Source organism: Actinorugispora endophytica (assembly GCF_004363075.1).
In the GTDB taxonomy this organism is placed as follows: Bacteria; Actinomycetota; Actinomycetes; order Streptosporangiales; family Streptosporangiaceae; genus Actinorugispora; species Actinorugispora endophytica.
The window spans coordinates 1-56670 of record NZ_SNYN01000002.1; the positions used below are offsets into that span (position 1 = coordinate 1).

Annotated in this window: 50 protein-coding genes and 2 pseudogenes (1 of these 52 only partly in view); 30 read left to right on the forward strand and 22 right to left on the reverse strand. The window is 73.3% G+C overall.

The window, feature by feature from the left end; genetic code table 11:
- Positions 1–267: 267 nt before the first annotated feature.
- The 3 genes from EV190_RS04535 to EV190_RS04550 form a co-directional block, all read right to left on the reverse strand.
- Positions 268–1476, reverse strand: a complete 1209-nt coding sequence (locus tag EV190_RS04535; RefSeq protein ID WP_133740192.1) for a cytochrome P450 — start codon at positions 1474–1476, stop codon at positions 268–270.
- A 587-nt stretch (positions 1477–2063) separates the two neighbouring features.
- Positions 2064–2339 carry a hypothetical protein gene (locus tag EV190_RS23650; protein ID WP_243742350.1) on the reverse strand — a complete coding sequence of 92 codons (276 nt, stop codon included), beginning with the start codon at positions 2337–2339 and terminating at the stop codon, positions 2064–2066.
- A 502-nt stretch (positions 2340–2841) separates the two neighbouring features.
- The gene (locus EV190_RS04550) at positions 2842–3672 is read right to left on the reverse strand and encodes a TetR/AcrR family transcriptional regulator (protein WP_133740193.1); all 831 of its coding nucleotides are present in this window, start codon (positions 3670–3672) and stop codon (positions 2842–2844) included.
- Between the two features lie 74 nt (positions 3673–3746).
- On the opposite strand from EV190_RS04550, the gene EV190_RS04555 reads away from it, so the two are divergent.
- From EV190_RS04555 to EV190_RS04565, 3 genes are all read left to right on the forward strand, one after another.
- Positions 3747–6044: an ATP-binding cassette domain-containing protein gene (locus EV190_RS04555; protein WP_133740194.1), complete on the forward strand. Its 2298-nt coding sequence runs from the start codon at positions 3747–3749 to the stop codon at positions 6042–6044.
- Positions 6045–6159: 115 nt separating this feature from the next.
- Positions 6160–7476 (forward strand): alpha-amylase family protein, encoded by a 1317-nt coding sequence (locus EV190_RS04560; RefSeq protein WP_133740195.1) that lies wholly within the window; start codon positions 6160–6162, stop codon positions 7474–7476.
- A 198-nt stretch (positions 7477–7674) separates the two neighbouring features.
- Entirely contained in the window at positions 7675–8166 is a 492-nt protein-coding gene (locus EV190_RS04565; RefSeq protein ID WP_133740196.1) for a DUF421 domain-containing protein, read from the forward strand.
- A gap of 104 nt (positions 8167–8270) precedes the next feature.
- Here EV190_RS04565 and EV190_RS04570 read toward each other — a convergent pair whose 3' ends face one another.
- The 3 genes from EV190_RS04570 to EV190_RS04580 form a co-directional block, all read right to left on the reverse strand.
- Entirely contained in the window at positions 8271–8867 is a 597-nt protein-coding gene (locus tag EV190_RS04570) for a DUF4291 domain-containing protein (protein ID WP_133740197.1), read from the reverse strand.
- 74 nt (positions 8868–8941) lie between these two features.
- Positions 8942–9634: a response regulator transcription factor gene (locus EV190_RS04575; protein WP_243742351.1), complete on the reverse strand. Its 693-nt coding sequence runs from the start codon at positions 9632–9634 to the stop codon at positions 8942–8944.
- The gene (locus EV190_RS04580) at positions 9631–10776 is read right to left on the reverse strand and encodes a sensor histidine kinase (RefSeq protein ID WP_133740198.1); all 1146 of its coding nucleotides are present in this window, start codon (positions 10774–10776) and stop codon (positions 9631–9633) included. Before EV190_RS04580 ends, EV190_RS04575 begins: the two co-directional genes overlap by 4 nt.
- Positions 10777–10956: 180 nt before the next feature.
- Between EV190_RS04580 and EV190_RS04585 the strand changes: the two genes are divergently transcribed.
- Together EV190_RS04585 and EV190_RS04590 are read left to right on the forward strand one after the other, a co-directional pair.
- Positions 10957–11184 carry a hypothetical protein gene (locus tag EV190_RS04585; protein ID WP_133740199.1) on the forward strand — a complete coding sequence of 76 codons (228 nt, stop codon included), beginning with the start codon at positions 10957–10959 and terminating at the stop codon, positions 11182–11184.
- On the forward strand, positions 11181–12200 hold the full coding sequence (locus tag EV190_RS04590; protein ID WP_133740200.1) for a hypothetical protein: 1020 nt from the start codon (positions 11181–11183) through the stop codon (positions 12198–12200). The genes EV190_RS04585 and EV190_RS04590 overlap by 4 nt, the downstream gene beginning before the upstream one ends.
- A 27-nt stretch (positions 12201–12227) precedes the next feature.
- Here the strand turns inward: EV190_RS04590 and EV190_RS04595 are convergent, their stop codons facing one another.
- Positions 12228–12830: a TetR/AcrR family transcriptional regulator gene (locus EV190_RS04595; protein ID WP_133740201.1), complete on the reverse strand. Its 603-nt coding sequence runs from the start codon at positions 12828–12830 to the stop codon at positions 12228–12230.
- A 224-nt stretch (positions 12831–13054) separates the two neighbouring features.
- Here EV190_RS04595 and EV190_RS04600 point away from each other — a divergent pair, with 224 nt between their 5' ends.
- Both EV190_RS04600 and EV190_RS04605 read left to right on the forward strand, forming a co-directional pair.
- Positions 13055–15355 carry a glycoside hydrolase family 3 C-terminal domain-containing protein gene (locus EV190_RS04600; RefSeq protein ID WP_133740202.1) on the forward strand — a complete coding sequence of 767 codons (2301 nt, stop codon included), beginning with the start codon at positions 13055–13057 and terminating at the stop codon, positions 15353–15355.
- Positions 15356–15546: 191 nt separating this feature from the next.
- Positions 15547–16905: a PP2C family protein-serine/threonine phosphatase gene (locus EV190_RS04605; protein WP_133740203.1), complete on the forward strand. Its 1359-nt coding sequence runs from the start codon at positions 15547–15549 to the stop codon at positions 16903–16905.
- Here the strand turns inward: EV190_RS04605 and EV190_RS04610 are convergent.
- The 5 genes from EV190_RS04610 to EV190_RS04630 all read right to left on the reverse strand — a co-directional run bounded on the left by EV190_RS04610 (position 16871) and on the right by EV190_RS04630 (position 22794).
- Entirely contained in the window at positions 16871–17569 is a 699-nt protein-coding gene (locus EV190_RS04610; RefSeq protein ID WP_208113041.1) for a GAF and ANTAR domain-containing protein, read from the reverse strand. The genes EV190_RS04605 and EV190_RS04610 overlap by 35 nt on opposite strands.
- A 104-nt stretch (positions 17570–17673) precedes the next feature.
- Complete coding sequence (gene galK / locus EV190_RS04615; RefSeq protein WP_133740204.1) at positions 17674–18828, reverse strand: galactokinase; 1155 nt, start codon at positions 18826–18828, stop codon at positions 17674–17676.
- The gene (gene galT / locus EV190_RS04620; protein ID WP_133740454.1) at positions 18825–19946 is read right to left on the reverse strand and encodes a galactose-1-phosphate uridylyltransferase; all 1122 of its coding nucleotides are present in this window, start codon (positions 19944–19946) and stop codon (positions 18825–18827) included. The genes galK and galT overlap by 4 nt, the downstream gene beginning before the upstream one ends.
- Before the next feature lie 41 nt (positions 19947–19987).
- Positions 19988–20770, reverse strand: a complete 783-nt coding sequence (locus EV190_RS04625; protein WP_133740205.1) for a DeoR/GlpR family DNA-binding transcription regulator — start codon at positions 20768–20770, stop codon at positions 19988–19990.
- Positions 20770–22794, reverse strand: coding sequence for a beta-galactosidase (locus EV190_RS04630; protein WP_133740206.1), 2025 nt, complete (start codon positions 22792–22794; stop codon positions 20770–20772). The genes EV190_RS04625 and EV190_RS04630 overlap by 1 nt, the downstream gene beginning before the upstream one ends.
- 400 nt (positions 22795–23194) lie before the next feature.
- On the opposite strand from EV190_RS04630, the gene EV190_RS04635 reads away from it, so the two are divergent.
- The 4 genes from EV190_RS04635 (at position 23195) to EV190_RS04650 (ending at position 28667) form a co-directional block, all read left to right on the forward strand.
- Entirely contained in the window at positions 23195–24511 is a 1317-nt protein-coding gene (locus EV190_RS04635; RefSeq protein ID WP_208113042.1) for an ABC transporter substrate-binding protein, read from the forward strand.
- 64 nt (positions 24512–24575) lie between these two features.
- Positions 24576–25523: a carbohydrate ABC transporter permease gene (locus tag EV190_RS04640; RefSeq protein WP_133740207.1), complete on the forward strand. Its 948-nt coding sequence runs from the start codon at positions 24576–24578 to the stop codon at positions 25521–25523.
- Between the two features lie 5 nt (positions 25524–25528).
- Entirely contained in the window at positions 25529–26458 is a 930-nt protein-coding gene (locus EV190_RS04645) for a carbohydrate ABC transporter permease (protein WP_133740456.1), read from the forward strand.
- A 37-nt stretch (positions 26459–26495) separates the two neighbouring features.
- A complete protein-coding gene (locus tag EV190_RS04650) occupies positions 26496–28667 on the forward strand; it encodes an alpha-galactosidase (RefSeq protein ID WP_133740208.1) in 2172 nt (723 codons plus the stop codon).
- Between the two features lie 458 nt (positions 28668–29125).
- Here EV190_RS04650 and EV190_RS04655 read toward each other — a convergent pair.
- From EV190_RS04655 to EV190_RS04665, 3 genes and pseudogenes are all read right to left on the reverse strand, one after another.
- A pseudogene (locus tag EV190_RS04655) lies at positions 29126–29275 on the reverse strand (DUF397 domain-containing protein); the annotation flags it as partial.
- Between the two features lie 13 nt (positions 29276–29288).
- Entirely contained in the window at positions 29289–29783 is a 495-nt protein-coding gene (locus tag EV190_RS04660) for a hypothetical protein (RefSeq protein ID WP_133740210.1), read from the reverse strand.
- Positions 29784–30311: 528 nt separating this feature from the next.
- Positions 30312–30551 (reverse strand): annotated as a pseudogene (locus EV190_RS04665) (UTRA domain-containing protein); the annotation flags it as partial.
- Positions 30552–30752: 201 nt separating this feature from the next.
- Here EV190_RS04665 and EV190_RS04670 point away from each other — a divergent pair.
- Genes EV190_RS04670 through EV190_RS23875 form a run of 3 tightly spaced genes read left to right on the forward strand, consistent with a single transcriptional unit; the run spans position 30753 to position 33719 of the window.
- Positions 30753–31667, forward strand: coding sequence for a hypothetical protein (locus EV190_RS04670; RefSeq protein WP_133740211.1), 915 nt, complete (start codon positions 30753–30755; stop codon positions 31665–31667).
- Entirely contained in the window at positions 31664–32266 is a 603-nt protein-coding gene (locus EV190_RS04675; protein ID WP_133740212.1) for an AAA family ATPase, read from the forward strand. The genes EV190_RS04670 and EV190_RS04675 overlap by 4 nt, the downstream gene beginning before the upstream one ends.
- Positions 32267–32270: 4 nt before the next feature.
- Positions 32271–33719 carry an ASCH domain-containing protein gene (locus tag EV190_RS23875; protein WP_243742352.1) on the forward strand — a complete coding sequence of 483 codons (1449 nt, stop codon included), beginning with the start codon at positions 32271–32273 and terminating at the stop codon, positions 33717–33719.
- Between the two features lie 18 nt (positions 33720–33737).
- On the opposite strand, the gene EV190_RS04685 is transcribed toward EV190_RS23875, so the two are convergent.
- The gene (locus EV190_RS04685) at positions 33738–34478 is read right to left on the reverse strand and encodes a GntR family transcriptional regulator (protein ID WP_133740213.1); all 741 of its coding nucleotides are present in this window, start codon (positions 34476–34478) and stop codon (positions 33738–33740) included.
- A 189-nt stretch (positions 34479–34667) separates the two neighbouring features.
- Between EV190_RS04685 and EV190_RS04690 the strand changes: the two genes are divergently transcribed.
- On the forward strand, positions 34668–35678 hold the full coding sequence (locus EV190_RS04690; protein ID WP_133740214.1) for a Gfo/Idh/MocA family protein: 1011 nt from the start codon (positions 34668–34670) through the stop codon (positions 35676–35678).
- Positions 35679–35739: 61 nt separating this feature from the next.
- On the opposite strand, the gene EV190_RS04695 is transcribed toward EV190_RS04690, so the two are convergent.
- Positions 35740–36804 (reverse strand): LacI family DNA-binding transcriptional regulator, encoded by a 1065-nt coding sequence (locus EV190_RS04695; RefSeq protein ID WP_243742353.1) that lies wholly within the window; start codon positions 36802–36804, stop codon positions 35740–35742.
- A gap of 191 nt (positions 36805–36995) precedes the next feature.
- On the opposite strand from EV190_RS04695, the gene iolC reads away from it, so the two are divergent.
- From iolC to EV190_RS04755, 12 genes are all read left to right on the forward strand, one after another.
- Positions 36996–37976 carry a 5-dehydro-2-deoxygluconokinase gene (gene iolC / locus EV190_RS04700; RefSeq protein WP_243742354.1) on the forward strand — a complete coding sequence of 327 codons (981 nt, stop codon included), beginning with the start codon at positions 36996–36998 and terminating at the stop codon, positions 37974–37976.
- Positions 37966–38841, forward strand: coding sequence for a Cgl0159 family (beta/alpha)8-fold protein (locus tag EV190_RS04705; protein WP_133740215.1), 876 nt, complete (start codon positions 37966–37968; stop codon positions 38839–38841). The genes iolC and EV190_RS04705 overlap by 11 nt, the downstream gene beginning before the upstream one ends.
- Positions 38838–39725 carry a 5-deoxy-glucuronate isomerase gene (iolB, locus tag EV190_RS04710; RefSeq protein WP_133740216.1) on the forward strand — a complete coding sequence of 296 codons (888 nt, stop codon included), beginning with the start codon at positions 38838–38840 and terminating at the stop codon, positions 39723–39725. Before EV190_RS04705 ends, iolB begins: the two co-directional genes overlap by 4 nt.
- Before the next feature lie 5 nt (positions 39726–39730).
- Positions 39731–41611, forward strand: coding sequence for a 3D-(3,5/4)-trihydroxycyclohexane-1,2-dione acylhydrolase (decyclizing) (gene iolD / locus EV190_RS04715; RefSeq protein WP_133740217.1), 1881 nt, complete (start codon positions 39731–39733; stop codon positions 41609–41611).
- Positions 41612–41632: 21 nt separating this feature from the next.
- On the forward strand, positions 41633–43129 hold the full coding sequence (locus tag EV190_RS04720; RefSeq protein WP_133740218.1) for a CoA-acylating methylmalonate-semialdehyde dehydrogenase: 1497 nt from the start codon (positions 41633–41635) through the stop codon (positions 43127–43129).
- Positions 43130–43158: 29 nt separating this feature from the next.
- Positions 43159–44070, forward strand: a complete 912-nt coding sequence (locus EV190_RS04725; protein ID WP_133740219.1) for a TIM barrel protein — start codon at positions 43159–43161, stop codon at positions 44068–44070.
- 121 nt (positions 44071–44191) lie between these two features.
- Positions 44192–45175, forward strand: coding sequence for a substrate-binding domain-containing protein (locus EV190_RS04730; protein WP_133740220.1), 984 nt, complete (start codon positions 44192–44194; stop codon positions 45173–45175).
- Between the two features lie 7 nt (positions 45176–45182).
- Positions 45183–46253 carry an ABC transporter permease gene (locus EV190_RS04735; RefSeq protein WP_133740221.1) on the forward strand — a complete coding sequence of 357 codons (1071 nt, stop codon included), beginning with the start codon at positions 45183–45185 and terminating at the stop codon, positions 46251–46253.
- 16 nt (positions 46254–46269) lie between these two features.
- The gene (locus EV190_RS04740; RefSeq protein WP_133740222.1) at positions 46270–47100 is read left to right on the forward strand and encodes an ATP-binding cassette domain-containing protein; all 831 of its coding nucleotides are present in this window, start codon (positions 46270–46272) and stop codon (positions 47098–47100) included.
- On the forward strand, positions 47097–48119 hold the full coding sequence (locus EV190_RS04745) for a Gfo/Idh/MocA family oxidoreductase (protein ID WP_133740223.1): 1023 nt from the start codon (positions 47097–47099) through the stop codon (positions 48117–48119). Before EV190_RS04740 ends, EV190_RS04745 begins: the two co-directional genes overlap by 4 nt.
- The gene (locus EV190_RS04750) at positions 48116–48982 is read left to right on the forward strand and encodes a sugar phosphate isomerase/epimerase family protein (protein ID WP_133740224.1); all 867 of its coding nucleotides are present in this window, start codon (positions 48116–48118) and stop codon (positions 48980–48982) included. Before EV190_RS04745 ends, EV190_RS04750 begins: the two co-directional genes overlap by 4 nt.
- 113 nt (positions 48983–49095) lie before the next feature.
- Positions 49096–50064, forward strand: coding sequence for a zinc-binding dehydrogenase (locus tag EV190_RS04755; RefSeq protein ID WP_133740225.1), 969 nt, complete (start codon positions 49096–49098; stop codon positions 50062–50064).
- A gap of 203 nt (positions 50065–50267) precedes the next feature.
- On the opposite strand, the gene EV190_RS04760 is transcribed toward EV190_RS04755, so the two are convergent.
- Together EV190_RS04760 and EV190_RS04765 are read right to left on the reverse strand one after the other, a co-directional pair.
- Entirely contained in the window at positions 50268–50678 is a 411-nt protein-coding gene (locus EV190_RS04760) for a RidA family protein (protein ID WP_133740226.1), read from the reverse strand.
- Entirely contained in the window at positions 50675–51490 is an 816-nt protein-coding gene (locus EV190_RS04765) for an NAD(P)-dependent oxidoreductase (RefSeq protein WP_133740227.1), read from the reverse strand. Before EV190_RS04765 ends, EV190_RS04760 begins: the two co-directional genes overlap by 4 nt.
- A gap of 58 nt (positions 51491–51548) precedes the next feature.
- On the opposite strand from EV190_RS04765, the gene EV190_RS04770 reads away from it, so the two are divergent.
- The 3 genes from EV190_RS04770 to EV190_RS04780 all read left to right on the forward strand — a co-directional run bounded on the left by EV190_RS04770 (position 51549) and on the right by EV190_RS04780 (position 53670).
- Positions 51549–52460, forward strand: a complete 912-nt coding sequence (locus tag EV190_RS04770) for a LysR family transcriptional regulator (protein ID WP_208113043.1) — start codon at positions 51549–51551, stop codon at positions 52458–52460.
- Positions 52461–52710: 250 nt separating this feature from the next.
- Positions 52711–53148, forward strand: a complete 438-nt coding sequence (locus EV190_RS04775; RefSeq protein ID WP_166655375.1) for an STAS domain-containing protein — start codon at positions 52711–52713, stop codon at positions 53146–53148.
- 126 nt (positions 53149–53274) lie between these two features.
- Complete coding sequence (locus EV190_RS04780; RefSeq protein ID WP_133740229.1) at positions 53275–53670, forward strand: YciI family protein; 396 nt, start codon at positions 53275–53277, stop codon at positions 53668–53670.
- Positions 53671–53730: 60 nt separating this feature from the next.
- On the opposite strand, the gene EV190_RS04785 is transcribed toward EV190_RS04780, so the two are convergent.
- From EV190_RS04785 to EV190_RS04795, 3 genes are all read right to left on the reverse strand, one after another.
- Entirely contained in the window at positions 53731–54018 is a 288-nt protein-coding gene (locus EV190_RS04785) for an Atu4866 domain-containing protein (protein ID WP_133740230.1), read from the reverse strand.
- A 123-nt stretch (positions 54019–54141) separates the two neighbouring features.
- Positions 54142–55812, reverse strand: a complete 1671-nt coding sequence (locus EV190_RS04790) for an alpha-amylase family protein (RefSeq protein ID WP_133740231.1) — start codon at positions 55810–55812, stop codon at positions 54142–54144.
- On the reverse strand, positions 55809–56670 hold the 3' portion of the coding sequence (locus tag EV190_RS04795; RefSeq protein WP_133740232.1) for a TIGR03885 family FMN-dependent LLM class oxidoreductase. It continues 119 nt past the right edge of the window; 862 of the gene's 981 nt are visible here — the last part of the coding sequence; its start codon lies beyond the right edge, outside the window; the stop codon is at positions 55809–55811. The genes EV190_RS04790 and EV190_RS04795 overlap by 4 nt, the downstream gene beginning before the upstream one ends.

Sequence of the window (56670 nt, forward strand, 5' to 3'; positions counted from 1 at the left end):
CTGTCGGCCGGGCTGCCGCTCATCGAGGACGGGTCCCGGCCCTCCTCGATGAGCGGTGGCCAGCAGATGCGCAACCGCCCCGACCGGCCGGCCGGCCGGGGCGGCCCCCGACACTCGATCCGGCCCCGACCTGCGGCTGTCCGACCTCGCCCCTCGTCGTCGAAGGCGTCGTCGGGCGCACCCGGCGACCGCAGCCCTTGTTGTCAAGTGGCTGTCGCGACGAGGGCGGCGCTGAGGGCTTCGGCGGGGGTGGACGGTCCGCGGCTCTCACCAGCGGACGGGGAGTTCGCGGGGGCCTCGGACGAAGGTCTCCTCGCGCCACCGCACCCGGTGCGGCGGTCCGGCCAGGGCGAGTCCCGGCAGGCGCCGCGCCAGGGCCTCCAGGGCGGCCCGCAGCTGCGTCCGGGCCAGCGCGGCGCCGACGCAGTGGTGGGCGCCGTGGCCGAAGCCGATGTGCGGGTTGTGCCCGCGTCCGATGTCCAGGGTGTCGGGGTCCTCGAAGACGTCCGGGTCGCGGTTGGCGGCGGACAGCTCGACGATCACGGACTCCCCGGCGCGGACCGTCACCCCGCCGACGTCGGTGTCGGCGAGAGCGAAGCGGGGGAACGAGCCGATGGACAGCAGCGGCACGTAGCGCAGGAGCTCCTCGACCGCTCCGGGGACCAGCCCCGGATCGGCGGCGAGCCGCGGGTAGTCGCCGCCGCGCAGCAGCAGGTAGGTGAAGTTGGCGATCTGGCTCGCGGTCGTGTCGTGGCCCGCGATGAGCAGGGGCCGCAGCAGCGCCCGCAGGTCGGCCACCGCGAGCCCGCCCTCCGGGCCGCGGACCCGGGCCAGCGCGCCGATCAGGTCGTCGGTGGGGTTCCCGGCGCGCTGGACGGCCAGGCCGAGCAGGTAGTCGTCTACGTCGGCCAGCGCGCGTCCGATCGCCTCGGGGGACCGGCCGGAGGTGTCGACCAGGGTGTCGGTCCAGGACCGGAACCGGGGCCGGTCCGCCGACGGCACGCCCAGCAGTTCGCAGATCACCTCGACGGGCAGCGGCAGCGCCAGGCGGTCGACCAGGTCGGCCGGGGAGCCGGCCGCGGCCATCTCCTCGACCAGCTCCTCGGCGATGCCTTGGATCCGGGGGCGCAGCGCCTCCACCCGCCTGGGGGTGAACACCCGGGCGACCAGGCCGCGCACCCGGGTGTGGTCGGGCGGGTCCAGCGCGGCGATGTTCGCGCCGACCGGGTCGACCGGTGTCATCCGGGGGACGCCGTCCGGGGCGATCCCGGCGCGTTCGGCGTCGCGGCCGAACCGCGGGCTGGACAGCACCAGCCGGGCGTCCTCGTGCCGGGTCACCAGCCAGGCGCCGCCGCCGAACGGCAGTCGGACGCGGACGGGGGACGCGGACCGGCGGAACGCGGCCAGCCGGGCGGAGGGGGTCAGCGGCTGCTCGTCGGGAAAGGGGAAGAGGGGGGCGGCGCTGTCCGAGGTCATGGGGGGTGTCCTGTTCGGTGCCGGGCGCCGGGGCGCGCTCTCCCGGTGACGGAGAGGCCCGGGGCAGGGTGGGGTGTCGCTGCCAGCCCAAGGTATCGGGAGGAGCGGCGGGGCGTCTGTCCTGGCGGGCACGGCGGCGGTCCCGTCGGGAGAGGGCCTCGGGCGGGTCAGCCGAAGGAGCTGAGAAGCAGCAGGAGAAGGGCGGTCAACGCGACCGAGACCAGGATCGACAGGAAGCAGCCGAGACGGCTGCTGAAGAAGACGAACACGATGCCTCGCCGGGCTTCTCGGAGGTCGGGTCGGGCTGGGGCGGCCGGGCGGATCCCCTGGTGTCCCGGCCGGAGACGTCCAACGATTCGGCCGGGTGGTCCTTCCCGGCCGTCGCCGGTCGGTGAGGACCAGGGAATCCCGCACGACCTCCGAAAAGGCCGGTAGCGGCCTTTTCGGAGGTCGTGCGGGCCCGCGTCGGCATGTCGCCGCGGGGCTGGGCCGTCGGGCCGGGCCGCAGCCCGGGGCGGGGGTCGTGAGCCGCCCGCCCCGGGCGCGGTCCCGGGCCGACAGCCCGGGGCGCTCGTTCCGCCGATCCCCTATGAGCAGTGCCTGAAGACGCTCACGCCGGACAGCTCGTCGTTGCCGACACCCCTGTAGGGGAAGTTGCCGGCCCTGTTCTTCGGGAAGAACGCCGAGGGCCGTGTGCCGGGGTCGTGGGCGTGGAAGAACCCGCAGAAGCCGAATGAGCCCCACGCGCTCGCCTCGTCGTTGAACCGGGCGGGAACGTAGTAGAGGCCGGGCTCGACGAAGTAGAGCTCCCAGCCGCGGCGCTGCGCCCGCGAACCCCAGGGGCCGTGCTCCGTCACCACCACGTAACGGGTTTCGTGGCCGTCCCCGTGACCGTGTCCGTGTCCGTAGCCGTCCCCGTGTCCGTGGCCGTCCCCGTGACCATGTCCGTGTCCGTGACCGTCCCCGTGGCCGTCATCGCAGCCGTGGCCGCCCCCGTGTCCGTGGCCGCCCCCGTGGCCGTAGCCATCCCCGTGGCCACCCCCGTGGCCGTAGCCGCACCCGTCCGGACCGCGCCCCTGGGAACGCTCCGAGGCGCTCTCGTCAATGCGTTGCAGGCACTCCGCCCCTTCTTGGCTGCCCGCCTTGGGCGCGAAGACCACCGCGCAGCCGGGAAGGGTCACCGGCTCGGGCTGTTCGGCCGCCGCGACGGTGCTGGTTCCGCTGACCGCGAGGGCCGTTGCGAAGACCCCGGCGAAGGCGGCTCTGGTGAGACGACACATGATTTCCCCCGATTGTCGCTCCTTACGGTAGCCATATGATTACATATAGTGGTTGGAAGTGCACCCCTCCGACCCGGGGGCGGCGTCAGGGGAGGCGGGGGAGGCGACCGGCCCCCGGCGCCGGTGCGGCGCGGTTCGCGGCGGCCTCGAGCCCGTCCAGCAGAAGGACGAGCCCGGCCTCGAAGGTCTCCCGGGCCTCCTGCTCCAGGTACGGCGTGGTCTCGTCCTCGTTTCGGAACCCTCCCCGGGCCTCGAGCCAGGCCACCGCCGGAAACCGCTCGGCGAAGTCGGGGGCGACCTCCGTCAGCAGGGCCGAGCGGGTGTACCACCACTCCTCCTCCGACACCCCGGTCGCTTTCGGGGCCTGCCACGTCTCCGCGATCGTGCTCGCGGTGCCGCGTACGAAGTGCAGCAGGGTCCCGACGGCGCGCCGCAGCATCCGGGCCTCCAGGCCGGTCGGGCGCAGGACGCGCACCGCGGTGTCGAGCATGACGTACTCGTTGGGTCCCAGCACCGACCGCGCCTGCGACACCTGGAGCAGCCACGGGTGCCGCAGGTAGAACGCCCAGAGGTCCGCGGCCCAGGACGACGCCGCGGCCCGCCAGTCCGCGTCCGGGTCGTAGTCGGCGGGCAGTTCCGCGAGGGCCTGGTCGTACATCAGGTCGACCAGCTCGCTCTTGCTCTGGACGTAGGTGTAGAGGGCCATGCCGGTGCGTCCGAGCCGCTCGCCCACCGCCCGCATGGACAGCGCGGCCATCCCCTCCTCGTCGGCGACGGCGATCGCCGCGTCCACGATCGCGTCCACGCTCAGTCCGGGTTTGGGTCCCGGGCCGGTCCGCGCCCCGCCGGCCTCCGGCGCGCGCCACAGCAGGGCCATCGAACGGCGTGCGTCGCCCTGTCCGGCGAAGACGGCCACTTGCAACTCCTTGTGACATAAAGTAACTTGTCCGAGCTATCACTTTATACCTTAAAGAAATCAGGAGAGGCGGCATGGACCCCCTGCCCCCCAGCGGCCGACGCTCCCCCGCGGACAGCCACGACGTCATCGAGGTCCGCGGCGCCAGGGAGAACAACCTGGCCGATGTCTCACTGGACATCCCCAAGCGCAGGCTCACCGTCTTCACCGGTGTCTCGGGTTCGGGGAAGTCCTCCCTCGTCTTCGGCACCATCGCGGCGGAGTCGCAGCGCCTGATCAACGAGACCTACACGGCCTTCGTCCAGTCGTTCATGCCGAGCCTGGGCCGCCCCGACGTCGACGCGCTGCGCAACCTGAGCGCGGCGATCGTCGTGGACCAGGAGCGGATGGGCGCGAACTCCCGGTCCACGGTCGGCACGGCGACCGACGCCCACACGATGCTGCGGATCATCTTCAGCAGGCTCGGCACCCCGCACGTCGGCACGTCGACCGCGTTCAGCTTCAACAGCGTCGAGGGCATGTGCCCCGCGTGCGAAGGGCTTGGCAGGGTCTCGGACATCGACGTCGGCCAGCTCGTGGACGTCGAGCGCTCCCTCAAGGAAGGGGCGATCACCGTCCCGGGCTTCGCCGTGGACTCGTGGTACTGGCAGAGCCTGGCCCTGTCCGGGCTGGTTGACCCCGACGCCAAGCTGAAGGACTACACCCCCCGGCAGTGGGAGGACTTCCTCCACAAGCCCGCCACCAAGGTCAAGATCGGCACCACCAACGTCACCTACGAAGGGCTCGTGGTGAAGGTGCGGCGGCTCTACCTCTCCAAGGACCGGGAGTCGATGCAGTCCCACGTCCGGGAGTTCGTGGACCGGGCCGTGGTGTTCACCCGCTGCGGGGCGTGCGGCGGCGGCAGGCTCAACCCCGCCGCGCTGGCCTCCAGGATCAACGGCCGCAACATCGCGGAGTGCTCGGCCATGCAGATCAGCGACCTGGCCGGGTTCGTCCGGGGCATCGAGGACGCGTCGGTGGGGCCGCTGCTGGCATCCCTGCGCAACACCCTGGACTCGCTGGTGGAGATCGGCCTGGGATACCTGAGCCTGGACCGCGAGTCCGGCACCCTGTCGGGGGGCGAGGCCCAGCGGGTGAAGATGATCCGGCACCTCGGCTCCAGCCTGACCGACATCACCTACGTCTTCGACGAGCCCACGGTCGGGCTGCACCCGCACGACATCCAGCGGATGAACGGCCTGCTGCTGCGCCTGCGCGACAAGGGGAACACGGTCCTGGTCGTCGAGCACAAGCCCGAGACGATCGAGATCGCCGACCACGTGGTCGACCTGGGGCCGGGGGCGGGCCCGGCCGGAGGACGGGTGTGCTTCACCGGCGACGTGGCCGGGCTGCGGGCCTCCGACTCGCTGACCGGGCGCCACCTGGACCACCGGGCCCGGCTGCGCGAGCGGGTGCGCGAGCCGCGCGGGCACCTGTCGATCACCGGCGCCAACCTGCACAACCTCAAGGACGTGAGCGTCGACATCCCGCTCGGCGTGCTGACCGTGGTCACCGGCGTCGCCGGGTCGGGCAAGAGCTCGCTGATCCACGGCTCGCTCCCCGGCCGGGAGGGCGTGGTCGTGGTCGACCAGTCCGCGATCCGGGGGTCCCGCCGCAGCAACCCGGCCACCTACACCGGGCTGCTGGACCCGATCCGCACCGCCTTCGCCAAGGCCAACGGGGTCAAGGCCGCCCTGTTCAGCGCGAACTCCGAAGGCGCCTGCCCGAACTGCAAGGGCATCGGCCTGGTCTACACGGACCTGGCCATGATGGCCGGGGTGGCGTCGGTCTGCGAGCAGTGCGAGGGCAGGCGGTTCACGTCCGAGGTGCTCACCCACACGCTGCGCGGCAAGGACATCAGCGAGGTCCTCGCCATGTCGGTGGCCGAGGCCCGCGACTTCTTCACCTCCGGGCAGGCCAAGGCGATCCTGGGGCGGCTCTCCGACGTGGGCCTGGGCTACCTGGGACTGGGGCAGCCCCTCACCACCCTGTCGGGGGGCGAGCGGCAGCGGCTCAAGCTGGCCATCCGCATGGCGGAGAAGGCCACGACCTACGTGCTGGACGAGCCGACCACCGGCCTGCACCTCGCCGACGTGGACCAGCTCCTGGCCCTGCTGGACAAGCTCATCGACGACGGCAACACGGTCGTCGTCATCGAGCACCACCAGGCCGTGATGGCGCACGCCGACTGGCTCATCGACCTCGGCCCGGGCGCGGGCCAGGACGGCGGCCGGGTCGTGTTCACCGGAACCCCCGCCGACCTCGTCTCCCAGGGGGGCTCGCTCACCGCCGAGCACCTGCGCGCCTACCTCAAGGAGTCCGGCCCGCGCTGACCCCGGACGGCGCCCGCTCCCCGGTCCGGAGGCCGGGGAGCGGCGGCGCCGAGGCCGCCGAGGGGCGCGCGGTTAGACTCGGCCCGACGAGACACATCGGCGAGGCGGGGGCGCGATGACGGGCTGGGTCGACCACGCGGTGTGGTGGCACGTGTACCCTCTGGGGTTCACCGGGGCGCCCGGAAGCGCCCCCGCGCCGGGGGAGCCTCCGGTCCCCCGGCTGGGGGCGCTGGAGCCGTGGCTGGACTACGCCGTGGAGCTGGGCTGCTCGGGACTGGCCCTGGGGCCGGTGTTCGCCTCCTCCACGCACGGATACGACACCGTCGACCACTACCGCGTCGATCCGCGCCTGGGCACCGGCGCGGACTTCGACCGGCTGGTCGCCGCGGCCCGGAGCCGGGGCCTGCGCGTCCTGCTGGACGGGGTGTTCAACCACGTGGGCCGCGCCTTCCCCCGGTTCGCCGAGGCCGTGGAGCGGGGTCCCGGCTCCGAGGCGGCCCGCTGGTTCCGGCACGTGCCCGGAGGCGGCCCCGCCGACTACGAGGTCTTCGAGGGCCACCACGCGCTGCCGCTGCTCGACCACGCGGAGCCCGGGGTCGGCGACCACGTCGCCGACGTCATGGGGCACTGGCTGGACCGCGGCGCCTCGGGCTGGCGGCTGGACGCCGCCTACGCGGTGCCGCCGCGCTTCTGGCGCTCGGTGCTGCCCCGGGTCCGGGCCCGCCACCCCGACGCGTGGTTCGTCGGCGAGGTCATCCACGGCGACTACGCTGGCTACGCCGCGGACAGCACCCTGGACTCGCTCACCCAGTACGAGCTGTGGAAGGCGCTGCGCGGCTCGGTCGAGGACGCCAACCTGTTCGAGCTGGCCTGGGCCCTCAAGCGGCACAACGCCTTCACCGAGGCGTTCACCCCTCTGACCTTCGCCGGGAACCACGACGTGACGCGGCTGGCCAGCGCCCTCACCGACACCCGCCACATCGGCCACGTGCTGGCCGTGCTGTTCTCCGTGGCCGGGGTCCCCGCCGTCTACTACGGCGACGAGCAGGCCTACCGGGGGGTCAAGGAGGAGCGCGAGGGCGGCGACGACGACGTGCGGCCCGCCTTCCCGGCCGGACCCGGCGAACTGGCCCCCTGGGGCGCCGAGGTGTTCCGGACGCACCGCGACCTCATCGGGATGCGCCGGCGCAACCCCTGGCTGGTGCGCGCCCGCACCGAGGTCCTCCACCTGGACAACCGCGCCATGGCGCTGCGCTGCGCCGCCGACGGCCCCGCCGGGCCGGTGATGGTGCTGCTGAACCTGGACGACGCCCCGGTCCGGTTCCCCCTGGACGGCCCGCTGCCGCCGGTCGCGGTGCGCGGCGGGGGCCCGGCCGCCGCGGACCCGCGCGAGGTCCCCGGCCACGGCTGGACCGTCCTGTCCCCGGACTGATTCCGCGGGTCCACGGCAGGAGAAACCGCGCGGCAGGCCGTCGCGGCTTCCCTCGTGTTGCTCCCGCCGATGGCGGGCCCCGGGGCGACACTGGCGGAGGAGGAACCATGGCCGCGCGAACGGCGAAGCGGGTTCTGGGCACGGCGGTAGCGTGCGGAACCCCGCGCCGGGCGCGAATCTCGCTGGTGAGGACATCCGATGGACTGGAACGCGATCCTGCTGCCAAGCGCGCCGACACTGGAACTCGTCGTGCGCGGAAGTATCACCTTCCTGTCGTTGATGCTGCTGCTCCGACTCGTCGGCCAGCGGGAGGCCGGGGGCCTCGGGATCACGGACCTGCTCGTGGTCGTGCTGGTCACCGACGCGGCCGGAGCAGGCATGACCGGCGACTCCAACACGGTCGCCGACGGTCTGGTGCTGACGGTCACCATGCTCTTCTGGAGCGTCGCGCTCGACGCGGCCGCCTACTGCTGGCCGGGTTTCGCCCGCGTCGTCAAGGCCCGGCCGCGGCCGCTCATCCGGGACGGGCGACTCAACCGCCGGGTGATGCGGCGCGAGTTCATGTCGGAGCAGGAGGTGCTCTCCCAGCTGCGGCTGCACGGCATCTCCGACCCCGCCTCGGTCGCCCGCGCCTACCTGGAGCCCAACGGGATGGTCAGCATCATCCCCGGGGAGGGCACGCGCACCTGACCCGCCCGGACCGTCGACCACGCGACCGCCCGGACCACGGATCCGACGCGTGGGACGTCGGCGTCAGGACCACCGGCGGGACCCGTGCGGCGACCGCGAGCCGGTCACCGGGGCAGCAGGTGGGCGAGGGCGTCATCGGGGGCCGGGTAGGGGCGCTCCTCGGGGAGGAGGCGGGCGGCGGCGGCCAGGTCGCCGCCGCGCACCAGGGCGCGGACCTCGCGCGCCAGCGGGGTCCGGTCGGTGACGGAGACGATCCACTCGTCGGCGTACCGGTGCGCGGCCTCGCCCGACAGGCCGAGCTGGAGGGAGCGGTACGGCAGCGGACGCAGCCGCAGGTCGCGTTCGGGGTCCCACTGGACGCGGGCCGGGGAGCGTTCCAGCCGGTCCTTCCAGGCGGCCCGGTCCGGGTGGGCGCCGCGCTCGTAGTGCGAGAGGCACGCGCGGCGCAGCGCCCACTCGAACCCCGCGCGGGTGATCTCGACGGCCAGGACGGTCTCCTGGTCCCGCGCGGCGCCCCAGTCGCAGCGGTGCATCATCCACAGGAACGACGGCTTGACCCACGTCATCCGGTTCCGCCGCCAGGAGGCCGGGAAGCGGCCGTCGCGGGCCGCGGGGAGGCCGATGCCCGGAGAGTACGCCTGGTAGACGGTGACGGTGGACTCGGTGTGGAGCGCGCGGATCCGGCGCTCGGGCTCTTCCATGGGGACCAGGATGGGGGAGGCGGTCGGGGGACGGCCACCGGTTTTCGGGCCCGGGGCGGCGGGCGGGGCCGCCGTCACTCCCGGTCGTCGAGGAGGCCCGCGTCGTGGACCAGCAGCGCGATCTGGACGCGGTTGTTGAGGTCGAGCTTGGCGAGGATGCCGGAGACGTGCGTCTTGACCGTGGGGACGCCGAGGTGGAGCACGGCCCCGATGTCGGCGTTGGACCTGCCCTGGCCGACCGCGACGGCGACCTCGCGTTCGCGGCCGTTCAGCAGCGCCAGGCGCTCCCGGGCCCGGGAGCGGCGCAGGTCGTGGCCGGAGCGGGCGACGCGGTCGATGAGGCGGCGGGTCACCGCCGGGGACAGGACCGGGTGGCCCCGGGCCACCCGGCGCACCGCGGTCACGATCTCCTCGGGCGGGGTGTCCTTGAGCAGGAACCCGGCGGCGCCGGCGCGCAGGGCGCGCAAGACGTGCTCGTCGGCGTCGAAGGTGGTCAGGACGACGACCTCGGGCGCGCCCCGGCGGGCGCGCAGGGCCTCGGTCGCGGCCAGCCCGTCCACCGACGGCATCCGGATGTCCATCAGCACCACGTCGGGGGCGTGCCGGTCGACGAGGGACGGGACCTCGGAGCCGTCGCCCGCCTCGGCGACGACGCGGATGTCGGGGGCGCCGCCCAGCATCATCGCCAGGCCGACGCGCACCAGCGGGTCGTCGTCGGCGACGAGCACGCGGACGGTCTCGGGCGCGGGGGTTCCGGGTTCGGTCACGGCGACCACGCTAGCCAGGCCGCCAGCCGCCAGCCACCCGACGGGGTGGGGCCGTGCTCCAGGCGCCCCTCGGCCAGGGCGACGCGCTCGGCCAGGCCCACCAGGCCCTGGCCGAACCGCGCGTCGGGGGCGGGCGCGGCGGCGGGGGCGGTGTTGCGTACCTCGACGGTCAGCCCCCGGCCCGCCTCCCCCGCGACGCGGACGCGCACCGGGGCCCCGGGGGCGTGCTTGCGGGCGTTGGTCAGGCCCTCCTGGACGATCCGGTAGGCGGTGCGGCCCACCCGGTCCGGGACGGTCCCGGTGACATCCTCCTCCAGCTCCACCCGCGTCCCGGCCCGCTCCGACTCCTCGGTGAGCCGCCGGACGTCGGCGAGGGTGGGCTGGGGCAGCTCGCCGACCGGGGCGCGCAGGACACCCAGGACCTCGCGCAGGTCCTGCAGCGCCCGGTGCGCGTTCTCCCGGATCACCCCGGCCGCGCGGGCGACGTCCTCGGGCGGCGCGTCGGGACGGTACTCCAGCGCGCCCGCGTGCACGCTCAGCAACGACAACCGGTGGCCGAGCACGTCGTGGATCTCCCGGGCGATCTCCTCCCGGACCTGGTTCCGGGCCCGCTCGGCGCGAAGGCGGGCCTCGGACTCGGCCCGGCCGAGCAGCGACAGCGCGAGCCGGCGCCGGTGGTGGACGAACAGGCCCCAGCCGACCGCGGCGCCCTGGAGCGCGGAGCCGAACAGCAGCAGGAGGACGGGGCCCGCGTCGGGTTCGGGGCGCAGCACCACGTAGCAGCTCGCGGAGAGCAGGCTCAGCCCGAAGACGGCCGCCGTGGTCCGCGGCGGCCGGTGCACCGCCACCGTGAACAGGCCCACCAGCATCGCGCCCGCGACCATCTCGGAGAACGCGGACACGGCGACCAGGGCCACGGCGGTCTCGGTCGGCCGGCGGCGGCGCAGCCACAGCGCGGCGCAGCCCAGCGCCCCGGTGGCCTGGTCGAGGGTGAACAGCCACGGCGGGGGCAGGGGGTGCGTCTCGAGGCGCGTGGCGGCGAGCACCAGGCCGAAGCCCGCGGCGGCCAGGAACAGGGCGGAGTCCACGGCCCAGTCGCGGGGGCTGCGCCGGGGCCTCGGCGGGGTCTTCTGCTCGTTCATCGTGCCGAGAGCCTACGGCCCGGGACGAAGGTCGGGGCCGGTGCGGGCGCCGGTCCATACCGAAGTCGGGGAGGTCGATACCTCGGTCGGACGCGGGGGCCGAACGGCGGGACCCCGGTCGGGAGGGGCGGTCCCGACGGCCGATCCGCGCGGGGGCGACGGAGGCCTAGCGTTCGGGGCATGCGCAAAGCCATCCAGTTCCTCGGGGCCTACCTGGTCCTGTCGGGGATCAGCGGGGTCGTCGACCACCTCGCCGTGCAGCCCGTCATGGGCGTCTTCCTCAACTTCTTCAACCGGGTCGTCATCCCCCGCGTCGACTTCCTGACCGGCTACGAGGTCTTCGCGAACCTGGTCCTGTCGGCCATCGGGGTGGCCGTGGTCGTCGCCGCGGAGAGGACGGAGCCGTGACGGAGGCCGAGGGGAGTCCGCCGCGTCCGCGCCGCCGGGTCCGCTGGCCCCTCGCCGCGGGACTCCTGGTCCTGGCCCCGCTGAGCGCCGAGTACGCCACCGGCTACGACAGCAGCACCGGCGACCCGCTGGCGCTCCTGGGCGGCCTGCTGCTCCTCGCCCCGCTGTACGGGGCGCCCGCCCTGCTGATCCGCGAGGCGGCCCGGCGCCTGGGGGTGCGCTGGCCGGGGGTCCTCGCCCTCGCGGCGGCGTTCGGGGTCGTCCAGGCGGGGGTGGTGGACCAGTCGCTGTTCAGCGAGTCGTACCGGCGGATCGAGTACTGGGACGAGATGCTCCTGCCGACGTTCGTCGAACCGCTGGGGTTCAGCGTCTACCTGGCCATGGTCTTCGTCGTCGGCCATGTCGTCTGGAGCTTCTGCGTCCCGATCGCGCTGGTGGAGTCGCTGGGCCCCGACGCCTCCGGGCGGCCGTGGCTGCGTCTGCCGGGGCTCGCGGGAGCGGTGGCGCTGTACCTGGCGTCGGCCGCGTTGATCCTGTCCGACCACCTCGCGACCGAGGCCGACCACGCCTCGGCCGCCCAGGTCTGCGGGGCGCTCGCCACCGCCGCGGCCCTGGTGGTCCTGGCCCTCACCGCGGGCCGCCGCCGCCCCCCGCTCCGGGACGCCGCGGTGCCCCGGCCCCTCGCCGTGGGCGTGGCGGCGCTGGCCGCGGCGGTCGCGTTCAACCTCGTGCCGGAGAGCAGGGCGGGCACCGCCGCCGGGCTCGCCCTGCTCGTGCTCGCGGCCGCGGCCGTCGGCCGTCTCGCGCGGTCCGCGCGCTGGGGAGGCCGCCACGTCGCGGCGCTCGCGGCGGGGGCCCTGGTGGCCCACTCCGTCATCGGGTTCCTCGCCGTCCCGCTGGGCGACGTCGAACCGCTCGCCAAGTACGCGCACAACACCGTGTTCTTCGCGGGTTCGGTGCTGCTGGGCGTGTGGGCGACGCGGCGCGCCCGCCCGGCCGGGGACGCCGGGCGCTGAGACGGGGCGGGGCCGACCGGGCCGGCCTCAGAAGTCGACGGTGAGGTGCTCGCCGATGTGGGCGCGCAGGACGGCGGCCATGTCCACGGACGCCCGGTTCAGGAGCCACTGCACCTGGAGGCCGTCCATGAGGGCCACGACGCCCTGGGACGCGACGCGCGGGTCGACCCCGGCGCGCAGCGCGCCGCTTCTGGCGGTCTCCGCGAACGCCTCCTCGATCAGGGAGGTCGTGCGCGTGTAGCGGTCGGCGAAGAACCCGTGCGCCGGGTGGCCCGGGGCGGTGGCCTCGGACGACAGGACGCAGTAGAGCTCGACGATCCCGGGCTGCTCGGTGTTGCGGAGGGTGAGCTCGACCAGGCGGCGCAGCAGCTCCACCCCCGTGACGCTCCCCAGGCCGCTGCGGGCGGCGTCGACCTCGTCGCGGCGCTTGAGGACCTCCAGCAGCAGCGACTCCTTGGTGGGGAAGTGGTGCTGCAGGCCGGCGTGCGTGATCCCGCACCGCTGCGCGATCTCGCGCAGCGACGCGGACCGGTAGCCGACCTCCCCGAAGAGGGCGATGGCCTCGTCCAGGATCTGCTCGCGCTTGGCGCGCCCCTTGGCGTAGCCCCGTTGTCGCCGATCGTCCGCCATCGCTCCCTTTCCCCGGCCGGGTCCGGTCCGTGCACGGCAGCGTAGCGCCGAGGGGCGGAACGGCAAAAGGGGAAACCTTCCACCTGGCAGGTTTTCTGTTGTATGGTGAACCACGTCACCTCCGCAGGCCCGGGGAGAGGGCCCCGCCACGTCTGCGACCCCGGAGGAGACCGTCGGCCGGACGCGCGGCCGGAGGCCCCACGGCAGAGCATCGGAGAGAGCCCATGGCGACCACCGCAGCATCCGGCACCGCGCCCGAGGACGGGTTCGACGTCCCGGCCCTCCTCCAGGAGCTGACCCTGGAGGAGAAGGCCGGGCTCCTGGACGGCTCGGACTTCTGGCACACCCAGCCCGTCGAGCGCCTGGGCATCCCGGCGGTCATGGTCACCGACGGGCCGCACGGCCTGCGCAAGCAGCCCGCCCAAGGCGACCACCTCGGCCTCGGCGACAGCGTCCCGGCGACCTGCTTCCCGCCGGCGGCCGGGATCGCCTCGTCCTGGGACGTCGACCTCATGACCAGGGTCGGGGCGGCCCTCGGCCGCGAGTGCCGCGCGGAGCGGGTCTCCGTGCTGCTGGGGCCCGGGGTCAACATGAAGAGGACCCCGCTGTGCGGCCGCAACTTCGAGTACTACTCCGAGGACCCGGTCCTGGCGGGGGAGCTGGGCGCGGCGTTCGTCCGCGGCGTGCAGAGCCAGGGCGTCGGCACGTCGCTCAAGCACTTCGCCGTGAACAACCAGGAGACCGGGCGCATGTCCGTCTCGGCCGAGGTCGACGAGCGGACTCTGCGCGAGATCTACCTCCCGGCGTTCGAGCGCGTGGTCACCGGCGCGCGCCCGTGGACGGTCATGTGCTCCTACAACCGCGTCAACGGGGTGTACGCCTCGGAGGACCCCTGGCTGCTCACCGACGTGCTGCGCGGCGACTGGGGGTACGACGGCCTCGTCGTGTCCGACTGGGGGGCGGTCAACCGGCGCGCCGACGCCGTGGGCGCGGGCCTGGACCTGGAGATGCCCTCGTCCGGCGGCTCCGGGACCCGCGCCGTCCTCGACGCCCTCGCGGCCGGCGAGCTGAGCGAAGAGGACGTCGACCGCGCGGTCGGGCGCGTGCTGCGGCTCGTCGACCGCGGCCGGGCCGCCCTGGAGCCCGGCCACGCCTTCGACGCGGACGGGCACCACGCGCTCGCCCGCGAGGCGGCCGCCGCCAGCGTGGTGCTGCTCAAGAACGAGGGGGGCGTCCTCCCCCTCGACCCCGCGTCGGGCGGCGCGGTGGCCGTCATCGGCGAGTTCGCGCGGACCCCCCGCTACCAGGGGGCCGGAAGCTCCCAGGTGGTCCCCACCCGCCTGGACGACGCGCTCACGTGCCTGCGGGAGGCCCTGGGCGGCGCCCGCGACGTCACCTTCGCCGCCGGTTACGCCGTCGACTCCGAGGCGGCCGACCCGGCGCTGGTGGCCGAGGCCGTCGAGCACGCCCGCGCGGCCGAGGTCGCCGTCGTGTTCCTGGGCCTGCCGCCCTCCTACGAGTCGGAGGGCTACGACCGGCCCCACATGGACCTGCCCGCCCAGCAGGTCGAACTCCTGGCCGCGGTCGCCGAGGCCAACCCGAACACCGTCGTCGTGCTGTCGAACGGTTCGGTGGTCACGCTCGAACCGTGGCAATCCCGCGCCAGGGCCGTCGTCGAGGGATGGCTGCTCGGCCAGGCGGGCGGCAGCGCCATCGCGGACGTGCTGCTGGGCCGGGTGAACCCCTCGGGCAAGCTGGCGGAGACGGTGCCGGTGCGGTACCGGGACAACCCGACGATCGGCGCTTTCCCCGGCGAGCACGGAACGGTCCGCTACGGCGAGGGCCTGCTCGTCGGCTACCGGTGGTATGACGCGCGCGGACTCGACGTCGCCTACCCGTTCGGGCACGGGCTCTCGTACACGACCTTCGCCTACTCCGACCCGCGGGCCACCGTGCTGGACGACGGGGCCGAGCCCCGGGTCGAGATCGCGTTCACGGTCGCCAACACCGGATCGCGGGCCGGGAAGGAGACCGCCCAGGTCTACGTGGCCGACCCGCAGGCGTCGGTCCACCGCCCCGAGCAGGAGCTCAAGGCGTTCGCCAGGGTCGACCTCCAGCCGGGCGAGAGCACGCGCGTGGTCCTGGTCCTGGACGCCCGGGCCTTCGCCTACTGGCACACGCCGCTGCGCCGCTGGGCCGTCGAGGGCGGCCTCTTCGAGCTGCGTGTCGGCGCGTCCTCGCGCGACATACGGCTCTCGGCCACCGTCGAGCTGTCCGGCGAGGACGTCAGGGCGCCGCTGACCCCCGCCTCCGAGGTCGGGACCTGGCTCGACCACCCCACGGCCGGGCCGCGCCTGCGCGAGGCCCTGGGGGTGGGCCCCATGGCGGGGATGCTCGATGACCCCCAGCACGGCCGGATGTTCCGCTCGATCCCCCTCGACCGGTTCTCGCGCTTCCCCGGATCCCCCGTCACCGAGCGGCAGCTGGAGGACTGGGCCGCCGAGGCCGACGCCGCGCGTTCCTGACCGCGGACCGCCGCCCCCGGCCCCCGCCCGGGGCAAGGGGCGGCTCCTCGCCGACTACGGCGTGATCGAGGCCGTCCGGGACCGGGGAGCGGCCGGTGACCAGCGGTTCGGCGAGCCTCTTGCGCCCACGGCCGTCAACAGTGAAAGGTGGAAACGCGCGGAGCGGGCACCGGACTAGGGGGTGGTCGGGTATGTCCCAGGACGCCGGTGACACCGGGAACGGACTGGACGGGGTACTCGAGCAGGCGCTGTCGCGGCTGATCCTGCTGGCCGAGGTGAGCACCGTCCTGGGCAGCAGCCTGGACGGTGACGACGTGCCGCGGCGGCTCGCCCGGCTGCTGGTGCCGCAGCTGGCCGACTGGTGCGAGGTCGACCTGCTGGAAGACGGCCTGTACCGCGCCGCGCTGGTGCACCGCGACTCCGACACGGTGCTGCCCCCCGAAGCCGAGAGAGCGCTGCCCGACCCCGATCCGCTCTCGAAGAGCCCCGTGGAGCGCGTGCTGGCGGGGGAGGGGCCGCTGCTGGTGGAGGAGTTCGCCGCCGCCGCCACCCCGCTGGAGCGCGCGCACAGGGAGCTGACCGACGCCCTGGGCGCGCGCACCGAGATCCTGGCCCCCCTGCACGTGCGGCAGCGCGTCCTGGGGGTTCTGAGCCTGGTGCGCACCGACCCCGAGCACCCGCTGACAAAGGACGACCTGGCCCTGGTCGAGGACGTGGCGCGCCGGGCGGGGCTCGCCCTGGACAACGCCCGGCTCTACGCCGCCCAGCGCGACGCCGCCCAGGACTTCCAACGCGCGCTGCTCCCCGTGCTGCCCGCCGTGGACCACCTGAAGCTGGCGGCCCGCTACACCGCCGCCCAGGTCGGGGCAGAGGTGGGCGGGGACTGGTACGACGCGTTCGTGCTGCCCGACGGCGTCACCGCGCTGGCCGTCGGAGACGTCAGCGGGCACGACCTGGCGGCCGCGGTGCAGATGTCGAAACTGCAGAACATGCTGCGGGCGCTGGCGTGGGACAACGTGGAACCGCCCAGCGGGGTGATGCGGCGTCTCGACGGCCTCTTCCAGTACCTGTCCGACGAGCGCACGGCCACCGCCGTCTACGGGCGCGTCGAAGGGCCGGTCGGCGGCCCGTGGCACTGGCGCTGGTGCAACGCGGGCCACCCGGCGCCGCTGCTCGTCACCCATGAGGGCAAGACCCGCTACCTCACCGAGGGGCACGGCGTCCTGCTCGGATTCGACGCCTCCTACCAGCGCCGCGACGCCAGGGAGGCGCTGCCGCCGCTCTCCACGCTGCTGCTCTACACCGACGGCCTGGTCGAGCGCCGCGGCGAGCTGCTCGACCGGGGGATGGCCCGGCTGCGCCAGCAGGCGGCGCTGCTGGCGAGGGAACCCGTCGACGCCTTCTGCGACGGCATCCTGGCGGGCATGCCCACCGTCCCCGAGGACGACGTCGTCCTGCTCGCCCTGCGCGTCCCTCAGGCGGACCCGGGCGCGACCGGCCAGAGCGGGCCGCCGGTCAGCGCCCGGTCGGTACCTCGCCGGTCTCGGTGAGCCGGCGCGCCACCTCGCGGAGTTTGACGTTGGACTCCATGGACGCCCGCTTGAGCACCTCGAAGGCCTGCTCGCCGGTGATCCGGTACCGCTCCATCAGGATTCCCACCGCCGCGCCGATCTCCTGGCGGGTGGCGTAGCCGGCGCGCAGGGTCTCGGCCCGCTGGGCGGCGGCGATCGCCACGGACGCGTGCGAGGCGAAGACCCAGCCGATCTCCCGCGCGCGCTCGTCGAAGGCGCGCGGCTCGCGCGAGTACAGGTCCAGCGCGCCGAAGACCCCGTCGTGGGCGAACAGCTCGAAGCCCATCATGCTCGCGACCCCCAGCGCCACCGCCCTCGGCCGGTAGCGCGGCCAGCGGGTCTCCGCGGCCATGTCCGGGACCAGGAAGCTGCTCTCGTTCCGGGCGGCGTCCAGGCACGGCCCCTCGTCGCACTCGAACTGAGCCCGGTCCGACTCCCTGACCAGGTCGCCCGACGCCGAAGGGGTCTCGAAGTCGCGCCGCCGGTCCAGCACCAGGACGCCCGCCTCCTCGCAGCCGTCGACCGTCTCCACCGCCAGCCGGACGATCGCGTCGAGGACGTTCGGCAGCGCCTCGTGGGCGATCAGCCCTCTGGCGACCTCGGCGAACACCTTCGTGAGCTCTTCGGGTCGGACGTCACTCACGGAACCACTCCTCGCACGGATCGCGTCCCCGGGCATCCGCGACCCGGGGCCCATTCCCCTACCCCGAAGGGGTTCCGTCAGTCCACGGGCGCGGGGAGCGGCCGTCAGAGGACGCGGACCGCGCCTTCGGACGGGGAAGCGGTGAGTACGGCCGGAGCGGCGAAGCCGCTGCGGGCGAAGGCCGCGCGCACGGCCGCCCCGACCCCGTCCGCGTCCCCGGAGCGGACCAGCGCGATCGCGGAGCCGCCGAACCCGCCGCCGGTCATCCGGGCGCCGAGGGCGCCCGCCGAGAGGGCCGCGGACACGGCGGTGTCGAGTTCGGGGCACGAGACCTCGTAGTCGTCGCGCAGCGAGGCGTGGGAGGCGTCGAGCAGCGGGCCGGCGTCGGCGGCGCGGCCCGCGCGCAGCAGCGCCGCGACGTCGCGGACGCGGCCGATCTCGGTGACGACGTGCCGGACGACGCGCCGCAGCCCGTCCCCGGGCAGCAGGCCCAGGGCGGCGTCGAGGTCGTCGACCTCGCGCAGCGACGACACGCCGAGGACGGCGGCCGCCCGCTCGCAGGCGGCGCGCCGGGCGGCGTACTGGCCGTCGACGAGCCGGTGCGGCGCGCGGGTGTCGATGACCAGCAGGGTGAGACCCGCCGCCGCGAGGTCGAGCGGCACGTGCTCGACCGAGCCGTCGCGGCAGTCCAGCAGCAGGGCGTGGTCGGCGCGGCAGCGCAGTGAGGCGGCCTGGTCCATGCCGCCGGTGGGGGCTCCGGCGACCTCGTTCTCGGCGCGCACGCAGGCCGCCGCGAGCCGGGCGCGGCCCTCGTCGTCGGTGGGCAGCCCGGCCAGTTCGGCGGCGGCGAGGGCGACGGAGCACTCCAGGGCCGCGGAGGAGGACAGGCCCGCCCCCACGGGGACGTCGGAGTCGACCGCCACGTCGAGCCCGGCCAGGTCGGCGCCCTGCCCGCGCAGCGCCCAGACGACACCGGCGACGTAGGCGGCCCAGCCGCCGACCCCGCCGGGGGCGATGTCGCCGACGCGCCCGGTCCACGGGTGCTCCTCCTGCGCCGACACCAGTCGCAGCACGTCGTCGCCGCGCCGCCGGACCGCCGCGCGGGTCCGCATCGGCAGCGCTGTCGGCAGGCACAGCCCGGCGTTGTAGTCGGTGTGCTCGCCGACCAGGTTCACCCGCCCGGGCGCCGCCCACACGCCGTCCGGCTCGACCCCGAACCGCTCGCGCAGCAGCGCCGCCGGGTCCACCGCGGCGCTCATCCCGCCGTCCCCTGTTCCGCCACCTCGCGCAGCCGCGCGGCGACCGCCTCGGGGGCGGTGTCGTTCACCCAGGCGGCCATGCCCGACTCCGAGCCCGCCAGGTACTTCAGCTTCCCCGGGGCGCGCAGCACCGAGAACAGCTGGAGGTGGAGGCGGCCCAGGGCGCGGTCGCGGCGCACCGGCGCCTGGTGCCAGCCCGCGATGTAGGGCAGGCGCTCGACGCCGTCGAAGAAGCGGTCCATGCGGCGCAGCAGGTCGAGGTAGACGTGGGCCAGTTCGTCGCGCTCGGCGTCGTCGAGTTCGGCGAGGTCGGCCACGTCGCGGTGCGGCGCCAGGTGCACCTCCACCGGCCAGCGCGCGGCCGCGGGCACGTACGCCGACCACGCCTGCCCGGACAGGACCATCCGGCTGCCCGCGGCGCGCTCGGCGTCGAGCACGTCCCGCAGCAGGTTGCCGCCGGTGGCGGCGCGGTGGGCGGCGGCCCGGCGCAGCAGCGCCTCGGTGCGCGGGGTGACGAACGGGTAGGCGTAGACCTGCCCGTGCGGGTGGTGCAGGGTCACGCCGATCTCCTCGCCGCGGTTCTCGAAGCAGAACACCTGCTCCACCCCCGGCAGGGCGGACAGCTCGGCGGTGCGGTCGGCCCACGCCTCGACGACGGTGCGGGCGCGGCGCGGTCCGAGGTCGGCGAACGCCGAGGAGTGCTCGGCGGTGAAGCAGACGACCTCGCAGCGTCCCGCCGCCGCCCGCTGCGGCCACAGCGGGTCCCCGTCCACGGGGTCGGCCTCCCCGGGTTCCCCCGAGAAGGACGGGAAGCGGTTCTCGAAGACGGCGACGTCGTAGTCGTCGGCCGGGACCTCGCCCGGCTCGCGGCCCGTGCCGCTCGGACACAGCGGGCACAGGTCGGCCGGGGGCAGGTGCGTGCGCGTCATCCGGTGCGCGGCGATCGCCACCCAGTCCCCGGTCAGCGGGTCCCGGCGCATCCGCGTGGAGCGCCGGACCGGGGCCAGGTCCCGGCGGTCCACCAGCTCGCGCGTCGCGCCGCCCGAGACGTAGGGCTCGGAGTCGTCGAAGTACAGCAGCTCCCGGCCGTCGGCCAGGCGGGTCGCCGTCCGGCGCACCGAACCGGGGACCGCCCTGGACACCCCCCTCGGGGGGGCGCTCACCGCGCACCGTCCTCGGCCAGGACCAGCCGTCCCACCCGCTGGCGCAGCAGCCGCCGGGCGTCCGCCGACAGGCCGTCGTCGCTGACCAGGACGTCGACCTGGTCGAGGTGGACGATCGTGCTCAACCCCACCACCCCCCACTTCGTGCTGTCCGCGAGGACCACGGCGGACCGGGCGCTGGCCACCATGGCCTGGTTCGTGGCCGCCTCCAGCAGGTTCGGGGTGGTCAGCCCGGCCTGCTCGTCGATCCCGTGCACCCCCAGGAACAGCCAGTCGACGTGCAGGTTCGTCAGGGCGCCCAGGGCGACCGGGCCCACGAGCGCGTCGGACGGGGTCCGGACGCCGCCGGTGAGGACGACGGTGAGGTCCCGCCGCCCCGACTGGTGCAGCAGGTCGGCCACCGGGAGCGAGTTGGTGACCACCGTCAGGTCCGCGACGGCGAGGAGCTCGCGGGCCAGGGCCAGCGTCGTGGTGCCCGCGGACAGGGCGACCGAGTCGCCGGGCGAGACCAGCGGGACGGCCTCGCGCGCGATCGCCGCCTTCTGCTCGGTCTGCAGCGCGGACTTGGCGAGGAAGCCCGGCTCGTCGGTGCTGCGCCCGCCGGTCGCCGCGACCCCGCCGTGCACGCGGTGCACGAGCCCTTTACGGGCGAGGTCGGCGATGTCGCGCCGGACCGTCATGTCCGACACGCCGAGCGCGTCGACCAGGTCGGACACGCGGGCGCCGCCGTGTCGGCGGACCTCCTCCAGGATCCGCTCCCGCCGTTGCTGCGCGAGCATCAGGGCTCCTCTCTCACCACGGCCGACCCTCCGGCGGGGAGCACGAGATCGCCGTCGACGTCCGACCCCGAGACCAGGTCGCGGCCCCGCGCGCGCACCCGCGCCGGGGCGCGCCCGTGGTTGAGCGCGAACAGCCAGGAGCCGCCGCCGTCGGCGCGCCGCCGGACCAGCTCGACCTCGCCCTCGCCGCCCCGCAGCGGCGCGGTCGGGTGGACGCCCGCCTCGGCGCGCACCCGTCCCAGCAGGGCGCGCCAGGAGGAGCCGCCCAGCCGGGTGGCGACGTACCAGGCGGCGCCCCGGCCGACGGCACGCCGGGTGACGGCGGGCGTGCCGGGCAGCGGCCCGTCGGTGTAGCGGGCCAGGACCTCCGCGTCGTCGGCGTCCAGGTCCTCGGTCCAGACGGTGCCGGTGGAGCCGTCGTCGAGGCGGACCCGCTGGCCGGGGGCGAGCGGGAAGAACTCCTGGGCGCTCACGCCGAGCAGGTCGCGGAAGGCGCCGGGGTAGCCGCCGAGCCTGACGTGGCCGCGCGGATCCGCGACGCCGGAGAAGTAGGTGACGACGACGTGCGCCCCCGCCTCGGCGGCCCGCCGCAGGGCCGGGGCGAGGTCGTCGTCGCACAGGTGCAGCGTCGGCACGACGACCACCCGGTAGCGGGACAGGTCGGCGTCGGGCGGGACGACGTCGGCGACCACGCCGTCGGCGCGCAGCGCCCGGTGCACGTCGCGCGGGGCGTCCAGGTACCGCAGCTCCCCGCTGGGCACGGAGTGGGTGTCCACCGCCCACCACGAGTGCCAGTCGAAGAGCACGGCGACGTCGGCGTCGACGGTGCTGCCCCGCACCTCCGCGATCTCGCCGAGCACCCGGCCCAGTTCGAGCACCTCGGCCCAGCGGCGGGTGGGCCGCTCGACGCTCCCGGTGCCCGCGTGGGGGACCAGCGCGGAGTGGAAGCGCTCGGCGCCCGCGCGCGAGGCCCGCCACTGGAAGAAGAGCACGCCGTCGGCGCCGTGGGCGACGTGCGACAGGGAGGTCCGCAGCATCTCGCCGGGCACCTTGGCGTAGTTGACCGGCTGCCAGTTGACGGCGCTGGTGGAGTGCTCCATCAGCAGCCACGGCCGCCGGCGGGCGACGCCGCGGGTCAGGGACGCGGAGAAGGACAGCTCGGCCGGCGGGTCGGCGACCCTGCCGTCGACGTAGTGGTCGGTGGAGACCAGGTCCTGCTCGGCGGCCCAGCGCGCGTAGTCCATGTCGCGTGTGCCGGTGTTGACCATGAAGTTGGTGGTCACCGGGACGTCGGGGGTGATCCGCCGGAGGACGGCGGCCTCGGCGGTGTACTGCTCCAGCAGGGCGTCCGAGGAGAAGCGGGCGAAGTCGAGCAGCTGCCCCGGGTTGGACTGCGCGGTGCTCGCCGACGGGACCACGACCTCGTCCCAGTCGTCGTAGCGCTGGCTCCAGAAGGCGGTGCCCCAGGACTCGTTGAGCGCCTCGACGTCCCCGTAGCGCGCCGCGAGCCAGCGCCGGAAGTGCGCGGCCGTGGCGTCGCAGTAGCAGCGCGAGTTGTGGCACCCCAGCTCGTTGGAGACGTGCCACATCGCCAGCGCGGGGTGGTCGGCGTAGCGGGTCGCGAGGGTCTCCACGAGGGCGAGGGAGCGCTCGCGGTAGGCGGTGGAGCTGGGGCACCAGGTCTGCCGGCTGCCGATCGCGTACCGGGTGCCCCGTTCGTCGACGGGCAGCGCCTCGGGGTGCAGGCGCGTCAGCCACGGCGGCGCCGCCGCGGTGGCCGTGGCCAGGTCGACGCGGACGCCGTGGTCGTGCAGCAGGTCCAGCACCCGGTCCAGCCAGCCGAGGTCGTACTCCCCGGGGCGCGGCTCCAGGCGGGCCCACGCGAAGACCCCGACGGTGACCAGGCCGACCCCCGCCCGCGCCATCAGCGCGGCGTCCTCGGCCCAGACCTCCTCGGACCACTGCTCGGGGTTGTAGTCCCCTCCAAGGGCGATGCCGGTCACTTCCCGTGGCCATCGTGTCATGGCGCAAGCCTGCCCGGACTTCGAACAGAAGTCAACATTTACCAACATCGCCCTGGCGGGGTCCCGCCGGTCCACGCCGCGCGCCGGTCCGGTCCGGCGGCCGAGGTCGCGGCGGTGGCGACGGTGGCGGGCAGGCGGCCGAACCGGAGACGCCCCTCCCCGTGGCCCCGTGATCCAATCCCTGTGCTTCCTGGGGAAACGTCGAAGAGGACATGGGGTCGAGGGGAGTCGGCGGGTTCTTCGGGGTGTCGTCCGCGTTGCGCAACCGTGACCAGCGGGTTTCGCGTCGAGGTCTTGACAAGCATTCCGGCGCCTAGTCCACTGTTGTGAACTTCTGTTGGTTTATGTTCGGTATCGATCGGCAGCCGCCGACCGTTCGCCTGCTGAGGAGACGACGCGCATGACCCGTCAGCCGAAGTACAGTCGGTCGCCCTCCCCGTCGGCCGTCGGGATGCCCGTCCTGGGGCGCCGCTCCGTCCTGCGCGGCATGCTCGCCGCGGGGGCGGTCACCGCGCTGCCCTCGCTGACCGCCTGCGGCGGCGGCAGCGGAGGGGGCGACACCACCACGCTCTCCTTCGGGTCCAACGAGACCGGCAGCGTGTTCGCCGAGCAGCGCCAGGCGATGGCCGACGCGTTCACCGAGGCGTCGGGCACCGACGTCGCCCTCAACGCGGTCGACCACAACACCTTCCAGGAGAACATCAGCACCTACCTGCAGGGCAACGCCGACGACGTGTTCACGTGGTTCGCCGGCTACCGGATGCGGTTCTTCGCCGAGCAGGGCCTCATCGGGGACGTCAGCGACGTGTGGCCGCTGGAGGGCGTCCCCGACAGCTTCAAGCAGGCGTCGACGGGCAACGACGGCAAGCAGTACTTCGTGCCGCAGCAGTACTACCCGTGGGCCGTCTTCTACCGCAAGTCGGTGTTCGAGGAGAACGGCTACACCGTGCCCACCACGCTCGACCAGCTGGTCGACCTGTGCGAGGGGATGCGGGACGACGGCCTGGTGCCGTTCGCCTTCGGCGACAAGGACGGCTGGCCCGCGATGGGCACGTTCGACATGATCAACATGCGCGTCAACGGGTTCGACTTCCACATCCGCCTGATGTCGGGCGAGGAGGCGTGGAACGGCCCCGAGGTCAAGGCGGTCTTCGAGACCTGGCGCGACCTGATGCCCTTCCACCAGACCGACTCCCTGGGCCGCACCTGGCAGGAGGCCGCCCAGACGCTCCAGCGCCGCGAGTCGGGGCTGTACGTCCTGGGCACCTTCCTCAACGAGCAGTTCCCCGACGACGAGGACGACCTGGACCTCTTCACCTTCCCCGAGATCGACCCGGCCATCGGGGCGACGGCGATCGACGCCCCGATCGACGGCTTCTGCATGTCGGCCGACCCCGACAACCCCGAGGCCGCCAGGGAGTTCCTCGCCTTCCTGGCCTCCGCGGAGGCCGCCGCGGCCGCCGAGACCACCGGGCTGCCGTTCATCTCCGCCAGCGACACCGCCGACACCAGCGGCTACTCCGCACTGCAGAAGAAGTCCGCCGAACTCGTCGGCCAGGCCGAGCACATCGCGCAGTTCCTCGACCGCGACACCCGGCCCGACTTCGCCTCCACCGTGATCATCCCGTCGCTGCAGGCCTTCATCAGCGACCCCGACGACATCGACGACCTGGTCGAGAGCATCGAGAGCCAGAAGCAGTCCATCTTCGTCGACTGACCGCCCCCCGCCGGTCCGCGGGGGCGGACCGGCGGCCGCAGCCCAGGAGAGGACCCTCCCACCCATGACGGTGACGCAGGACAAACCGGCCGAGCGGCGGGCGGCGCGCAGACCGCCGCGCCGCCGCGGGCACCGCCTGACCGGACGCGACCGCGCCGTCGTCACCGCGATGGTGGCGGTCCCGGCGCTCTTCGTCGTGCTGCTGGTGTGGTTCCCGGCGATCGCGTCGGTGCTGCTGTCCTTCGCGTCCTGGTCCGGCTTCGGCGGGATCGAGGACATCGAGTGGATCGGCCTGGAGAACTACGAGAACCTCACCACGAACTACCCGCCCTTCTGGCCCGCCATCCGGCACAACCTCCTCTGGCTGGCCTTCCTGTTCCTCGTGCCCACGCCGCTGGGGCTGCTCCTCGCGGTGCTGCTCGACAAGGAGATCAGGGGCACCCGCTTCTACCAGACGGCGCTGTACCTCCCCGTCGTGCTGTCGCTGGCCCTGGTCGGGTTCATCTGGCAGCTCGTCTACTCGCGGGACCAGGGCCTGCTCAACGCGGTGCTGGGCCTCGAAGGGGAGGCCCGGATCGACTGGTACGGCGATCCGGAGATCAACCTGTGGGCGGTGCTCGTCGCCACCGCCTGGCGCCACACCGGGTACGTCATGCTGCTGTACCTCGCCGGGCTCAAGGGCGTCGACAGGTCGCTGCGGGAGGCGGCCTCCGTCGACGGCGCGAACCAGGCGCAGACGTTCTTCCGCGTCGTGTTCCCGGTGATGCGGCCGATCAACGTCATCGTCCTCGTCATCGTCGTCATCGAGTCCCTGCGGGCGTTCGACCTGGTCTGGGTGGTCAACCGGGGGACCAACGGCCTGGAGATCATGGCCGCGCTGCTGACGCAGAACGTGGTCGGCGAGGCCAGCCGCATCGGGTTCGGCTCCGCGATGGCGGTGATCATGCTCCTGATCTCCTCCGTGTTCATCACCGTCTACCTGAGAGTCATGTTCAAGGAGGAGAAGCGGTGAGCACCGTGACGCCGACACCGGCCCCGACACCGGCGCCGACGCGGGAGCCCGCCGCCGGCCCGGCCGCCCCGCGCGCCCGCCGGACGCCGCGCCCCGCGCGCGTGGCGCTCCACGTGTTCCTGGCCGCCACCGCGCTGGTGTGGCTGTTCCCGGTCGCGTGGGCGGTGCTGAACTCCTTCCGTGACTACGCCTTCACGGCGGAGAACGGCTACGTCTCCTTCGGCGGCTTCACGCTCGACAACTACGTCCAGGCGTGGGAGCGCGGCGGCTTCGGGCAGAGCTTCGCCAACTCGCTCGTCATCACCGTGCCCGCGGTGCTGCTGGTGCTGTTCCTGGCCTCCTGCACGGCGTTCGTGCTGGCCCGGTTCAATTACTGGTTCAACCTGACCCTGCTGGGCGTCTTCCTCGCCGCGAACCTGCTGCCCCCGCAGGCGCTGCTGGTGCCGGTCTTCCGGGCCTACCGGATGATCCCGCTCCCGGAGTTCCTCAGCGACAGCGGCACCATGCTCGGCAGCTACTGGGGGCTCATCCTCGTCAACGTCGCCTTCCAGCTCGGCTTCTGCACCTTCGTGCTGAGCAACTACATGAAGACGCTGCCGCGCGAGATCTACGAGTCGGGGATGCTCGACGGCGCGAGCGTCTGGCGCCAGTACTGGCAGCTCACCCTGCCGCTGTGCCGCCCCGCCCTGGCGGCGCTCGCGGTGCTGCAGACCACCTGGATCTACAACGAGTTCTTCTGGGCGACGGTGCTGCTCCAGTCGGGCGACAAGTTCCCGGTCACCAGCTCGCTGAACAACCTCCGGGGCCAGTTCTTCGTCGACTACAACCTGCTGTCGGCGGGCTCGGTGATCGTGGCCTTCCCGGTGCTCGTCGTCTTCTTCGTCCTGCAGAAGCAGTTCGTCTCCGGCCTCACCCTGGGATCCACCAAGGGCTGACGCCCCCGTGCCAGCACCCGGACAGGAGCAGTGCCGCATGCCCGCACGTCCAACGACCGTCCAGCTCAGGGCCGCCGGTGTCGGCCTCGTCGTCGACCTGCCCGCCGACGGCCCGCCCGTCGTCCTGCACTGGGGCGCCGACCTCGGCGCCCTGGACGACGACGGCCTGGCCGGGCTGCGGCTGGCGGCCGCGCCCGCGGTGCCGTCCAGCGCCCTGGACGAGCGCTGGTCCCTGTCCCTGCTGCCGGGCGAGGCGGACGGGTGGTCCGGGCGCCCCGCCCTGCGGGCCCACGTCGGCGGCCGCGCCGTCCTGCCCCGCTGGACGACGACGGCGGCCGAGGTCCGCGAGACGGCGGACGGCGCGCGGGAGGCCGCCATCCGCTGCGAGGACCCGGCCGCCGGCCTCGCGGTCGACTCGACCCTGCGCCTGGAGGCGTCGGGCCTGCTGCGCGCGCGGCACGCCCTGGTCCGCGACGTCGACGCGGAGGGCGTGCTGGACCTCGCCGGGCTCGACGTCCTGCTCCCGGTGCCCGCCGACGCCGTCGAGCTCCTGGACCTCACCGGCCGCTGGTGCCGGGAGCGCTCGCCGCAGCGACAGCCCTTCCACCACGGCACCCGGCTGCGCGAGTCCCGGCGCGGCCGCACCGGCCACGACGCGCCGCTGCTGCTCGCGGCGGGCACGGCGGGCTTCGGGTTCGGCCACGGCGAGGTGTGGGGGGCGCACGTCGCGTGGAGCGGCGACCACGTCCACCTCGCGGAGCGGTTCGCCGAAGGCGCGGGCCAGGCCGCCGGGGTCCTGGGCGGCGGCGAGCTGCTGCGGCCCGGCGAGGTCCGGTTGGGGCCGGGGGAGTCGTACCGGACGCCCTGGACCGTCCTGACCTGGTCCGACCAGGGACTGGACGGCGCCGCGCACCGCGTCCACCGGTGGCTGCGGTCCCGTCCGGGACATCCGGCGTCCCCGCGCCCGCTCGTCCTGAACACCTGGGAGGCGGTGTACTTCGACCACGACGCGGACCGGCTGCGGGCCCTCGCCGACGTCGCGGCGCGCGTCGGGGTCGAGCGGTTCGTCCTGGACGACGGCTGGTTCCCCGGCCGCCGCCACGACCGGGCCGGGCTCGGCGACTGGGTGGTGGACACCGGGGTCTGGCCCGACGGGCTGCACCCGCTGGTCGACCACGTCCGGGCGCTCGGCATGCGGGTGGGGCTCTGGGTGGAGCCCGAGATGGTCAACCTCGACTCCGACCTCGCCCGCGAGCACCCGGACTGGCTACTGGCGGCCCCCGACCGGCTCCCCCGCGCCTGGCGGCACCAGCACACGCTCGACCTGGGCCGCCCCGAGGTCCGCGCCTATCTCCTGGAGCGCCTGGGCGCGCTGGTCGCCGAGTACGGCCTGGACTACCTCAAGTGGGACCACAACCGGGACCTGCACGAGGCGGTGCGCGCCCCGACCGGCGCGGCGGGGGTGCGCGCGCAGACGCTCGGCGTCTACGCGGTGCTCGACGCGCTGCGCGAGCGCCACCCGGGGCTGGAGGTCGAGTCCTGCTCCAGCGGCGGGGCGCGGGTGGACCTGGGCGTGCTGGAGCGCGCCGACCGGGTGTGGGCCAGCGACACCAACGACGCCCTCGAACGGCAGCGGATCCAGCGCTGGACCCAGCAGCTGCTGCCGCCCGAGCTGGTGGGGAGCCATGTCGGCCCGCCCGTCGCGCACACCACGGGCCGCACCGGGGACCTCGCGTTCCGCTGCCTGACCGCGCTGTTCGGGCACGCCGGGCTGGAGTGGGACCTCACCTCGGCGGGGGAGGCGGAGCTCGCCGTCCTGACCCGGTGGAGCGCCCTGTACCGGGAGGTCAGGGGGCTGCTGCACAGCGGCGACGTGGTCCGTGCGGACTCCCCGGACCCGGGCGCGTGGACGCACGGCGTGGTCGCCGCCGACGGCTCGGAGGCGCTGCTGGCCTACGCGCGGCTCGACACCTCGCCCGAGGCCCAGCCGGGACGGGTCCGGCTGCCCGGCCTGGACCCGCGCCGCCGCTACCGGGTCCGCGTGCGCGACGAGCTGTCCCCGCGCGCCCGGGGCGAGGCGCCCCCGGCCTGGTTCGACGGCCCCCCGCCGGTGCTCGGCGGAGCGGTGCTGGGCCGGGCGGGCCTGGCGATGCCGGTCCTGGACCCGGGCGCCGGCGTCCTGCTCCACCTCACCGACGCGGGGACGTGACCGGCGCCGCCCCGGGGAACCGGTCCGCGTCGTGCCCCTCGCCGATCGTGACCTTTCCGGGGGTTCAGAAGCGGTCGAGACCCCGGAAAGGTCACGATCGGCGGGTGATAAGGGGGTTCCGGCGCGGGGGTGTTCGGGCTCTGTCGGGTCGGGGTTCGCTCGGGGGCCTGGTTACAACGGGCGGCGACGGCGGATGGGGCCGGGGCTCGCGCGTCCCCGCCGGACGTCCGTGACGCGGCGGTTCGAGGGCCGGTTCCGCCCTCGCTCGGAATGATCTTGGGCTTTCCGCCCTTTCCGGCCCCGAAACGGGCAGAAAGCCCAAGGCCGGCAACGAGACCCTCACGCAACGGACATGATGGGCTCGGCCTCGACCCTCACTCGCCGTCGCTGCCCGCCGTCACAGGTCCCGAGCGGACCCTGCTCCGACAGAGCCCGAAACCCCCCGCGTCGGAGCTTTCCTAGAAGCCGCCATCCTTGAGGTCACACAGGAACGACGCCCAAGCGGCGGGCGAGTACTCGATGTGCCCCAGCTCACGGTTCTGGGTGTCGCGCACGAGGACAATCTCGCCTTCGGCGACCTCCACGCAGCTACCGGACGCGGCACTGTAGGTGCTCTTGTGCCTAGTGGGGGTCGGGGTTCTGCCGGTTCTGCCAAGGCAGGGCGGGGCGGCGGCGGTCCGACCCGCTTCCCTTGCCGGGGCGGCTGTTCCACATCAGCAGGAGGTCGCGGACGTGGTACCTCGCGCGGGGGTACCAGCGCTGCCCGTCGACGGTGTCGGGCAGGGTGTCGGGGCGGTGGTCCTTGATCTTGTTGATCGTTCCCGTGTTAACGCCGAGCAGCGCGGCGAACCCGCCGAGGGTGACCTGCTTGCCCAGGTCCTCGTCGGGCAGCTCGACCGGGGCGGGGCCGCGGGGCTTGAACCTTTCGAGCTTGGCCGGGTCGTACAGGTTGTTTCCCGTCCCTCCCCCTTTTCCGGCATCCCCCTTGCGGCGCCGCTCGGGCTCGGGGAAGTCGGGGTAGTGGCGGCGCATCGAGTGCATGACGTAGTCGTAGCTGTAGCCGCACTGCTGGGCCCACTCCTTCAGAGTGATCAGCTCGCCGTCTTCGGGGGACATGGGAACCTCCGGAACCCGGACATCGATATTGATTAATTGTATTAACTGAAGGATGAGGGCTTGGTCGAGTGGCCGAACGTGGGCACGGGCCTCCGGCACGACGGATTCCTGGAGCCATCGGGGCCGACCGGGTGAACAATTCGCGGGTGGAAGCGGTGTCGTGGTCGACGCGACGGTGGTCTCACCCCTATCGCCCCCGATCGGCTGGCGGGGCCGCGAAAGGCGTCGCGGCACCTGATCACCGCCGAAGTCCCGCCGGGAGACCAGGCCGGTTCCGCGGTCCACGTTCCCGTACCGAGAGACGGAACCACTGATGCCAGGAGGAGACAACCGCAGAGCGGTTCCTGTCCCGCCACCGAACCGGAAGACGTCCGCCTCTGGCGAGACGATCTGGGCGGTGCGGAATGGGTGCGAACCGGTCCTCCGGAAGAACGTGCCGTTTCTCTCGCCGATCTTGACGTTTCCGGGGTCTCGACCGCTTTCGAGACCCCGGAAAGGTCAAGATCGGCGAGGGGAATGGCGCGGACGTTAGCTGGTCAGGGTCAGTTCGAAGGTGTAGCGGGACGCGCGGTAGACGTGGGAGCCCGCTTCGACCACGCGGCCGATGTCGTCGTAGACGGTGCGGTCCATGGTGAGAAGCGGCGCGCCGCGGGCCTCGCCCAGGGCGCGGGCCTCGGCGGCCGTCGCGCCGCGCGCGCCGATGCTCTGCGAGGCGATCTTCAGGTTCACCCCCGCGGCGCGCAGCAGCGTGTACAGCCCGATCGAGGCGCGCATCGGGTCACTGCGCCAGTCATACGACCGGTAAGCGCGCCATGCCGGGCAGGTCCTGTGAGGCTCTGGGCATCTCAGGGGACCTGCCACAGGGCGCCGGTCACGGATCGGTGCCCCGTTCCGCTGTGTCATCGCAGACTGGGTATTTTCTGGGCTTAATCGCTGGGCATTTTCTGGGCATCATGTTTCACTGGTCGCATGCCCCATGAACCCCCCAACCTCGACGACGAGTTCTTGCGCTCGTCGTTGGCGTCGTTGCTCCGTAAGGGCCTACCCGTGGCCACGGGGAAGGCTGACCCCTCCCTGTTGTCGCTGCGGGCCGTCCTGGTGCGCGCGGTCGACCCTGCCGACACCGCATCCCGTGTCGCGGCACTGAACGCGGTCCTCCGTACGCTGCTGCTGCGCTTCGACGACGCGCGTTACGCCGAGGCAGTGCGAGCCTTGTTCGGCCTTTCTCCAGGGAAAGCCGGGACCACGCTCACCCAGCGTCGAGAAGCCGCCGCGAAGGCCTGCGGGCACGATGTCGACCACTTCCGAAAGCGCGTCGAACCTCGACTCGTCGAGCGGCTCGCGTGGATGTTGTGGCAGGACTCCGAACAGTTCCGCGCGGTGCCAGCCGCCGCGCCCCGACTCACCCTTGCCCCGAAGAACATGCCGACCCTTCCGGCTGATGTATTCGCCTGGGAACTCGCCGAACACGAGACGCAGCTCTCGCGCGTGTGGGCTTCGCTCTACGCCCTTCGCGCCGAGTTGCTGACCCTCGACCGTATGGCCGCTATGGGTGCCGACCGGCAAGAGGTCATCCGGCAGGCCGTCACTTCGGCATGGCGGTATGGCGTTCTCCGAGCCGATGTCGACGACTACCTCGACGCCTACCCGTCCGGGGGGTTCGGCGCGCTCGCCGACGCTTCTCCGGACGACCTGGTCGCGCTCGCCGGATGGACGCCATCTCTAGGTACCGACGCCGTCGACAAGCTCACCCACGCCGGCCGAACCCATCGCGACCGCGACGGCTTCGTTATCGCCATGCGCGCAGAGGTTGCTCTCGGTAACGCCTGGGCGGCCCCGTGGCTCGATCGGCGCATCACCACTGACAAGGACACGACAGCATGACCACTTCCCAGAACGATCGGCTCGCCGCAGCGATCGAAGCCGCCCAGAACCAGCCGCCGCGGCGGTTTGTCATCACTGGTGGCCCCTCGGCTGGCAAGGACGACGTCATAGCCGAGCTGATCCGACACGGCATCCCGTGTATGGAGACCGAACCCGGACGCGAGATCTACCGCAAGCATCGGCAGCGTCTCGGCCGACACCTTCGTACCGAAGACCGGCGAGAGTACGCCGCCGAGGTTCTCGAAGCGTTCATCGCCGAGTTCGAGGGGCACAAACACGGGTTTCGGTTCTACAACCGCGGAATTCCGGACTCTTACGGCTGGGAACGCTTCTTCGGTCTGGCGCCGACCATCCAACTCGAAAAGGCGAACCGGGTCTACCGGTATGACACTGTGTTCGTGCTCGACCCCCTCGACACCTTCGAGGATCCCGATGACATCGTGTGGGCGAAGGAACGCGAGATCAGGCGCGTTCACGAGCTGATCGTGCAGGGCTATTACGACGCCGGGTACGAACCGACCTTTGTTCCCGCCGAGTCGGCCGAGTACCGGCTCGACTACATCCTCACGAACGTGCGCATACCCAAGCCCCAGAGGTGACATAGTGTCGGCTTCCCCCCTGCTGATCTCGCCCAACTCGGTCCTGGCGAATGCCCTACTCCGGTCCATCGACATGCTGCGCCCCCGCGTACACGCCATGCGCCCCCGGCGAATCGAGTTCGTTGTCGGTACACAGATCAACGGCGCCCCGCATCTGGGGACGAACCTGGTTCAGACGACGGCATTCCTACTTGCGAAAATCGCCCGACGCGAGTTTCCGGTCGAGACCTCGGTACGCTTCGGTGCCCTGGACAACGCGCCGTACGAGGTGATCCTCGACCCCGAGACCCACCACGCCTACCAGGCCACGTACTTTCACGCCCTGGGCAAGGCCGGCGTCGATGAACTGATCGACACCTATTACCGGGCGTTCTTCGACTCCCTGTCGGAAGCGACGGCGACGGATTACGCGCTGGAGACCTACACCGACCAGCAGTCGAGCCCGGCGTTTCGCGCCGAGTTCCTCCGCACTCTTGAGCGCCTCGACGAGATCCGATGGTGGTTGGCGCCTTCACACGGGGTCGTGCACGTCCGGGTGCCCTGCCCCCAATGCGGCTGGGCGGAGAAGCGCGCCGACCGGACAAAGCTCGTGCACCTGGACGAAGACGGAGCCCGTTTCGCTGCGGTCTGTCTCGACCACGGTCCTTATGAGATCGACGTCGATCCCGAGAACAGGACCTACGTCGACTTGGCCACCCTGTATCGGAACCTGGTCAAAGAGCGCTTGCTCATGCGTGGCAACGACACGCTGTACGTGATGCTCAAAGGCGGTGACTGGGCGTTCGGATGTCAACTCGTCGACGGTGCCCTCGGCGCACTGGACGCTCCTGGGACGCGCATGCCGATCCGGATCTTCACACCCCAGGTACTCGCGCCCACGGGCGCGAAGCTGTCCAAGTCGTTGTTGCGCGACCGTGGTAAGGACGCATTGCCGACCGACGTCGAACCGTGGATGATCGACACCACCCAATGGCCGAGGGACACCGATCACTACGTCGACGCGCTGTTGTGGCTTGTCGGCGAACTGCTCACCGATCCGAAGCACTTCTTCCGAAGCTTCACCGTCAAGGAACTGGGCCGAATCATGACCAACCGACCCGCTGACCTTGCGCAGCGTCCCCGCGCGCACGAGATGGGTATCTACAAGCGGTACTTCGACCTGATCGCCTCGGGCGAGAAGACGACCGAGATCAGGGTCGACGACTCGTCGCGCAAGCGGTTGAAGGAAGGCGACCTTCTCCGCTTCAAGTGCCGTGACGAGGAGGTACTCACCCGGATCACCAGGATCGCCCGGTACGCCGACTTCGACGAGATGTTCGAGCACGAGCCGGTATCGTCGGTCAACCCGACCGCGTCCCGCGAAGACCAGCTTCGCAACATCCGGGAGATCTACCCGCCCGAGCGCGAAGCCCTGGGGGTGGTCGCGATCGGGATCGAACTCGTCGGTTTGTAGCGGGGAACGGCGCGGACGTTAGCTGGTCAGGGTCAGTTCGAAGGTGTAGCGGGACGCGCGGTAGACGTGGGAGCCCGCTTCGACCACGCGGCCGATGTCGTCGTAGACGGTGCGGTCCATGGTGAGAAGCGGCGCGCCGCGGGCCTCGCCCAGGGCGCGGGCCTCGGCGGCCGTCGCGCCGCGCGCGCCGATGCTCTGCGAGGCGATCTTCAGGTTCACCCCCGCGGCGCGCAGCAGCGTGTACAGCCCGTTCTCGGTGAGCGACGCCTCCGACAGCCCCACCAGGCCCAGCGGCAGGTGGTTGTGCATCAGCGCCAGCGGCTCCTCGCCCGCGTAGCGCAGCCGTTCCAGGAGGTACACCTCGGTGCCCGGGGGGACCTCCAGTGCCGCGGCGACGGCGTCCGGCGCGGGTTCCACGGCGAGGCGCAGCACCTCGGTGCGCGGGCGCTGCCCGGCGTGCGCCAGGTCGTCGTAGAGGCTGGACAGCTCGACCGGGCGGCGCACGCGGGGGGTCACGACCTGGGTGCCCACCCCGCGCCTGCGGACCAGCATCCCCCGGTCGACGAGGTACTCGATCGCGCGGCGCAGCGTGGGACGCGACAGGCCGAGCCGGTCGGCGAGCAGGATCTCGTTCTCCAGCCGCGTCCCGGCCGGGAGCTCGCCGGCCTGGATGCGCCGCTCCAGCTCCTGCGCGACCTGGAAGTACAGCGGGACAGGACTGCTCCGGTCGAGGGTGATCGACAGCGGTGACTCGGTCACACGTCTCCGTTCTGGTCGGACGGTTTCCCTTCAGTCTACGGGGCTCTTGCTGTTGACGGCATATTACGACGTGAATATGTCTAGACAAACTGTTGACAGGAAGTTTCGGGGAGGCGTACAAACGTCTTCGAGCCTGTGACCCACGGAACAGGCGAGTGAGACCCAGGTCAAACACGAAGGGGGAGAGCCATGCGGATCGGTCTCGTCGGCGCGGGCAGGATCGGCGCGTCCCACGCCGCCGCCATCGCGGCCCGGCCCGAGGTCACCGAGCTGGTGGTGGCCGACGCCGACGGCGCCCGCGCCCGGGCGGTCGCCGCGGGCGTGGGCGCGCACGCCGTCGATAACGTCGAGACGCTGTTCGCCCCGGGGGCCGTGGACGGCCTCGTCATCACCGCGGCGACCGCCGCCCACCCCGGCCTGATCCTCGCCGGGGTGCGCGCGGGCGTCCCGGTGTTCTGCGAGAAGCCGGTCGCGCCGGACGTCCCCGAGACCGTCGAGGTGCTGCGCGAGGTCGCCAAGCACGACGTCCCCGTGCACATCGGCTTCATGCGCCGCTTCGACGAGGGCTACCGGCGGGCCCGGCGGGCGCTGCGCGACGGCGAGATCGGCACGCTGCACCGGGTGCACGCCGTCACCGCCGACGCCGCGCCCCCGCCCCCCGGGTACGTCCCGACGTCCGGCGGCATCTTCCGCGACTGCCACGTGCACGACTTCGACATTCTGCGCTGGGTCACCGGCCGCGAGGTCGAGGAGGTGTACGCCTACGGCGCCAACCGGGGGGCCGCCTACTTCGCCGAGGCCGGCGACGTCGACAACACCGCGGCGGTGCTGCGCATGGACGACGGGACCCTGGCCACCCTCCAGGGGTCCCGCTACAACGGCGGGGGCTACGACGTGCGCATGGAGCTGGCCGGCTCGGCGGGGACCATCGCCGTCGGCCTCGACGAGCGGACCCCGGTGGTCTCGGCCGAGTCCGGCGTCGACTTCCCGCGCGAGCGGCCGTGGCAGGAGTTCTGGTCCCGGTTCACCCCCGCCTACGAGGCGGAGATCGACGCCTTCGTCCGCATGGTCGCCGGCGACGGGACGAGCCCGTGCACCGTGGCCGACGCGCTGGAGGCCGTGCTCGTGGCGGACGCCGCCGACCGCTCGGCGCGCGAGGGGCGCCCGGTCCGGGTCGCCGAGGTCCGCCCCCGCCCGTGAGAACCCCGCCGAACGAACCACTGAGAGGAGGAGCCCGATGACCACCACCCCGAAGACGCCTTCAACGCCCCGGTTCCCGGGCGCCCTCCCGGGGCGCGGCCGTGGTGCCGCGGACCACCAGCTCCGGGGCGAGCACGGTCTCCCGGAGGGCGGAAGACCGGTCCTCCAGCCGGTTCACCGCCGTGGCCACGGCGGCGGCGGCCATCCCGGGGACGTCCTGGCGCACCGTGGTCAGGTCGACGTGGGAGAGGCGGGCGACCGGGATGTCGTCGAAGCCGACCACGGAGACGTCCTCGGGCACCCGGACCCCCGCCCGCGAGAGCACGTCGAGGAGGCCCAGCGCGCACCGGTCGTTCCCGGCCAGCACGGCGGTCGGCAGCCGCTCCTCGGCGAGCAGCAGCCGGGCGGCCGCGGCGCCGGACTCCTCGGTGTGGTCGCCGCGCAGCACCCGGACGAAGTCGCCCAGGCCGAGTCCGCGCATGGCGTCGCGGTAGCCGCGCCGCCGCTCCGCGGACCCGGCCCCGGTCCCGCCGTCGATGTGGGTGATCCGGCGGTGCCCCAGGCCGGCGAGGTGGCGCACCGCCAGGCGGACCCCCTTGGCCTCGGCGGTGTGCACGGTCTCCACGTCGGCGCCGGGGAACCGGCGGCCGACCGAGACCACCGGCGCCCGGCGCGCCGTCTCGCGAAGGAACGCCGGGTCGGTGTCCGGGCCGAGCAGGAGGAGCGCCTCGCAGCGGTGCCCGAGCAGCGCCTCGACCGCCGCGCGCACGTGCCGCGTCGGCGCCTGCGCCGAGAGCAGGATGTCGTACCCGAGCCGTTCGGCCTCGGGGTAGACCGCCTCGACCAGGTCGGCGTGGAAGGGGTTGTGCACGGTGAGCACGACCCCCAGCACCCGGCTGCGGCTGCTGGCCAGGACCCGTGCCGCGCTGTCGGGACGGTAGCCGAGCTCCTCGGCCGCGCGAAGCACCCTCTCCCGGGTGCGGGGGCTGGCGCCGGGGGCGTCGCGGAACACCAGCGACACCAGCGCGCGCGAGACCCCCACGCGCGCCGCGACGTCCTCCATGGTCGGGCGCCTGCCGCGACGCGGGTCCGCGTCGCGGCCCGGGCCGGGATCCGGACTGGGCACGCTCACCTCCCTCTCTCGTTTCCCCGCCCCTCCGTGGGAACGGGGCCGAGGCTTGACACTTACTTGTGACTCAGCTCACCATAGCTGGAACTGGAGCGCTCTACTAGAGCGCTCCAGGGGCCAAGGTGACCGCATCAGGAAACCGCGCCGGACGACCGCCGCCGGTGCGCAGCCAACCAAAGGAGGTTCGAGTGGAAGCCAGTGACCGCCGACGCGCCGACGGCCCCTTCGAGGTCGTCACCATGGGCCGCGTGGGCGTCGACATCTACCCCGAGCAGGTCGGTGTCGGTCTGGATCGGGTGCGGTCCTTCGGAAAGTTCCTCGGGGGCAGCGCGACCAACGTCGCGGTGGCCGCGGCCCGCCACGGCCGCAGGACCGCGCTGATCACCCGCACCGGGGACGACCCCTTCGGCCGGTTCGTGCACCGGGCGCTGGAGGGCTTCGGCGTGGACGACCGGTTCGTCTCCGCCGTGCCCGGCCTGCCCACCCCGGTGACGTTCTGCGAGATCCTCCCGCCCGACGACTTCCCCCTGTACTTCTACGGCCGCCTGCCCAAGGCCCCCGACCTGGAGGTCCACGGCTCCGAACTGGACCTGGACGCCGTCCGCGAGGCCCGCGTGTTCTGGGTGACCGTCACCGGCCTGTGCCAGGAGCCGAGCCGCTCGGCCACCCTGGACGCCCTCAAGGCGCGCGACGGCGGCATCACCGTCATCGACCTGGACTACCGGCCGGTGTTCTGGGAGTCCCGCGAGGAGGCCCGCCGCCGGGTCCGCGAGGCGCTGCCCTACGCGACCGTCGCGGCGGGCAACCTCGACGAGTGGCTGACCGCCGTCGGCACGTCGGACCCGTACGAGGCCGCTGCGGCGGCCCGGGACCTCGGAGTCGACCTCGCGATCGTCAAGCAGGGGCCCGAGGGCGTGCTCGCCGTCGACGGCACCGGGGCGGTCGAGGTGCCGCCGGTCCCGGTCGAGGTCGTCAACGGGCTCGGCGCGGGCGACGCCTTCGGGGGCGCCCTGTGCCACGGCCTGCTCTCGGGCTGGGACACCGGACGCGTCATGCGGTTCGCCAACGCGGCGGGCGCCATCGTGGCCTCCCGCCTGTCGTGCTCGGACGCGATGCCGACATCGGACGAGGTCGAGACCGTGATGAGTGGAGAGCGCGATGCTGGCTGACCGACTGCGCGACATCGTCGAGACGCGCGTGCACAACCCCGGCGCGATCGCCGAGGCGGCCGCGCGCCGGGTGCGCGCCACCTCCCTGGTCGGCCCGACCGGGAAGGCGATGATCGTCGCGGCCGACCACACCGCCCGGGGGGCGCTGCGCGCGGGCGACCGGCCGATGGCCATGGCCGACCGGGCCGACCTGCTGGACCGGCTGTGCGCCGCGCTGGCCAGACCGGGGGTCACCGGCGTCCTGGGCACCGCCGACATCCTGGACGACCTGCTGCTCCTGGGCGTCCTGGACGGCAAGAACGTCTTCGGCTCGATGAACCGGGGCGGGCTCACGGGAGCGTCCTGGGAGATCGACGACCGGTTCACCGGCTACGACGCCGAGACCATCACCAGGATGGGCTTCGACGGCGGCAAGATGCTGCTGCGCGTCGACTACGACGACGCGCGCACCGCGCCGGCCCTGGAGAGCTGCGCCCGCGCCGTCAACGAGCTCAACGACGCCAGGGTCATGGCCATGGTCGAGCCCTTCGTCGCGCGCCGGGTCGACGGGGCGGTGCGCAACGACCTCTCACCCGACTCCGTGGTCACGTCCGTCGCCATCGCCTCGGGGCTCGGCCGCGCCTCCGCCTACACCTGGCTCAAGGTGCCGGTGGTGGACGAGATGGAGCGCGTCACGGCCGCCACCACGCTGCCGACCCTGCTGCTCGGCGGCGAGCTGACGGGCGACCCCGACGCCGCGTACACCCGCTGGGGCGAGGCGCTCAGGCTCCCCGGGGTCAAGGGGCTCGCCGTGGGCCGCTCCCTGCTCTACCCGGCCGACGACGACGTCGTCGGCGCCGTCGACACCGCTGCGGGGCTGCTGTGACCGAGACGCGAACCCACCACCTGCCCGCCGGGAGCACCGCCACCGGGCCGTACCCGACCGTGGTCACCCCCGAGTCCGCGGGCTGGGACTACTCCGGGCTGAAGGTCCTCGAACTCGCCCCGGGCGGGGCCGTCGAGATCGACACCGGCGACGCCGAGACCCTGGTGCTGCCCCTGGCGGGCGGCTGCGCCGTCGCCTGCGACGGCGAGGTCTTCGAACTCCGGGGCCGCGACGACGTGTTCTCCCGCGTCACCGACTTCGCGTACCTGCCGCGCGACGCCCGCGCCACCGTGCGCAGCGCCTCGGGCGGCCGGTTCGCGCTGCCGTCGGCCCGCTGCGAGCGGCGGCTGGCCGCCCGCTACGGCCCGGCCGAGGACGTCCCGGTCGAGCTGCGCGGCGCCGGGCAGTGCAGCCGCCAGGTGAACAACTTCTGCACCCCCCAGACGTTCGACGCGGACCGGCTGATCGCCTGCGAGGTCCTGACGCCCGGCGCGAACTGGTCCTCCTACCCGCCGCACAAGCACGACGAGGCCACCGCGACCGAGTGCGCGCTGGAGGAGGTCTACTACTTCGAGATCGCCCCCGGGCCGGAGGGCCCCGGAGTCGCCTACCAGCGGGTCTACGGCACCCCCGACCGGCCGGCCGACGTCATGGCGGAGGTGCGGGGCGGGGACGTGGTGCTCATCCCGCACGGCTGGCACGGCCCGTCCATGGCCGCGCCCGGATACGACCTCTACTACCTGAACGTCATGGCGGGCCCCGGCGCCGAGCGCGCCTGGCTCATCCGCGACGACCCCGCCCACGGCTGGATCCGCCGGACGTGGGCCGACCAGGACGTCGACCCCCGCCTCCCGCTGTGCACGGCTGACGGAAGGAAAAGGTGAACGCGGTGACCGAGACCGTCCGGCTGACGACCGCCCAGGCGCTGGTGCGCTTCCTGGCGGCGCAGTACTCCGAGCGCGACGGCGTCGAGCAGCGGCTGATTCCCGCGGTGTGGGGCATCTTCGGCCACGGCAACGTCGCCGGGATCGGCCAGGCGCTGTTGCAGGCCGCCACCACCGGCGACGCCGACCTGCCCTACCACCTGGCCCGCAACGAGCAGGGCATGGTGCACGCCTCGGTCGGCTTCGCCAAGATGCGCGACCGGCTCCAGACGTTCGCCTGCACCGCCTCCACCGGCCCGGGCTCCACCAACATGGTCACCGGCGCGGCGCTGGCCACCACCAACCGCATCCCGGTGCTGCTGCTTCCCAGCGACATGTTCGCCACCCGCGCCCCCGACCCCGTGCTCCAGCAGCTGGAGGACGCCCGCGCCGGGGACGTCAGCGTCAACGACGCGTTCCGCCCGGTGTCCAAGTACTGGGACCGCGTCACCCGCCCCGAGCAGCTCGTCCCGGCCGCCCTGGCCGCGATGCGGGTGCTCACCGACCCGGTCGAGACCGGCGCGGTCACCCTGTGCCTGCCCCAGGACGTGCAGGCCGAGGCCCACGACTGGCCGGCCGGGTTCTTCCGCAGGCGCGTCTGGCACGTCGACCGCCCCCAGCCCGACCCGGCGGCCGTGGCCCGCGCGGCCGAGGCGCTGCGCGGCGCGCGGCGGCCGCTGATCGTCGCCGGGGGCGGGGTCGTGTACTCCGGGGCGATGGCGGAGCTGCGCGCGTTCGCCGACGCCACCGGTGTCCCGGTGGCCGACACCCACGCGGGCAAGGGCGCGCTGGCCTGGGACCACCCGTGCGCGGTCGGCGGACTCGGCTCCACCGGGACCGGCGCCGCCAACACGCTGGCCCGCGAGGCCGACGTGGTGCTCGGCATCGGCACCCGCTACAGCGACTTCACCACCGCGAGCCACACGGTCTTCGGCGACCCCGACGTCCGGTTCGTCAACCTCAACGTCGCCCGCCTGGACGCGGCCAAGCACTCGGCCGTCCAGCTGGTCGCCGACGCCCGCGCCGGACTGGAGGCGCTGGGCGCGGAACTGGCCGGATGGCGGGCCGACGCCGGACACCGGCGGCGCGCCCGGGGGCTGGCCGAGGAGTGGGCGCGCGTCACCGACGCGTGCTACCGCGTCGAGCACGGGCCGCTGCCCGCCCAGACGGCCGTCCTGGGCGCCCTCAACGAGACCCTCGACCCGCGCGACGTGGTGATCAACGCCGCCGGGAGCATGCCCGGCGACCTGCAGATGCTGTGGCGAGCCAGCGACCCCAAGGCCTACCACGTGGAGTACGCCTACTCCTGCATGGGCTACGAGATCGCCAGCGGCACCGGCGTCAAGATGGCCGACCCGAGCCGCGAGGTGGTGGTCCTGGTCGGCGACGGGTCCTACCTGATGATGGCGCAGGAGATCGCGACCATGGTCTCCGAGGGGATCAAGGTGATCATCGTCGTGGTGCAGAACCACGGCTTCGCCTCGATCGGCTCGCTGTCGGACTCCCTGGGATCGCAGCGCTTCGGCACCGCCTACCGCTACCGCGACACCGAGAGCGGGCTGCTCGACGGCGGCGTGCTGCCCGTCGACCTGGCCGCCAACGCCGCCAGCCTCGGCGCCCGGGTCATCCGCGCCGAGGGGGTCGAGGAGTTCCGCGAGGCCGTCGAACGCGCCAAGGCCGCCGACACCACCACCGTCGTGCACGTCGAGACCGACCTGTACGGCCCCAACCCGCCCTCGCAGGGCTGGTGGGACGTGCCGGTGAGCGAGGTCTCGGACCTGGAGAGCACGCGCCGGGCCCACGCCGCCTACACCGACGCCAAGCGGACCCAGCGACACTACCTGTGACACTCCCTACGGAGGAAGAAATTGAACACCATCCAGCACTGGATCAACGGGTCCGCCACCGCGGCCGGCTCCACCCGCACCGCCCCGGTGTGGAACCCCGCCACGGGGGAGGAGCAGGCGCGGGTGCTGCTGGCCGAGTCCGCTGACGTCGACGCCGCCGTCGCCGCGGCCGCGGAGGCGTTCGAGACCTGGGGCGAGTCCTCGCTCACCCGGCGCACCCGCGTCATGTTCCGGATGCGCGAACTGCTCACCGAGCACGAGGACGAGCTGGCCCGCGTCGTCGCGGCCGAGCACGGCAAGGTCGTCGACGACGCGCGCGGCGAGATCGTGCGCGGCCGCGAGGTCGTCGAGTACGCCTGCGGGATCATCAGCGCGCTCAAGGGCGGCTACTCCGACCAGGTCTCCACCGGCGTCGACACCTTCTCCTTCCGCCGGCCCCTGGGCGTGGTCGCCGGGATCACGCCGTTCAACTTCCCGGTCATGGTGCCCCTGTGGATGCACCCGATCGCGATCGCCTGCGGCAACACGTTCGTCCTCAAGCCGAGCGAGCGCGACCCGTCGGCCTCGAACATCATCGCCCGCCTCTACGCCGAGGCCGGCCTGCCCGACGGCGTCTTCAACGTCGTGCACGGCGACAGGGGCGCGGTCGACGCCCTCCTGGACCACCCGGGCGTCGAGGCGGTGTCGTTCGTCGGGTCCACGCCGGTCGCCCGGCACGTGCACGAGCGGGCCACCGCGTCGGGCAAGCGCGTCCAGGCGCTCGGCGGGGCCAAGAACCACGCCGTGGTGCTGCCCGACGCCGACCTGGAGTCCGCCGCCGACCACCTCACCGCCGCCGCCTACGGCTCCGCCGGGCAGCGCTGCATGGCCCTCTCCGCGGCCGTGGCCGTCGGCGACGCCGCCGACGCCCTGGTGGCGGCGCTGGCGGACCGCGCCAAGGCGGTCAGGGTGGGCCCCGGCCAGGACGCGGCCAACGAGATGGGCCCGGTCATCACCGCCCAGGCGCGCGACCGCGTCGCGGGCTACGTCGCCTCGGGCGCCGAACAGGGCGCCGCGGTCGTGGTCGACGGCCGGGACCTGCGGGTGGCCGGGCACGAGAAGGGCTTCTTCGTCGGACCGTCCCTGCTGGACCACGTCACGCCGGAGATGGACGTCTACCGCGACGAGGTGTTCGGCCCGCTGCTGGTCGTCGTGCGCGCCGCCGACCTGGACGAGGCCATCGAGCTGATCAACGCCAACCCGTACGGCAACGGCACCGCGATCTTCACCGCGGACGGCGAGGCCGCCCGCCGCTTCCAGCGCGGGGTCAGGGTCGGCATGGTCGGCGTGAACGTGCCGATCCCGGTGCCGATGTCGCACTACTCCTTCGGCGGCTGGAAGGACTCGCTGTTCGGCGACACCCACATCCACGGCCCCGAAGGCGTCGGCTTCTACACCCGCGCCAAGGTCGTCACCAGCCGCTGGCCGCACGTGGACCGCCCGGCCGGCGCGGCCTTCAACTTCCCCACCCACGGCTGACCCGCCCCTCACAGACAAAGGACGACGCCATGACGGACAGACTGGTCCTGGGATCGGCCCCCGACTCCTGGGGCGTGTGGTTCCCCGAGGACGAGCACCAGACGCCGTGGAACCGGTTCCTGGACGAGCTCGCCGAGGCCGGATACGAATGGCTGGAGCTGGGCCCCTACGGCTACCTGCCCACCGACCCCGACCGGCTCGCCGACGAGGTCGGCAGGCGGGGCCTGAAGGTGTCCGGCGGCACCGTGTTCGGAGCCCTGCACCGCCCCGACGCCTGGGACGACACGCTCGCCGTGGTCCGCAGGGTCGCCGGGCTGACCGCCGCCGTGGGCGCGCGCCACCTGGTCTTCATCCCGCCGATGTACCGGGACGAGAAGACCGGCGCGTTCACCGAGCCGCCCACGCTCGACGCCGACGGCTGGGCCTCGCTGCACCGCGGCGCCGACGAGCTCGGCAAGATCCTGCTGAACGACTACGACATCCGGCTCTGCCTGCACTCCCACGCCGACAGCCACGTCCAGACCCAGCCGGAGATCGAGCGGTTCCTGGACGGCACCGACCCCGAGTACGTGTCGCTGTGCCTGGACACCGGGCACGTCGCCTACGGGGGCGGCGACGCCGTGGACCTGATCCGCCGCTACTCCGAGCGGGTCGGCTACGTGCACATCAAGCAGATGGACCCGGGGGTGCTCCGCCAGGTCGCCGAGGAGAAGCTGTCCTTCGGCGAGGCCGTCAAGCGCGGCGTGTGCGTGGAGCCGCCCGCAGGCGAACCGGCCCCCGCGGCGGTCATCGACGCGCTGAACGAGGTCGACGCCCGGGTCTTCGTGATCGTCGAGCAGGACCTCTACCCGTGCGCGCCCGAGGTCCCGCTGCCCATCGCGGCGCGCACCCGCGAATACCTCAACAGCTGCGGCCTGGGCGCCCGCCACCAGAAGGCGTGACCCCGCCCCCCGCGCCGAGCCGCACCCCCCGGACACCCCGGGGGAGCGGGCCCGGTACCGTACCGCGGTTCAGAAGAACCATCCCGCCGTCTCCCCGCACCACCTTTGAGAGGTTCCCGCAATGAACCGAAACCGCAGACTCCCCGTCCTCCTCGCCGGAGCGGCGGGCCTCGTCCTCGCCGCGTCCGCCTGCAGCTCCAGCGGCGGCCGGCAGGAGGAGACCGCCACCGGGGCCGACACCCCGGAGCTGACCATCGCGATGATCACCCACGAGGCGCCCGGCGACACCTTCTGGGACCTCGTGCGCGCCGGCGCCGAGGACGCGGCCGCCAAGAGCGGCGTCACCCTGGAGTACTTCTCCGACCCCGAGGCCGCCCGGCAGGCCACCCTGATCCAGGCGGCGGTCGACAAGGGGGTCGACGGCATCGCCATCACCCTGGCCAAGCCCGACGCGCTGCAGGGGGCGATCGACAACGCCGCCGCCGCGGGCATCCCCGTCGTGGGCTTCAACGCCGGCATCGACCACTGGCAGGACGCGGGCCTCATCGAGTACTTCGGCACCGACGAGACGCTCGCGGGCGAGGCGTTCGGCGAGCGGCTGGACGAGGTCGGCGCGGAGAAGGCGCTGTGCGTCATCCAGGAGCAGGGCCACGTCGCCCTGGAGACCCGCTGCGACTCGCTCGGCGAGGCGTTCGAGGGCGAGTCCGAGACGCTCTACGTCGACGGCGCCAACATGCCCGAGGTCAGGTCCGGCATCACCGCCAAGCTCCAGGAGGACGCGGACGTCGACTACGTCGTCACGCTCGGGGCGCCGTTCGCGATGACCGCGCTGGACGCGGTCGACGACGCCGGGAGCGACGCGAGCGTCGCCACCTTCGACACCAACGCCGACCTGGTCGGCGCCATCGAGGACGGCCTCGTCGAGTGGGCGGTGGACCAGCAGCCGTACCTGCAGGGCTACCTCGCCGTCGACGGACTCTGGCTGTACGGCACCAACGGAAACGTCTCCGGCGGCGGCTCCGAGCCGGTGCTCACCGGGCCGAACTTCATCGACCAGGACAACATCGACTCCGTGGCCGCGTACGCGGAGAACGGGACCCGGTGATCCCCCGATGAGCCAGACACTCACCATGCGGACGCCCGGCCCCGGCCAGGGCGGCTCGGAGAAGCGGGAAAGGGTCGGACGGCGCTCGCCGCTGCGGAGGTTCCTCGCGCGGCCCGAGGTCGGCTCGCTGATCGGCGCCGTCGTCGTGTTCGCCGTGTTCTTCGCGGTGGCCGAGCCGTTCCGGCAGGCCGCGTCGTTCTCCACGGTGCTGTACGCGAGCTCGACCATCGGCATCATGGCCGTGGCCGTGGCGCTGCTGATGATCGGCGGGGAGTTCGACCTGTCCGCCGGTGTCGCGGTGGTCACCTCGGCGCTGGCGACCGCGATGTTCAGCTACCAGTTCTCGCTCAACATCTGGGCGGGCGCCGCGCTCGCGCTGGCGCTCGCCCTGGGGATCGGCTTCCTCAACGGCTGGATCCTGGTGCGCACCAACCTGCCGAGCTTCCTGGTCACGCTGTCCACGTTCCTGATGCTGCAAGGGCTCAACATCGCGGTCACCAAGCTGGTGACCGGCAGCGTGTCCACCGACAACGTGTCCGACATGGACGGCTTCGCCTCGGCCCGGGCGGTGTTCGCCTCCAGCATCCCCGTCGGGGGCGTCGACGTGCGGATCACCGTGCTGTGGTGGCTGCTGTTCGCCGCCCTGGCCACCTGGGTGCTGATGCGCACCCGGGTCGGGAACTGGATCTACGCCGTCGGGGGGAACGCCGAGAGCGCCCGAGCCGTGGGCGTTCCCGTGAAGCGGGTCAAGATCGGCCTGTTCATGACGGTCGGGTTCTTCGCCTGGTTCAGCGGCATGCACCTGCTGACGGCGGCGAACGGCGTCCAGCAGTCGGGGGAGGGCGTGGGCAACGAGCTCCTCTACATCATGGCGGCGGTGGTCGGCGGCTGCCTGCTCACCGGCGGCTACGGCACAGTCGTCGGGGCGGTGATCGGCGCGTTCATCTACGGCATGACCAGGCAGGGAATCGTCTACGCAGGCTGGGACAACAACTGGATCATGTTCTTCGTCGGGGCGATGCTGCTGCTCGCCGTCGTGATCAACATGTGGGTCCGCAACCAGACGAGCAAGAGGTGAGCAGAAGGTGGTCACGTTGACCGACACCACCGAGGCGGCCCGCGAGGAGCGGGCCCCCTCCGAGCCGGTGCTGGAGCTGAGGGGCGTCGGCAAGACGTTCGGCAACATCCGGGCGCTGTCCGGCATCGACCTGAAGGTCGGGGCCGGGGAGGTCACCTGCATCCTGGGTGACAACGGGGCCGGCAAGTCGACCCTGATCAAGATCATCGCCGGGCTGCACGCGCCGACGTCGGGGGAGTACCGGGTCGACGGCGAGCCAGTGGCCTTCACGTCCCCGCGCCAGGCCCTGGACCGGGGGATCGCCACCGTCTACCAGGACCTCGCCCTGGTCCCGCTGATGCCGGTGTGGCGCAACTTCTTCCTCGGCTCGGAGATCCGCACCGGGTTCGGCCCGTTCAGGATGCTGGACGTGGCGGGGATGCGCCGCGTCGCCGAGGAGGAGCTCGGCAAGATGGGCATCGACCTGCCCGACATCGACGCCCCCGTCGGCAACCTGTCCGGCGGCCAGCGCCAGGTCGTGGCCATCGCCCGTGCCGTGTACTTCGGGGCCCGCGTGCTGATCCTGGACGAGCCGACCGCCGCGCTCGGCGTCAAGCAGTCCGGGGTGGTGCTGAAGTACGTCAACGCCGCCCGCGACGCCGGGCTGGGGGTCATCTTCATCACGCACAACCCGCACCACGCCTTCATGGTCGGGGACCACTTCGTGGTCGTCAAGCTCGGCCGGACGGAGCTGGACGCGCCGCGCTCGGAGCTGACCCTGGAGGAGCTGACCCACCACATGGCGGGGGGCGCCGAACTCGACGCCCTGGAACACGAGCTCAAGCGCGGGGAAGGGGAGGGGCGATGACCGTCAACGTCGGGGTGATCGGCGCCGGGATGATCGGGGCGGACCACACGCGCCGGCTCGGGACCGTGGTGAGCGGGGCGCGGGTGACCGCGGTGACCGACATCGACGCGGACCGCGCGGCCGCGCTCGCCGCGACCGCGGGAGCGCGGGTGCTGCCCGGCGACCTGGAGCTGATCGGAGCCGACGACGTCGACGCGGTGCTGGTGGCCTCCTGGGGGCCGGCGCACGCGCGGTCGGTGCTCGCGGCAGTTGAGGCGGGGAAGCCGGTGTTCTGCGAGAAGCCGCTGGCCACGACGGCGGAGGACTGCCTGCGCGTCGTGGAGGCCGAGCAGCGGCACGGCTCCCGCCTGGTCCAGGTGGGCTTCATGCGCCGCTACGACGCCGGGTACCGGGAGATGAAGCGGATCATCGACGAGGGCGGGATCGGCGCCCCCCTGATGGTCCACTGCGCGCACCGCAACCCCTCGGTCCCCGAGTCCTACCACTCGGCGATGGCGACGCACGACACCGCCGTCCACGAGATCGACGCGGTCCGCTGGCTGCTGTCCGACGAGATCGTCTCGGCGCAGGTCCTCACCCCGCGCCGGACCTCCCACCGGTTCGAGCACCTGCAGGACCCGCAGATCATGCTGTTCGAGACCGCCGGGGGCGCGCGGATCGACGTCGAGGTGTTCGTGAACTGCCGGTACGGCTACGACATCCGGTGCGAGGCCGTGGGCGAGACCGGAACGGTGAGCCTGCCCGACCCCGCCCGGCCCGTGGTGCGCGGCGGCGGGAGGGCGGGCACGGCGGTGCTCCAGGACTGGAAGAAGCGGTTCGCCGCGGCCTACGACGACGAGATCCAGGACTGGGTCGCCGCCGCGGCCACCGGGGGCGCCGCCGGACCCGACGCCTGGGACGGCTACGCCGCCGCGATGATCTGCGACGCGACCGTGGAGGCGCTGGGCTCGGGCGGCGTCGTCGCCACCGGGGTCAAGGACCGCCCGGCGTTCTACGCGCGAGAGGAGGCCGGCCGGTGAAGATCGCCATCGACCCCTACATGTTCCGTGACCTCCCCGTGGACGCGATGGTCCGGACGGTGGCCGACATCGGCTACCGGTGGATCGAACTGTCGCCGCGCGCGGAGTTCATGCCGTTCTTCCTGCACCCCCGGGCCGACGACGCGCGGGTCGCGGAGCTGCGGAAGGCGCTGCGCGACACCGGGACCGGGCTGTCCAGCATCCTGCCGCTGTACAGGTGGTCCAGCCCGGACGAGGAGGAGCGGCGGGCCGCCGTGCGCTACTGGCGGCGGATGATCGAGGTCGCCGTCGAGCTGGACTGCCCGCTGATGAACTCGGAGTTCAACGGGAGGCCCGAGCGTGCCGCGGAGAGCGAGGCCGCGTTCTGGAGGTCGATGGAGGAGCTGCTCCCGGTCTTCGAGCGCGAGGGGATCGCGCTCAACCTGGAGGCGCACCCCGACGACTTCTGCGAGGTCAACGGCCCGGCCGTGGACCTGGTGCGGGCCGTCAACAAGCCGTGGGTGAACTACCTGTACTGCGCGCCGCACACCTTCCACCTCTCCGGTGACGACCCGGGGGCCGACATCAGGGGGATGCTGGAGTACGCGGGCGACAAGCTCGGGCACGTGCACATCGCGGACTCCTTCAACCACAAGGGGTCCTCGGGGCTCCGGTACATCCTCAACCCGCCGGGCACCCCCGCGCGGATCCACCAGCACCTGGACATCGGGCAGGGCGAGGTGGACTGGGACGTCTTCTTCGGCGTCCTGCGGGACACGGGGTTCGACGGAGTCGCCACGGCCTGCGTGTTCGCCTGGGAGGAGCGCGCCCGCGAGTCGAGCGCGTTCATGCTGGAGCGGATCACCAAGGAGCTGGGGGCCTGACCCGGCCGCGCGGCGCGCCCCCCGGGGGCGCGCCGCGCCCTCCTCGCGCGGGAGCGGCGTCCGGTGATAGGTCTTACCGGGTGGGGTGACCGTCCGCGAGGTGAGGAGAGCCGATGTTCGCCGTGTTCGCCGAGAGCCTTTCCCCCGAGGACCCGCTGTCCGGCCTGGCCCTGGGGGAGCGCCCGGATCCGGAGGCCGCCGGGGACTGGGCGGTGGTGACGGTCAGGGCCGCCGCGCTGAACCACCACGACCTGTGGTCGCTGAGGGGCGTGGGCCTCGGCCGGGACCGGCTGCCGATGATCCTGGGCTGCGACGCCGCCGGGTACGACGAGAACGGCGATCCGGTGGTCGCGCACGCCGTCGTCAGCGACCCCGCCTGGAGCGGCGACGAGACCCTGGACCCCGGGCGCTCGCTGCTCAGCGAGCGGCACCAGGGGACCATGGCGGAGAAGGTTCTGGTGCCCCGGCGCAACCTGGTCCCCAAACCGGGGTCGCTGTCGTTCGAGGAGGCGGCGTGCCTGCCCACCGCGTGGCTGACCGCCTACCGGATGCTCTTCACCCAGGGCGGGGTCAAGCCGGGGGACAGCGTGCTGGTGCAGGGGACGGGCGGCGGCGTGGCCACCGCGCTGATCACCCTGGGGCGTGCCGCGGGGCTCCGCGTCTTCGCGACGAGCCGCGACGAGGCCAAGCGCGCCCGCGCGCTCGACCTGGGCGCGCACGCGTCGTTCGCGCCCGGCGAGCGGCTCCCGCAGCGGGTGGACGCCGTCATGGAGACCGTCGGCGAGGCGACCTGGTCGCACTCGGTCAGGTCGCTGCGCCCCGGCGGCACCCTGGTCGTCTCGGGGACGACCTCGGGGGGCCGGCCCCAGGACCCGGGCCTCGGCCACGTCTTCTTCCGGCAGCTGCGCGTGCAGGGGTCGACCATGGGCACGCGGCGCGAGCTCGAACAGCTCATGAGCTTCCTCGACGTCACCGGGACCCGCCCGCTCGTCCACACGACGATGCCGCTGGACCGCGCGCGGGACGGCTTCGCCCTCATGGCCGGGGGGGACGTGTTCGGCAAGATCGTCTTCACCCTCTGAGGCGGCCCCGCCCCCACCCGGCCTGGGGGTTTCGTTGGCGGTCGTGGGGTTTCTGCCCGTTTCGGGGCCCGGAAGGGCGGAAAACCCATGATCATTCAGGGTGGGGGCGGGACCGGCCCCACCCGCCGTCGCCGCCCGCCGTGACAGGTCCCGAGCGGACCCTGCTCCGACAGGGCCCGAATCACCACCGCGCCGGAGACTCCCTACCCGGCGCGGGCGGGGAGGGCGGCGACGACCTCGACCTCGATGACGGCGCCGGGGCGGAACAGGGCGGACACCTCGACCGTGGTGCTGGTGGGCGGGGTCCCGGGAAGGAACTCGCGGCGCGCGGCCGCGTACTCGGGCAGCCGGGACATGTCGGTCAGGAAGGTGCGGATGCTCACCACGTCGGCCAGGGTCGCGCCCTCCGCCCGCAGCAGCGCGTCGAGGGACCGCATGACCTCGCGCGACTGGACGGCCATGTCGCCGGGGGCGACGACCTCGCCCGCCTCGTCCAGGGCGACCTGGCCGGACACGAACAGCAGCGCGCCGCCGCCCAGCTCGACGCGGCCGACCTGGGAGTAGGGGCCCGCCGGACGGGGGGCGTTCTCGGGGTTACGCAGAGTGACGTTCACAAGGTCTCCTGTCTTTCGGTTCGGATGTGCGGGACGAGGCGCCCCAGGTCCTGGTCGGCGATCCCGGACGCGCCGAGGAGCAGTCCGTGCGCGGCGCGCGCGAGGGGCAGGTCGGCCGCCGCCCGCGCGAGGGCGGTGTCCTTCGCGGCGAGGCCGAGCGGGTAGTGGGCGTCGGTGTCCAGCGCCCGCCGCAGCGGTCCGGCCAGCGGCCCCCGCGCCAGCGCGTCGCGGGTCAGCTCCTCGGGAAGACCGAGCGCGTCGCCCAGGGCGAGGGCCTCCCCGACCAGCGCGACGCCGCCGATCACCGCGTTGATCAGCACGACCTTCAGCGCCGCTCCCGATCCGGCGGGGCCGCAGCGGGTCACCGTTCCCAGTTCGGCCAGGACCGGCTCGACCGGGGCGACGTCACCGCCCGCCAGGATCGACAGCGTCCCGGTGGCCGCGCGGTCGACGCTGCCCATGACCGGCGCGTCGACCAGCGTCGTCCCCTCCGGCAGCCGTGCGGCCAGTTCGGCGACGGTGCCCGGGCCGACCGTGGACATCTCCACGAGGCGGGCCCCGCCCCCCAGACCGGGGAGCGCGGCGTCGGCGACGGCGAGGACGGCGGCGGGGCCGGCCAGCATGGTGATGACGATGTCGGCGCCGCGTACGGCGTCGGCCGGGTCGCGGGCGACGCGGGCGCCGCCACCGGCCAGCGGCTCGGCCCGCGCGCGGGTCCGGTTCCACACGGTGACGGGGTGCCCGGCGGCCAGCAGCCGCCGCGCCATGGGCGCGCCCATGGCGCCGACCCCCAGGAAGGCGATGGTGCTCATGGCGGAAACGCTACGAGAGCCAGACCGATGCGACAAGCGAATGTATAGCATGGCATCCATGTCTGACTCGCATGGCTTGCAGGTGTCGTGGCTCCGCGTCTTCAGCGCCGTGGCCCGGCTCGGCTCCTTCACCGCCGCCGCCCGCGAACTGGGATACACCCAGTCGGCCGTCTCCCGGCAGGTCTGCGCGCTGGAGGGCGAGACCGGGGCCCGCCTGTTCGACCGGCTCCCCCGGGGGGTCCGGCTCACCGAGCAGGGACGCTCCCTGCTGGGGCACGCCGAGGCCGTCCTGGACCGCCTCGACGCGGCGCGCCGGGACCTGGAGGCCCTGCGCGAGGCGGCGGTCGGGCGGCTGCGCGTGGGCGCGTTCGCGACCGCCAACGCGGCCCTGGTCCCCGCGGCGGTCTCCGCCCTGCGCGCCCGCCACCCCGGACTCGACGTCACCACGCGGGAGGGCCTGAGCGCCCGGCTGGCGGCGGCGCTCGCCGCCGGGGACCTGGACGTGGCCGTGCTCAGCGCCGTCTCGGGGGAGCCGCCCGGCGGGCTGGACCTGCGGCCGCTGCTCGACGACGCCATGTTCGTGGCGCTGCCCCGGACGCACCGGTTCGCCGACCGTCCGCGCGTCCGGCTCGCCGACCTCGCCGGCGAGGAGTGGATCGCCGGGCGGCGCGACCCCGAGGACACCCTGATGGCCGCCGCCCTGCACGCCGGGTTCCGCCCCAGGATCCGGTTCGTCGTGGCCGAGTGGATCGCCAAGCAGGGCTTCGTCGCGGCGGGCCTGGGTGTGACCCTGGTCCCGGCCCTGGCCGCCGGGGTGGCACGGCCCGATCTCGCGGTGGTGCCCCTGCACCCCGACGACGTGCCGCCGCGCGCGGTCTACGCGGCCACCGCCCGCGGGATCACGCCGTCCCCGGCCGCGGCCGCCTTCCTCGCCGCGCTCCGGGACTCCGCCGCCGTGCTGCGGCGGTGAGAGGCGGGGGCCGGCCGCGCCCGGGGGAGGGCCCCGGCGCGTCCCCGAACCGGGTGACCTGCGGTTCCATGGCGGCGGCTCGGGGCGGCGGACGCGGAGGACGTGATGTTTGCGCGGGGGAATGGCGGGCAGCCGTCATGTCGGGTCCAGAAGCGAGGCCCGAGACGCGGTGGCCGCAGGACGTCAGGCGGCCGTCCGCCTCCGGAGTGATCCCGTCACCGGACCGGGATCCGCGTCAGGACAGGTGAACGTGAAACAGCAGACGCAGATCATCGCGAAAGTCGACTACATCGGGTGCGGCGCCGTCGTCACCCTGCCGCAGAGCGTCGAGGAGAGGCACGGCTACGCCCTCCGCGAGCAGATGCTCTGGTTGCTGAACGAACGCATCGACGAACTGGTCATCGACCTCAGGAGGGTGATCTTCTGCGACTCCTCGGCGGCCGAGGTGGTGGAGCGGGTGCGTTCGCGCACCCAGGCCATGGGGATCAGGCTCTCCCTCGTCGTCACCCCCGACTCCCCGGCCGAACGGGTGCTGCGCGAATCCGGGCTGACGAGGCTGCTCGCCGTCCACCCCACGCGCGCGCACGCCGAGCAGGCCCTGGCCGAGGCCGCGAACGCCGCCCGCGGGTGCGCGGGCGGGGGCATTCCCGCCCAGCGGCGCCGCGGGGGGACGCTTCTGTCCTCCTGACCCCGGTGCTCCGCCGTCTTCGAGGTTTTCCCGGAATTCCCGGCCGGGATGTCGAGAACGGGGAGGCGTGCTCCGACCTCCGGGTGAGAGCGCCGAGAAGGGCGCGGGGACCGTGAGGAGCAGGACATGAAGTACATGCTGCTGATGCAGTTCAACGCGCGGAGCGGCCTTCCCCCGATCGACACCTGGTCTCCGGGGGAGGTCGGGGCCCACGTCGGCTTCATGCGGGCCGTGAACAGCGGGCTCGCCGACTCCGGGGAGTTCGTCGACGCGCAGGGGCTGGCGGACCCGGGGGAGGCCAGGATCGTGCGGGCCGACGCCGGAGGCGCCCCCGTCGTCACGGACGGCCCGTACCCGGAGACGAAGGAGTTCCTGGCCGGCTACTGGATCGTCGAGTGCGCGGGTCCGGAGCGGGCGGTCGAGATCGCCGCGCACGTCTCGACCGCGCCCGGCCCCGGCGGCAGGCCGCTGAACATGCCGATCGAGGTGCGCCAGGTGATGTCCGCCCCGCCCGTGGAGTAGCGGCCGCCGGGGCGGTTCGGGGCGTGCCCTCGGAGAGGCGTTCGGGCGCGCCCCGGCCCGTCAACGCTTCCGGCCCCGGTCGGGAGCGTCCGGGTCCTCCCGGTGGAGCACCAGGTGCTCGTGGTAGAGGACCCCGTCGCGGACGTCGCCGGTGGCGGTGAAGCCGGTGTCGTCGAGGTAGTCGATGTGGTCGCCCGTCACGGTGTAGCTGCCGGTGTACGCGCTCCTGCGCGTCCCCCGGGCCTCGTCGTACCGTCCGTCCGGCAGGAGCTCCTGCCGGATGTGGCCGTCGGCGGTGACCCACATGCCGACGAAGGGGTGCGGGTCGTGGGAGGGTTCGGTTGCCATGCCTCCACCCTCCTCCCCGCGCCGGGGTCCCGCCAGGCCGCCGTGTACCGGGGAGCGCCGCACCCACCTCCGGACCGCCGGGGGCCGCCGCGCCCGGAGGAGGAGCGGCGGCCCCCGGCGGACTCAGGGGGACGGCCGCTCCGCGCGCAGCCAGCGGCAGCCGTAGCCGTCCAGCGGCAGCCGGACCCCGCCGTCGGCCGGGACCCGCGCGACGCCGTCGGAGAGCAGGTCCACCAGGGTGGTCCCCTCCTCCAGGTCCGCCAGCGCGAGCCTCGCCTCCACCGGCCGGTCGGCCAGGTTGTGCAGCGCGATCACGGTTCCGCCGTCGGGCCCCGCCACGTCGCAGCGGTGCGCCAGCACCTCGGAGGCCCCCGGGTCCAGCACCTCGTACCCGCCCCACGCGATCTCGGGGCACTCCCGGTAGCGCCGGGCGAGCAGGCCCGTCCAGGACAGCAGCGAGTCGCGGTCCCGCAGTTGCGCCCGCACGTTGACGTGCTCGGGGCCGAACGCGCCGGTGACCATCGGCGCGGTGAACCGGTCGGGGGCGGCGGCCGAGAAGCCGCCGCCCGGGCCCCGGTCCCACTGCATCGGGGTGCGCACCGCCATGCGCCCCTCGGCGCCCAGGTCCTCGCCCATGCCGATCTCCTCGCCGTAGAACAGCACGGGCGTCCCCGGGGTCGAGAACAGCAGGCTGTACACCATCCGGACGCGCCGCTCGTCGCCGTCGAGCATCGGCGGCAGCCGGCGCCGCAGGCCCCGGCCGTACAGCTGCATCCGCTCCTCGGGCCCGAACGCGTCGAAGACCTCCTGGCGCTCCGCGTCGGAGAGCTGGTCCAGGGTGAGCTCGTCGTGGTTGCGCACGAACGTCGCCCAGTGGGCGTCGTCAGGAGGCGCGGGCCGCTCGCGCAGCGCCTCGGCCAGGGGGCCCGCGTCGCGGCGGGCCAGGGACAGGAACATCCGCTGCATGCCGGTGAAGTCGAAGCACATCGTCAGCTCGTCGCCGTCGCCGTCGCCGAAGAACGGCATGGTGTCCGCGTAGGGCAGGTTGACCTCCCCCAGCAGGACCGCCTCGCCGTTGCGGCGGGAGAGGAACCGCCGCAGGTCCGCCAGGTACTCGTGCGGGTCGGGCAGCGCGTGCGCGTCGTCCTGGCCGGAGGTCTCCAGCAGGAACGGCACCGCGTCGACCCGGAACCCGGACAGGCCCAGTTCCATCCAGAAGCCCATGATCCTGGCGATCTCGTCGCGCACGGCCGGGTTGGCGATGTTGAGGTCGGGCTGGTGCCGGTAGAAGCGGTGCAGGTAGTACTGGCCGGTCGCGTCGTCGCGGGTCCACGGGCTGTCCTCCTTGTCGGGGAAGACGACGCCCTTGGGGCCGTCGGCGGGCGGCTCGTCCTGCCAGACGTACCAGTCCCGGTAGGGGGAGTCACGGCTCTCGCGGGCGCTCTCGAACCACGGGTGCCGGTCGGAGGTGTGGTTGACGACGAGGTCGGCGATCACCCGCATGCCCCGGTCGCGTGCGGTGCGGGTGAACTCCACGAAGTCGCCGAGGGTGCCCAGGCGCGGGTCGACCCCGTAGAAGTCGACGACGTCGTACCCGTCGTCGCGCTCGGCCGTCGGGTAGAACGGCATCAGCCAGACGCAGGTCACCCCCAGCCGATCCAGGTGGTCGACCTGTTGGGCGAGGCCCGTGAAGTCGCCCACGCCGTCGCCGTCGCCGTCGCGGTAGGTCTCCACGTCCAGGCAGTACACGACGGCGTTCTTCCACCACAGGTCCGCGGCGCGGGTCAGCCTCATGAGCGGTTCCCTCCGTTCGTCCCGGTCAGCCGGGGCAGCACCTCGGCCCCGAACGCGTCCACGAACCCGCTCTGGCTCCGCCCGACGTGGTGCAGGTAGACCTCGTCGAAGCCGATCCGGGCGTACTCGTGCAGCCATTGGGCGTGCCGGGCCAGGTCGGCGCTGATGTTGACGACCTCGGCCACCCGTTCGGCGGGAACGTGCTCGGAGGCGGCGTCGAAGTGCTCGACCAGTTCCAGGTCCCAGCACACGGGCGGGGCGAACACGTTGCTCCGCCACTGCTCGTGGGCGACGCGCACGGCCTCGGCCTCGTCGGGGGCCCAGCTCAGGTGGACCTGGAGGAGGAGCCGGCCGCGGCCGCCCGCGTCCCGGTAGGCCCCCACGATCCGGCGCAGCGTCTCCGTCGGCGCGTTCACCGTGATCAGGCCGTCCGCCCACGACGCGCACCAGCGCGCCGTCTTCTCGCTCACCGCCGCGCCGAACAGCGGCGGAACCCGGTCGGGGCGGGTCCACAGCCGCGCCCTGTCCACGGTGACGAGGCCGTCGTGGCTGACCTCCTCTCCCGCCAGCAGGGCGCGGATCACGTCGACGCACTCGCGCAGCCGCGCGTTGCGCGTCTCCTTGCGCGGCCAGCGGCCGCCGGTGATGTGCTCGTTGCTCGCCTCGCCGCTGCCCAGGGCCGCCCAGAACCGGTCCGGGTACATGGAGGACAGGGTGCCGATCGCCTGGGCGAGCACCGCCGGGTGGTAGCGCTGGCCGGGGGCGGTGACCACTCCGAAGGGCAGGCCGGTCGCCTGGAGGGCCGATCCCAGCCAGGACCAGGCGAAGCCCGACTCCCCCTGGCGCGTGCTCCACGGG

Bases quoted from the DNA above. Each gene is read 5' to 3' on its own strand.
- EV190_RS04790 (WP_133740231.1), bottom strand. From the start codon at position 55,812: ATGAGGCTGACCCGCGCCGCGGACCTGTGGTGGAAGAACGCCGTCGTG.
- EV190_RS04765 (WP_133740227.1), bottom strand. From the start codon at position 51,490: ATGAGCACCATCGCCTTCCTGGGGGTCGGCGCCATGGGCGCGCCCATG.
- EV190_RS04650 (WP_133740208.1), top strand. From the start codon at position 26,496: ATGCCCGCACGTCCAACGACCGTCCAGCTCAGGGCCGCCGGTGTCGGC.
- EV190_RS04660 (WP_133740210.1), bottom strand. From the start codon at position 29,783: ATGTCCCCCGAAGACGGCGAGCTGATCACTCTGAAGGAGTGGGCCCAG.
- EV190_RS04770 (WP_208113043.1), top strand. From the start codon at position 51,549: ATGTCTGACTCGCATGGCTTGCAGGTGTCGTGGCTCCGCGTCTTCAGC.
- EV190_RS04565 (WP_133740196.1), top strand. From the start codon at position 7,675: ATGGACTGGAACGCGATCCTGCTGCCAAGCGCGCCGACACTGGAACTC.
- EV190_RS04585 (WP_133740199.1), top strand. From the start codon at position 10,957: ATGCGCAAAGCCATCCAGTTCCTCGGGGCCTACCTGGTCCTGTCGGGG.
- EV190_RS04780 (WP_133740229.1), top strand. From the start codon at position 53,275: ATGAAGTACATGCTGCTGATGCAGTTCAACGCGCGGAGCGGCCTTCCC.
- EV190_RS04675 (WP_133740212.1), top strand. From the start codon at position 31,664: ATGACCACTTCCCAGAACGATCGGCTCGCCGCAGCGATCGAAGCCGCC.
- EV190_RS04555 (WP_133740194.1), top strand. From the start codon at position 3,747: ATGGACCCCCTGCCCCCCAGCGGCCGACGCTCCCCCGCGGACAGCCAC.
- EV190_RS04735 (WP_133740221.1), top strand. From the start codon at position 45,183: ATGAGCCAGACACTCACCATGCGGACGCCCGGCCCCGGCCAGGGCGGC.
- EV190_RS04535 (WP_133740192.1), bottom strand. From the start codon at position 1,476: ATGACCTCGGACAGCGCCGCCCCCCTCTTCCCCTTTCCCGACGAGCAG.
- EV190_RS04725 (WP_133740219.1), top strand. From the start codon at position 43,159: ATGACGGACAGACTGGTCCTGGGATCGGCCCCCGACTCCTGGGGCGTG.
- EV190_RS04570 (WP_133740197.1), bottom strand. From the start codon at position 8,867: ATGGAAGAGCCCGAGCGCCGGATCCGCGCGCTCCACACCGAGTCCACC.
- EV190_RS04630 (WP_133740206.1), bottom strand. From the start codon at position 22,794: ATGACACGATGGCCACGGGAAGTGACCGGCATCGCCCTTGGAGGGGAC.
- EV190_RS04605 (WP_133740203.1), top strand. From the start codon at position 15,547: ATGTCCCAGGACGCCGGTGACACCGGGAACGGACTGGACGGGGTACTC.
- EV190_RS04625 (WP_133740205.1), bottom strand. From the start codon at position 20,770: ATGCTCGCGCAGCAACGGCGGGAGCGGATCCTGGAGGAGGTCCGCCGA.
- EV190_RS04745 (WP_133740223.1), top strand. From the start codon at position 47,097: ATGACCGTCAACGTCGGGGTGATCGGCGCCGGGATGATCGGGGCGGAC.
- EV190_RS04705 (WP_133740215.1), top strand. From the start codon at position 37,966: ATGCTGGCTGACCGACTGCGCGACATCGTCGAGACGCGCGTGCACAAC.
- EV190_RS04560 (WP_133740195.1), top strand. From the start codon at position 6,160: ATGACGGGCTGGGTCGACCACGCGGTGTGGTGGCACGTGTACCCTCTG.
- EV190_RS04785 (WP_133740230.1), bottom strand. From the start codon at position 54,018: ATGGCAACCGAACCCTCCCACGACCCGCACCCCTTCGTCGGCATGTGG.
- EV190_RS04730 (WP_133740220.1), top strand. From the start codon at position 44,192: ATGAACCGAAACCGCAGACTCCCCGTCCTCCTCGCCGGAGCGGCGGGC.
- EV190_RS04690 (WP_133740214.1), top strand. From the start codon at position 34,668: ATGCGGATCGGTCTCGTCGGCGCGGGCAGGATCGGCGCGTCCCACGCC.
- EV190_RS04595 (WP_133740201.1), bottom strand. From the start codon at position 12,830: ATGGCGGACGATCGGCGACAACGGGGCTACGCCAAGGGGCGCGCCAAG.
- EV190_RS04640 (WP_133740207.1), top strand. From the start codon at position 24,576: ATGACGGTGACGCAGGACAAACCGGCCGAGCGGCGGGCGGCGCGCAGA.
- EV190_RS04755 (WP_133740225.1), top strand. From the start codon at position 49,096: ATGTTCGCCGTGTTCGCCGAGAGCCTTTCCCCCGAGGACCCGCTGTCC.
- EV190_RS04670 (WP_133740211.1), top strand. From the start codon at position 30,753: ATGCCCCATGAACCCCCCAACCTCGACGACGAGTTCTTGCGCTCGTCG.
- galK (WP_133740204.1), bottom strand. From the start codon at position 18,828: ATGAGCGCCGCGGTGGACCCGGCGGCGCTGCTGCGCGAGCGGTTCGGG.
- EV190_RS04580 (WP_133740198.1), bottom strand. From the start codon at position 10,776: ATGAACGAGCAGAAGACCCCGCCGAGGCCCCGGCGCAGCCCCCGCGAC.
- EV190_RS04635 (WP_208113042.1), top strand. From the start codon at position 23,195: ATGACCCGTCAGCCGAAGTACAGTCGGTCGCCCTCCCCGTCGGCCGTC.
- EV190_RS04600 (WP_133740202.1), top strand. From the start codon at position 13,055: ATGGCGACCACCGCAGCATCCGGCACCGCGCCCGAGGACGGGTTCGAC.